We start from the raw sequence: 57,397 nt of genomic DNA, 5'->3' as shown, positions 1-57,397 counted from the left end.
CAGCCAGAAAACCAATGTCTGTCGGAATAAAATTTCGGTTCGGGTACGTACTCGTTGCGGGATGCCAAGCGTACCAGACCCAATCGGGCAAATGAATATTTTTTATGTTGCTGTCTATGGAACCACTTGCATCCGGTTCATTACCGGCGTATTCGAACACCGCTGCCTGGGCAATACGACCTTTATTCGAATCCGGACCGAGCAATTTCCTCACATTCTGAAAGGTCCGGTCAAAGTGGTCGTTGTCTTGAGCAGTGTCCCAGATATCAGCCCAAAACCCTGCCACTCGGCCAATGAACATGGCGTTGATGCTATTCAAGTCGGCAAAGTCCTGGGCCCGTTCCGTATCCAAGTATGGCCTGCTGGGGGGGAGACGGTAGCTGGGTGGCGGATACCCACATAAAGCCTCCATTGTGATGGCTTTTTGCAAGTACCGCTTTAAGACCAATGAGTCAATTGGACCGTTATTCCACTGAGCAGCGCTCAGCAGTGATTGGGTTATCAACCCTAATAGGAGCAAAATTTTTTTCAAGCCTCGAAAAGTAACGGGTTGAACAATGACTTAATACGTCAATTGTTAGCCAAAAAACTGTTAAAAGACAGGAGCGGAATTTGCCTTCCAACAAACGGTCGTTTGTTGGAGAGTTTTTTCACAGCGCTCGCGCAATGCAGCCGATTAAAGGATTGGGCTCGCCCTTTCCTTGATGCTGCTGAATAGCTTTCCGAAATTGTTCAAGGGTGTCGAACCCATTACGCATTTGGACGAGAGGCAGGTGGGCGCGGTAGCGGACAGCGGGCTCCTCCAGTATCTGGCGGCGGATGCCGGCCAGGCCTGCGTGAGGGCAGCGCGGTGGGCAGGCACTTGCAGCAGCCAGAGGTCGGCATCGAGGGTGGCATAGGCCACCACGTCGCGCAGGTGCCGGAAACTGCGCACGGAGTTGGATTTGGTGAGCAGGATGTCGAGGCCGGGCCAGGTGTGCAAGTGCCAGAAGCCGTCGGAGCGCAGGTGGTAGAACGGCAAGGCGAAGTTGGCCGCCGTGAATAGCGGGGACGCACTGAGGTTGGCGCAGATGGCTTTGAATGAGTTCAGGCGTGATTTCGATGCGGTTGCCGGTGATGGAGCCCTCAGCGATGTTTTCGAGCACGGCTAGCAGCAGGGCAAGATTGTAGGGCGCTTCGCCGTGCTGGCGGCTGGTAGCCACGCGGAGCTTTTGAAAGCGGCGGAGGTAGTCGGTGAGAAGCATCGGCGGGCAAGTTAGGGCGCGGTGGGCGCGGACGGGACACAAGCGGGTGCCTCCCCCCCGGCTGAAGGCATAGCATCAATCCCATAATAAATAGCGCCCTACGCCGTACTTTTCGGCAAAACTGCGCTGCTTATGACCTTCCGCTTTATTCTGGCCGCTCTTGCTCTGTTGTTGCTCGCCGGGCCGCTCCGCGCCCAAACGCCCCTCGGCCAGCCCTCGCTCGACGAGAGCAAGGTGCAAATCTGGTGCGCCACGGTGCGCTTCGTGTACGACGACGCCGGCCGCCCCAATCTCAAAAGCACCGTGCGCTGCGAGGGCGGCAACCTCGACGCCCTAGTCGCCAGCATCCGGCCCGACAGCCTGCGGGTATACTCGCTGCTCTACCAGCCCATCGAGGGCCGCGGCGCCATCTACCAAGGCAAGAAGGACAACCCTACCCGGCTGGCGGCCCTGGCCAAAGCCATTGTGAGCAAGCTCAAAGGCTCGCCCGCGCGCCGCAAAGACCCTGCCCGTATGGCGCGGGTGGCCGCCCTCGAAACGGCACTCACCAACTACGTTACCTCGGGCACGCCGCTGGGCGAAGTATCCGCCGCCATGGCCCCCGAGAAGCCCGACACCACGGCCGTGCCCGGCGCCCCCGGCCCAGCCGAAGCCGCCGAAGCCCAGGCCGCAGCCGAGCGCGACGCCGCCCGCCCCGGCGGCACCGCCCTGCCCACCGCGGGGAGTGGCAGCCTGCTTTTCCGCTTTGCCGCCCCGCTGTCGCTCATTCTTAGCATTCTGAGCTTGGTGCTCTACATCATGCTGCGCATCACGCTGGGCCACTGGCGCCGGCAGCAGCGCCGCGAAACCCTGACGGCCAAGCAGGCCGCCACCACTGCCCAAGCGGCGGCAGCCGAAACCAGCGCCGCCGTGGCCGACTCGGTGGCCCGCGTGAAGCGCGCCGAAGCCTTAGTGCTGGCCGCCTCCGAAACCAGTGCGCCCAGTGTGGCTACCCCAGCCCTCAACCAGCTCAGCCCCGCCCAGCGCCTGGAGGTGGAGCGCCTGGTGAGCCAGCGCGTGGACGAGGAGCTGCGCTGGCTGCGCGCCAACCTGCCCGAACTGGTGGCCGCTGCGGTAGCGCCGGCTGCGGCAACAGAAACACCACCTTCTTCGGCCTCAAAAGCGGAGCACGGTGAGCCGGCAGGCGATGACGTGTAGGCCCCGTTCGGCCGGGGGCGAGGTTAACCCTAGGCACATTTTGACGGTTTATAGCAATTCCTACCACCACATGAAAGCTGCCCTCCGCCCGCTCGTGCTGCTGGCAGCCCTCGCGCTGCCGGCCTGCCGGGCCAGTGAGCCGCCCGCGCGCAACACCCTCCCCCGCCGCCAGCCCCTCACCGAAGCCACCACTCCCGAAAACGCCGAACCCAGCCGCAAAGCCGGCCTGGAGCTCCCCGATACCACCCGCCGTGACCTACCCCAACAGCCGTAAGGCCGATACCACCGACACCTATTTTGGCACCCCCGTGCCCGACCCCTACCGCTGGCTCGAAGACCCCGACTCGGCCGAAACCGCCGCCTGGGTGAAGGCTCAGAACGAAGTCACGTTTGGCTATCTGGGCCAGATTCCGTTTCGGGACCGCATTCGGGCACGCCTCACCAGCCTCTGGAACTACGAGCGCTACGGCGTGCCCGAGCAGGTGGGCGACGAGCTGGTGTACGCCAAAAACGACGGGCTGCAAAACCAGGCCGTGGTGTACCGCCAGCGCGGCAACGAGGCACCGCGCGTACTGCTCGACCCCAACCAGTTTTCGGCAGACGGCACCACCGCCCTGGCCGGCATGGAGTTCAGCAACGACCACCGCTACCTGGCCTACGCCACCAGCCGCGGCGGCTCCGACTGGAATCAGGTGCGTGTGATGGACCTGCGCACCCAGGAGCTGCTGCCCGATGTACTGGACTGGGTGAAGGTATCGGGCACGTCGTGGACCACGAACGGCTTTTACTACAGCCGCTACGACCCGCCCGGCCCCGGCGAGAGCGACATGTCGGGCAAAAACGAGTTTCATAAAGTTTACTTCCACCAACTGAATACCCCGCAGGCCGACGACCGGCTGGTGTACGAAAACCCCGGCATGGCCCTGGGCTTCCGCATGGCCGGCGCTACGGAGGACGAGCGGTTTCTGTGCCTCTACCTCACCGATGGCGTATCTGACGGCAACCGCCTGCTGGTGCGGGACCTCACCGCCGCGGCCCAGGCCGAGGCCTGGGTGACGCTGTTCGATTCCTACGAATTCAACAACACCGTCATCGGCAATGTGGGCGGCGAGGTGCTGGTGTACACCAACTACCAGGCGCCGAACTACCGCGTGGTCGGTATCGACCCCGGCCGGCCCGCCGAAGCGCACTGGCGCGAGGTGCTGCCCGAAACCGCCAACAAGCTCGAAAGCGTGTCGCAGGCCGGCGGCTACCTCCTGGCAAGCTACCTGCACGACGCCAGCTCACAGGTGAAAGTGTATTCGGAGCAGGGCGAATTCCGGCACGATGTGGCACTGCCCGCCATTGGCACGGCCAGTGGCTTCGGCGGGCGGCGCGAGGCCACGGCGGTATACTATGCCTTCACTTCCTTCACCTATCCCACCACCATCTACCGCTACGACATCGCTACGAATACCAGCACGGTGTTTCGCGCCCCGGCGGTGGATGTGAACCCGGCCGACTACGACACCACGCAGGTATTCTACCCCAGCAAGGACGGCACGCGCATTCCGATGTTCATCGTGCACAAGCGCGGCCTGGAACTGAACGGCCAGCACCCCACTTACCTCTACGGCTACGGTGGCTTCAACGTGAGCCTCACGCCCGGCTTCTCGGTGGCGCGCATGCTGTGGCTCGAAAACGGCGGCATCCTGGCCGTGGCCAACCTGCGCGGCGGTGGCGAATACGGCGAAGAATGGCACCGCGCTGGCATGACGCCCCATAAGCAAAACGTGTTCGACGACTTCATTGCCGCCGCCGAATACCTCAAAACGAATAATTACACCAACACGCAGCACCTCGCCATTGCGGGTGGCTCTAACGGCGGCCTGCTGGTGGGCGCCGTGGCCAACCAGCGCCCCGACCTGTGTCGCGTGGCCCTGCCCGCCGTGGGCGTGATGGACATGCTACGCTACCAGAAGTTCACCATCGGCTGGAACTGGGCCCCCGAATACGGCACCTCCGACGACGAGGCGCAGTTCCATAACCTGCTGGCTTTCTCGCCCCTGCACAACCTGCGGCCCGGCACGTCCTACCCCGCCACGCTCATCACCACCGCCGACCACGACGACCGGGTGGTGCCCGCGCACTCCTTCAAGTACGCTGCCGCCCTGCAGGCCGCCAACGCCGGCCCACACCCCACCCTCATCCGCATTGACGTGAATGCCGGCCACGGCGCCGGCAAAAGCACCGCCCTGCTCATCGACGAGTGGGCCGACGTGTGGAGTTTTTGCTTCGCCAACATGGACGTGGTGCCGGCGCTGTAGAGGCACAACCCTTCGCGTCTTTGGGTTGAAGGAAAACGCCTGGCCCCTTTTCTGGTTGTTCAACGACGAGACGCGAAGGGTCGCGCCTCTACAACACCTTTCCCTACCTTATGCAAATCGGAATCAGCTCATTTGGCGAAGTCGCCCCCGCCCACCTCGCCGGCCAGGACCATGCCGCCGCCCAACGCATGCAGGAAATCCTGGCCATGGGCCGGCTAGCCGATGAAGTAGGCCTCGACGTGCTGGCTCTCGGCGAGCACCACCGGCCCGACTTCATCATCTCTGCGCCCGAAGTTATTCTGGCCGCCGTGGCCGCCGTCACCAAACGCATCCGCCTCAGCAGTGCCGTCACCGTGCTCAGCTCCGTCGACCCGGTGCGGACCTTCCAGAACTTCGCCACCGTGGACCTCATCTCCAACGGCCGGGCCGAGATGATTGCCGGTCGCGGCTCCTTCATTGAGTCGTTTCCGCTGTTCGGGCAGGATTTGAAGGACTACGATGCGCTGTTTATCGAGAAGCTGCAGTTATTCCTCAAAATCAACGAGAACGAAGTGGTGACCTGGCAGGGCAAGCACCGCGCGCCCATTGAGGCCAAGGGCGTGTACCCGCGCCCGGCACAGGCCAAAATTCCCGTTTGGATTGGCGTGGGCGGCACGCCGGCCTCGGTGGTGCGGGCCGGGCAACTGGGGCTGCCGCTCACCATTGCCATCCTGGGCGGGGCACCCGCGCAGTACGTGCCCTTTGCCGAGCTATACCGCGAATCGGCCCAGAAAGCCGGGCACGACGTGGCCGCCCTGCAACTGGCCATCAACTGCCACCTGCACGTGGCCGATACCGCCCAGCAGGCCCGCGACGAGTTTTTCCCGCCCTACTCCACGCTCATGAACCGAATCGGCCGCGAGCGGGGCTGGTCGCCCATGGACCGCCGTCACTTCGACTATCTCTGCGGCCCGCAAGGCCCGCTGCTGGTGGGCGCGCCGCAGGACATCATCGACAAGCTGCTCTACCAGCACCGACTGTTCCAGAACACCCGTTTTCTGGCGCAATTGGTTATCGAAGGCATTGCGCACCAAAGCGTGCTGCGTTCCGTGGAGCTGCTGGGCACGCAGGTGGCGCCAGCCGTGCGGGCGGCGCTGGGCGGTAGCTAACCAATAATTATATATACTTGGCAACCAAACAGCCAGCTTGCCGGTCAGCAAAGCATGAGTTCCGCCCTTAAACCTGCCCTCTTATGCGCTATTTCTTTACTTTGTTGGCCATGGTTGCTACGCAGGCTGTTTACGCGCAGTGCTGCCCATACCTAAACCCCGTGCGGGTGCTGCCCGCCAACCCCACCGCCGCCGACCAGGTGCGCTTGGTTTTTCAGGCCGCTACCGGCGGCGGGGGAGGCAAGATTGGTTACACCATTGCTCGAAATGGCAACAACCTTACCTTCACTGGGTGCTACTACGACGGTCCTACCGCTCAGCCTCGAACGTACACCGACACGGTGAGCGTCGGCCAGCTCCCGGCGGGCGCCTACACCATCGTATTTGTTGGGATAGTTTCGGCCAGCACCCAGCAGTGCATAGAGTACCGGCGCAATACGGCTTTAGCTGCGTTTCAGGTGGGAAGTGCACTGGCTGTGCGCCCCGCAGCCGATAGCTGGGCCCTGTTTCCCGTGCCGGCCACGGGCCGCTCCCTGACGTTGGTAGCCCCACCCGACAAGGCCTTCCAAAGCCTGCAACTGCTCGATGCAGCCGGACGCCTCTGCCTCGACTATTCCCCTGCTCAATTGCCTCATCAGGCCAACCAATGGCACCTGGACTTATCAGCTGTCCCCGCCGGCCTCTATTTCCTGCGCATCAGCGCGGCTAGCGGCGAGCAAATCACGAAGCGGGTGCTGTTGCCATAGCGCTACTACCGACATAAAAAAGGCCGGCCCACTTGCGTGAGCCGGCCTTTTTGGTTTTTGCGGCAGCTACTAGTAGCGGTACAGGTCCGACTTGAACGGGCCTTGCACCGGCACTTTGATGTAGTCGGCCTGCTTGCTGGTCAGCTCGTCCAGCTCCACGCCAATTTTGGCAAGGTGCAGGCGGGCCACCTTCTCGTCGAGGTGCTTGGGCAGGGTGTACACCTGGTTTTCGTACTGGTCGGCGCGCTGCCACAGCTCCAGCTGGGCCAAGGTCTGGTTCGTGAACGAGTTCGACATCACGAACGAGGGGTGGCCGGTGGCGCAGCCCAGGTTCACGAGGCGGCCTTCGGCTAGAATAATCACCTCTTTGCCGTCGATGGTATAGATGTCGACCTGCGGCTTCACCGTGTCTTTGGTGTGGCCGTAGTTCTGGTTCAGCCAAGCCATGTCGATTTCATCGTCGAAGTGACCGATGTTGCAGACAATGGCCTTGTCGCGCAGGGCGCGGAAATGCTCCTCGCGGATGATGTCGCAGTTGCCGGTGGTGGTGATGACGATGTCGGCGCGCGGGATGGCGTTTTCCATCTTCTTCACCTCGTAGCCGTCCATGGCGGCCTGCAGGGCGCAGATGGGGTCAATTTCCGTCACGATAACGCGGGCGCCAGCGCCGCGCAGCGAAGCGGCGGTGCCTTTTCCTACGTCGCCGTAGCCGGCCACCACGGCCACTTTGCCGGCCATCATGATGTCGGTAGCGCGGCGAATGGCGTCCACGGCCGACTCTTTGCAGCCGTACTTGTTGTCAAACTTCGATTTCGTCACCGAGTCGTTCACGTTGATGGCGGGGAAAGGCAGGGTGCCCTGCTTCACGCGCTCATACAGACGCAGCACGCCGGTGGTAGTTTCTTCCGAAACGCCTTTAATGCCAGCGGCAAGCTCGGGGTAGCGGTCCAGCACCATGTTGGTGAGGTCGCCGCCGTCGTCAAGAATCATGTTCAGGGGCTGACGGTCTTCGCCGAAGAAGAGCGTCTGCTCGATGCACCAGTCAAACTCCTGCTCGTTCATGCCCTTCCAGGCATACACCGGGATGCCGGCAGCGGCAATGGCCGCGGCGGCATGGTCCTGCGTCGAGAAGATGTTGCACGACGACCACGTCACCTCGGCGCCCAGGGCCGTGAGGGTTTCGATAAGCACAGCCGTTTGAATGGTCATGTGCAGGCAGCCGGCAATGCGGGCACCCTTGAAGGGCTGCGAAGCGCCAAACTCCTCACGCAACGACATCAGGCCGGGCATTTCGGCTTCGGCGAGGCGAATTTCCTTGCGGCCCCACTCGGCTAGGCCCATGTCTTTTACTTTGTACGGTACGTACGTTTTCGTCGTGGTTTCCACCATGATGCGGATTAATTAGGTATATCGCGTTTCAACTGCAAAGATACTGGATTTGTTCGGCGAGGCGGCACGTATTGCATTTGGCGGGCAGGTGCGCCAGTGGCCAGCCCGTGCTATTGCCAGTGGCGGTACTGAAACAATTGCTGCTGCTGCAGAAGCAAACAAAAAGCCCCTGGCGTCGGCCAGGGGCTTTGTATGAATAGTGGGCCGGGCCCGCTAGTTATTCTGAATCAACACGGCTTTCGGCTGCAGGTCGGCCGGAAGCAGAGGGTTGACTACGCCGCGCAGCAGTACGGTGTAAATTTTACCGGCTTCGTAGGTTTTGTTGGTGCCGGTGCCTGAGCCGCTCCCATCGCCCACGTTGGCAATGATGACCGAAGGCGTACCGCTGGTAACTGCGATGTTGTACTGGCCGGGAATAATTTCCACAAAACCCGAAGCATTACCAAACTGAGCGTCGGTGCCCGCAATGTCGGCGATGCCGGCCACCACTGTCGAAAGCTTGGCCGCAGTGGCCGCACCCTGGCCGAGGTGCACGAACCGGATTTTAGCCTTGCCCGACGACGGCGTGGCCAAGTCATCGGTAGTGAGCAGCCCCCCTACCGTGGTGGCCGTGTTGGCGTAGGCGAAGTAGGAATAGTTTTTATCTTTCTCCACCGTCACGGCCTGGGTGGCTTGGGTAGCGTTCGAAGAAGCCACGTTGATTTTCAGCGTATGGCCGCCGGTATTCACACTCTGATAGTTGGAGCTTTGGCCGTAGGTAAGATTGGCTTTTTCGCCGTCATCCAACAGGAATTTGAGGCCCACGTTGGCGCTGGCGGCCCCGTGGTAGAGGTATATACGACCTTGGTCGGGCACGGGAGTAGGCGCCGGCGTGTCGGATTTGCCGCAGGCAGCCAGCAACATAGTGGCGGGTACCAAAACCCGCAGCGCACGAGAGATGAAGGATGTTCGCATAACAAAAGCAGTTTAAAAGAAGTAAGCTTACCGCCCAAGAAACCACGGGCCGGCTCGGCCTGAACGTGTGCGCCAGCCGGTTTGTTGAGTTAACCCAGCTAAAAAGTGCGGTTGCCCGGCGTTTTCTCCGCCGGGGCGCATTCTATCTTTGTTATATGCACAAACCTACCGGGTTGACTTCGGCCACGTTGCGCCTTCGCGCGGCAGCAGCTACAGCTTTGATTTTTACCGCCCTGGCCTCGGCCCAGGCCCAGCAGGCCCCGGCCACCATCCGCCTGCACCCCGACGATGCCGCCCGCGGCCTCAACGGCGCGCAGCACAATTTCGAATTCCTGCCCCCAGGCGTGGGCGGCGAGCAGTACCAATCGGCGGGCTTTTTTGGCCAGAAACTGCGCCCCTACCTGGTCAGCAACCCCGAAGCCGTTGCTTTCCTCAACAAATACCGTCGCCAGAAAACCTTGTTTTTAGTTGACCGGGTTGTGGCCGTGGGCTCGTTCGGCCTGTGGGGCCAGCAGATTTTTGCCGGCGATGAGAAGCAGTACTTCAACAACACCCAGAAAGTAGCGCTGGGCGTGTTTGCCACCAGCCTGCTGGCCACGGTGTTCATCAACCGCAACACCAATACCTATCTGAAGCGCGCCGTCGAAGCCTACAACGCCGGCTCGGCCCACGGCAGCGTGTGGCCCCGCCTGCGCCCCACCACGGTGGGCCTGGGCCTGACGCCCGCGGGCCAGCCGGTACTGGGCCTGCGCTGGGCGGTGCGGTGAGGAGCCTTAAGTAAGAAGAGCCCGCATACGGCGTTGCTTCGCAAGGCGTCGTTCTTTCCTGGCTCTTGCTACCGGACTCTCCTACCTATTCCTACCCGCCTTTTTTCCGTATAAGCCTCTTCATGGACTACCCCTTGCCCGAAGCGGCCCGGCGCTATGTGGCCGCGCACCTGCACGACGACCCCGCCCACTTGGCCCTGCAAGCCCGCCGCCACCCCGGCCTGCCCGTGCCCGAGTTGGTGCGCCAGATTCAGGCCCGCCAAAAAGCCCGCACCAAACTGCCCGACTGGGCCGACAACCCCGACCTGATTTTTCCGCCCGCGCTGTCCGTCGAGCAGGCGTCGTCGGCGCGCACGGCGGCATTCAAGGCCAGCCTGGTGGAAGGCCAGTGGCTGGCCGACCTCACCGGCGGCTTCGGGGCCGACTCGGCGGCGTTTGCGGCCCGCGTGGCGCACGTCGACTACGTGGAGCGCAACCCGGCACTGGCCGAGGTGGTGCGCTACAACTTTGGCCAGCTCGGCCTCACCAACGTAGACGTGCACGCCGCCGAAGCGCTGGATTTCCTCAAGGACACCACCCAACGCTACGACTGGCTCTACCTCGACCCCGCCCGGCGCGACACCGCCGCCCGTAAGATTTTCCTGCTGCGCGACTGCGAGCCCGACGTGGTGAAGCTGATGCCCTTGCTGCTGCACAAGGCCGATAAAATTCTGCTCAAAACCTCGCCCATGCTCGACATCGAGCAGGCCGTGCAGGGCTTGGCCCACGTACGCCGCCTCTGGGTGGTGGCCGTCGACAACGAGGTTAAAGAAGTACTCTACGAACTGGGCCAGGAGCCTGCCATCGACCCCGAACGCTACGCCCTGAACCTGCGCCGCGATGGCACCCAGCAGGAATTCCGCCTCAACCGCGCCCGCGAGGCCCGCGCCACTCCGCGCTACGCCGAAGCCCAGCAATACCTCTACGAGCCCAACGCCGCCGTGCTCAAGGCCGGCGCCTTCCGCAGCATCGGCACGGCGTTCGAGCTACTAAAGCTGCACCAGCACAGCCACTTGTATACATCTGACGTGCTTCGGCCCGATTTTCCGGGTCGCATCTTTCGGGTCTTGGCCGTGGAAAAGGCCGACGGCGCGGCCCTTAAAGCCCATCTCGGCCCGGAAGCCCGCGCCCACGTCACCACCCGCAACTTCCCCGATTCGGTGGCCGATTTCCGACGCCGCACCGGCATCCGGGAGGGCGGCGACGTGTACCTGTTTGCTACCACCGACCTGCGCAGCCGGCCCGTGGTGCTGGTGTGCACCAAAGTAGTGGCGGGGGCGGCGGGCTAGCTCCACCGGCGCTAGGGCTTGACCGGTTGGTCGGGCCGGCGCCCGAGGCGGAAGCCCACCAGGGCCCGGTAGGTAAACTGCGCCGCCGAGTAGCTGTAGCCGTTGTAATCGGTGACGACGGCCAGGGGGTCGGCGGGGTCGTGGGCGGCCTCTTTCACGGTCAGCGGGTCGGCGTAGCTGGCGCCCTCGTTCACGGCCGCGTCGAGGCTAAAAGTGAAACGCCCGTAGCGCACGCCGGCTTCCAGGTACACCCCCAGGCCAAAGGCTGGCCCGCCGATGAATCCGGACTGCGTGGGCACCAGCACATTGGTGGCCGTAAGGCGGCTGCCGCCCGTGCCGTATTGTTCCTGCGAGTGCGCGCTGGTGGTGAAATTCAACAGAAAGCCCCCGCCCGCAAATACTTCACGCGTTTGATTTTGAAACAGCGCATTGCGGGCGCCCAAACGAGCATCAATGCGGGTGCCATACCAGGTGTAGGAGCCGGCGCCGCCCGCTAGGGCAAAGGTGCCTTTGCGGCCGTACTCGCTGAATAAGGCTTCAGAATGCACCATCCAGCGGCGGCCGGGCAGTAGCAGGTCGAGGTAGAGCCCGCCCAGCGGATGCACTTGGCCGTCGAGGTTCAGGTTGCTGAGCAGCGCCGGTTCCTCGCCCCCGCCCGCGCGGCCGAATTGCAGCTGGTTGTAGCCCACGCCGGCCAGCAGCCCGCCGTTGAAAGCAAATGACCGGCGGCTACGGGAGCGAGCGGTGTAGCTGGTGCCGGGCTGCCGGGTCGGGCTGCACTGCGCATTGAAGGCCTGCACCACGGCCGATAAGCCGGCCACGGTGAAAGGCGCCCCGCCGACGGCGCTGCTCGCGGCCGGGCAGTCGCCGAAATACTGCAGCAGCTGGGCTTTGTAGTTGTTGGCGCTCAAAATGCCCTCCCGCCCATTTGCCGTGCTCAGGTATTTGCGGTCGACCAATTCCTCGAAGGGTTTGCCGGGCCGGCCCACGAAATAGTGGGTCACGTCGCCCAGCACCACGCGCAGCAGTGGCGCCGGGCCATCCACCAGCACTTCAGTCAGCAGGGTGTCGGGGCGCTGGCTGATGACGAGCCGCGTGGGCAGGTCGGTGCCGTGGCTGCGGGCGGCGCGGTCCACCGGTACCACTTCGGTGCGGAAGTACCGCCCCCCGTCCAGCCCAAACGCCCGCAGGCCGGCGCGGCCATACGCCTGCGTGGGTGCTCCGGGCGCCGGCCGAAAGTCGATGCGGGTGGGTGGCTGCTGCCAGAAGCGGTTTTCAATTTCACCCCGTAGCGTGTCGCCGGCCGCTGTCACCACAAACCCGCGTTCAAATACCTGGCCCTGGGCAGCACCAGCCGTGCATAGGCCGAGCACGGAGAGAAAAAGCGTGGTTGTTAATTGGCGCACAAGCAGCAAGATGAAATGAAACGGTAAAGTATGCTTCGCCGCGGCTTAGTTCTAGCAGACGAACCATTTCCAACCACTTTTTTTCGTCGGTGCGCAGCCGCTTCGAGGGGGCGGCCGTACACGCAGCCGGGCAGCGTGCTTTTTCCGCGGCCTGCTTTTTATGCGCTTCAACAATAAAATCTGTCTGGTCACGGGCGGTACCTCTGGCATTGGCCAGGCAGTCTGCCTGCGGCTCGGGGCCGAGGGCGGCCAGGTCGTGGCCTTGGGCCGCGATAAAGCCGATGGTGCCGAAACCGTGCGCCTCATCACCGAAGCCGGCGGCAAAGCCGTGTTTATGGTTTGCGATTTGGCCAAGCCCAAGGCCATCGAAGCCACCGTGCAGAAGGTGCTGGCCAAGTTTGCGCGCATCGACGTGCTGGTGTGCGACGCGGCCATGATGACCTTCGACCCGCTGGTGAAGCTGGACCTGGCCCACTGGGACACGCTGATGCAAGTGAACCTGCGCTCCCTGGCCCAGCTCACCCAGCTGTGCCTGCCGCACATGCCCAAGGGCAGCGCCATTGTGGCCGTGAGCTCGGTGCACGCCCACCAAACCACCGCCAACGTGGTGCCCTACGCTACCAGCAAAGGCGGCATGGAAGCCTTCGTGCGCGGCATGAGCCTGGAGCTTCCGTTCCGCCAAACCCGCATCAACGCCGTGGCGCCCGGCGCCGTGGACACGCCCATGCTCTGGAGCAATCCCAACGTGAAAAGCGGCAAGGAAAAAATCGACAAAGCCACCGTGGGCCGCCCCGAAGAGTTGGCGGCAGCCATTGCTTTCCTAGCATCCGACGAAGCAAGCTTCGTGCACGGCACCACCCTGGCCGTCGATGGCGGCCGGCTGGCGCAGCTATAAGCCCGCCAGCGTGCGCTTGCCTATGCCCAGGGCCGTAGGCAATACCCCGAACTTTCGTACTTTTGCCCAGCGCCCGCCCGCCGACTATCTGGCTGGGCGGGCGTCTTTCTTTTCTTTTTGCTCTTTTCGCGCACTCAATGCCCTATCTGTTTACTTCCGAATCAGTTTCGGAAGGCCATCCCGATAAAGTTGCCGACCAGATTTCCGACGCCATCCTCGATGAGTATTTGCGTCAGGACCCTACCTCTAAAGTAGCCTGCGAAACGCTCGTAACGACTGATTTTGTACTGGTGGCCGGCGAAATCAAGTCCAAAGCCCACGTCGATGCCGAGCCCATTGCCCGCGAAACCATCCGCCGCATTGGCTACGATAAACCCGAATACCTCTTCAACGCCGACACCTGCGAGGTAATGAACCGCCTGCACGAGCAGTCGCCCGACATCAACCAGGGCGTGGAGCGCGCCAAGGACGAAGACCAGGGCGCCGGCGACCAAGGCATGATGTTCGGCTACGCCAGCCACGAAACTGCCAATTACATGCCCCTGGCCCTCGACCTATCGCACCGCCTGCTGCAGGAGCTGGCTGCTATTCGCCGCGAGAAGAGCGACATGCCCTACTTGCGCCCCGACGCCAAAAGCCAGGTCACCATTCGCTACTCCGACGACCACAAGCCCGAGGCCATCGACACCATCGTCATCAGCACCCAGCACGATGAATTTGACGCCTCAGAGGAGAAAATGCTCGAGAAAATCAAGGCCGATGTGCTCAGCATCCTCATCCCGCGCGTGAAAGCGGGTTTGAGCGCTGATGTGCAAGACCTGTTCACCGACCAGATTACCTACCACATCAACCCCACGGGCAAGTTCGTCATCGGCGGCCCGCACGGCGATTCCGGCCTCACCGGCCGCAAAATCATTGTGGACACCTACGGCGGCAAGGGCGCCCACGGCGGCGGCGCCTTCTCGGGCAAAGACTCGTCGAAAGTGGACCGCTCGGCCGCCTACGCCGCCCGCCACATCGCCAAAAACCTAGTGGCTGCCGGCGTGGCCGACCAGGCCCTCGTGCAAGTGGCTTACGCCATCGGCGTGGCCCAGCCGGTGGGCGTATTCGTGACCACCTACGGCACTATCAAGGCCAAAAATACCAGCGGCCAGCCCATGACCGATGGCGAAGTGGCCGAGAAGGTGCAGAAGCTGTTCGACCTGCGCCCCTACGCCATCGTGAAGCGTTTTGGCCTGCAAAACCCCATCTTCGCCCAGACGGCCGCCTACGGTCACATGGGCCGCCAGCCCGGCACCGTGAACGTGGTGATGCCCGGCGGCGAAACCAAAACTTTTGAAACCTTCACCTGGGAAAAGCTCGACTACGTGCCCCAGATTAAGGCCGAGTTTGGACTGAATTAATGGTTAATGATTAGTGGTCAGTGATTAGTTGCTGACGCCATTACTTACTCTTAGCAAAAAGCCCCGCTTGTGCTCACAAGCGGGGCTTTTTATATGCGGCAATGAAAAAGGTAGCCGCTAACCGTTAATCACCAACCACTAAAACCTAGTGGCTCATTGTCTTTTCTTTGTACCGGGTAATCTGGCGGCGCAGGCTTTCGGTGGCGGCGTCAGCGGCGGCTTCGAAAGAAGCGGCGTCTTCGGTGCTGAACAGGGTAGAGCCAGGCACAAACAGCTTTATTTCGACCGTCTTGTTATCAATTCCGTCTTTGTTGTTGAGGCGCATAATCACCTCGCCATCGGTGAACTTATCATAAAAAGTTTCAAGCTTATTGAGGCGTTGCTGTACGAAGTCAAGCAATTTCTTGTCGGCGTCGAAGTGCACCGAATGCATCTGAACTTTCATAAAGAAGTTGATTAAGAGGTAAAAAGGGTGTGGTAAACTCAGGCCCGTGGGTGGGCCTGTTCAAATACGGATTTCAGGCGGTCGACGGACAGGTGCGTGTACACCTGCGTGGCCGCCAAACTGGCATGCCCCAGCAGCTCTTTGATGGAGTTGAGGTCGGCCCCCTTGCCCAGCAAATGGGTGGCAAACGCGTGGCGCAAAGCGTGCGGGTGCTGCTGCGCGCCGGACGTTGTAATCTGGCTCAAATACCGCTTCACGGTGCGGTACACCAGCTTTTCATACATCGCCTCGCCCTTGTCGGTGAGCAGCAGCGGCCCGCCGATGGCGCCAAACTCGTGCGCTCGCCGAGCCTGATACTTTTCAATCACCAGCTTAAGCGTGGGGTTTAGCGGCACGATACGCTGCTTGTTGCCCTTGCCCGTGACGCGCACCGTGCCCGCGCCCAAGCTCACGTCGTCGGGATAAATACCGATGAGCTCCGACAGGCGAATACCGGTACCGTAAAGCATTTCCAGCACCAATTGGTCGCGGTGGCCCACAAAGTCGTCGCTGAATTCGAAGGTATTTAACAAGCCGTTCAGGGCCTCTTCGGGCACGAACTCGGGCAGCTTCTTGGCCATCTTCGGGGCCTTGATGCGCAGCATGGGATTGCTGGCAATGGTGCCGGCGCGCAGCAGGAACTTGTAGTAGGAGCGCAAGCAGGCCACCTTGCGGTTCACGGTGCGGGGGTCCAAGTCTTGCTGCATCAGTTCCACCACCCAACCGCGGATGAGCGGGTGGGTGGCCTGCGCGGGGTCGGCCAGTTCGTAGGCCGATTTCAGGTAAGCGGCAAACTGGCCGAGGTCGGTTTGATACGAGGTGAGCGTGTGGGCGCTGTAGCGCTTCTCAAAGCGCAAGAAATCGAGAAAGGCATCCATACCAACAGCAAAAACGCCCGGCGTTTGGGCCGGGCGTTCAAGGTAACATTTTTTTCTTTCCTACCAATCTAACCGCTGCTATACGGACGCGAAAAAACCGGCCGGCTTGCCTCGCAAGGCAAACCAGCCGGTTTTTAGCAAAGCTAATCCGCGCTTAAAACGAAAGCTTATTCGCCGGGCTGACCGTAGGTAGCCAGCTTGTACACGGCTTTCTGCTTCATTTTGCGCTGGGTCACGCTGGGCTTCTGGAAGAACGTGCGACGACGCAGCTCTTTCAGCACGCCGGTGCGCTCGAATTTCTTTTTGAAGCGCTTCAGAGCGCGGTCAACCGATTCGTTGTCTTTGATTTGAACGATAATCATATCAGGGAGTGAGGGAAGTTTTCAGTCGAGGGCGGTGCAAACCGGGCCGCAAAGATAATCACGGATTCGTCGGATTAACAACGGATTCCACGGATTTTGTAGTCGACTTCAATTAAGCGTAGGCCGATGTCGCCCAAAACGTTTCGGCTTGGCCACAAAATCCGTGGAATGCGCGGTTAATTCAGCGAATTGGTGGTCTACTTCAGCAGCGTGCGGGCAATGACCAACTTCTGGATTTCGCTGGTCCCTTCGCCGATGGTGCACAGCTTGGCGTCGCGGTAGTACTTCTCGGCCGGGTAATCTTTCGTGTAACCGTAGCCACCGAAGATTTGCACGCCGTCGTTGGCCACGCGCACGCTCACTTCGGAGGCGTACAGCTTGGCCATGGCCGATTCACGGTTTACGTTCTGCCCAGCGTCCTTCATGGCGGCGGCGCGATAGGTGAGCAGGCTGGCAGCCTCAATCTCGGTGGCCATGTCAGCCAGCTTAAAGGCAATGCCCTGGAAGTTGCTGATGGGCTGGTTGAACTGCTGACGCTCCTTGCTGTATTGCAAGGCCGCTTCGTAGGCGCCCTGAGCAATGCCCAGGCTGAGCGCCGCAATGCTGATGCGGCCGCCATCGAGCACCTTCAAGCTCTGCACAAAGCCGTCGCCCACCTTGCCGATAACATTGCCCACGGGCACCTTGCAGTCGGTGAAAATCAACTCGGTGGTTTCGGAAGCACGCATGCCCAGCTTGTCTTCCTTGCGGCCGGCAGCAAAGCCAGGCGTGCCCCGCTCGATGATGAAGGCCGTCATACCGTGCGAGTCGCCTACTTCGCCGGTGCGGGCGATGACAACGGCCACGTTGCCGGTTTTGCCGTGGGTGATGAAGTTTTTGGCGCCGTTGAGGATGTAATTCTCGCCGCTCTCATCGAGCACAGCAGTAGTGCGCATGTTGCCGGCGTCGGAGCCGGTGTTGGGCTCGGTGAGGCCCCAGGCGCCAATCCACTCGCCGCTGGCCAGCTTGGGCAAGTACTTATGCTTTTGCTCCTCGGAGGCGTGCTGCAGGATGTGACCGGTGCAGAGTGAGTTGTGGGCGGCCATGCTCAGGCCGATGCTGCCGTCAATCTTGGCCAGTTCGGCAATGGCCGTCACGTACTCCATGTAGCCGAAACCGGCCCCGCCGTATTCCTGCGGTACCAGCACGCCCATGAGGCCGAGCTCGCCCAACTTATGGAACACATCGACGGGAAATTCCTGGCTTTCGTCCCACTTCATCATGTGGGGCTTGATGTGCTGGGCGCCAAAATCGCGCACCATCTGCGCAATCATGGTTTGGTTTTCGGTGGCTACGGCTTCCATGGAAGTAAGAGCGGTTGGTGGGAATTGTGAGTACGTGAGAAAGTATTTTTCGAAACGAACGACTGTTCGTTTTGGCCACACGAAAGTACGTGTTTCGGCGTTGGCAACGGCGAGGGCGGGGCCGGCCACCGAGGCCGGATGTTGAACGGGCGCGGCAAAAGCGTTACTTTTGAGGCTTTTTGGGGGAAACCTGCCGCCGATGGCTGCGGGAATTTCCGGAATTTTTCTTTGATTCTGCACTCCTTGGCCTTCATGCCGTCTTTCTCTCTTCGCCGCCTGGGGCGGCTGTGGCTGCTGGCCTTGCCCGCCCTGCTGTTTTTTTCGTCGTGCGCTTCCACGAAATACTATCAGAAGCGCACCCTTTTCCGCCTCACCGATAGCCAGGGCCGCCAGCTCGATAGCACCAAACTGCGCATCGCGGTGAACCGGACCGAGCGCAATTATGTCATTCAGCCCAACGACTTTCTGGAAGTGCGGGTGAACACCAACAAGGGCGAACGCATCCTCGACCCCAACGGCGAGTTGCCGTTTGGTTCTCCTTCGGGCAACTTGCCCAGCCGGGGCAGCGTGGTGGGCGGCCAGGGGGGGGGCGGCCGTAGTGCCCAGCCCACGCGCAGTTCCGGCGGCGGGTCGGCGTCGGGGGGCTCCGAATTTTTGGTGCAGGCCGATGGCACCGTGGTGCTGCCGATGCTGGGCCGTGTTCGCATCAGTGGGTATTCGCTGCTGCAAGCCGACAGTCTGCTGGCCACCCGCTACCAGGAATATTACATACAGCCTTTCGTGACCACGCGCGTGACTAACAACCGCGTGATTGTGCTGGGCTCGGTGGGCGGCCAGGTCATTTCCCTCACCAACGACAACATGAACCTCCTGGAAGTGCTGGCCCTGGCGGGCGGCATCGACGGGCAGGGTGGCGGCAGCGGCGGCCTCTACCGCAACGGCGGCCGGGCCGACAACATTCGCATCATCCGAGGCGATTTGAAAAACCCGCGGGTGCAGCAAATAGATTTGTCGACCCTAAATGGCATGCGCCGGGCCAACCTGCAGATTGAGCCCAACGACGTCATTTACGTGGAACCCATCCGGCGCCCCTTCCTCGATGCGCTGACCGACGCGGCTCCGATTCTGAGCCTGACCAGCCTCGTGTTTACTACTACGTTCTTTATTATATCGCAGGTGCGGCGCTAACCGCTGCGCGGTTTCATCCTCCGTATACCGTTTTTAGCAGCGGGCAAACCTGGCAATTCTAGTGTAATGGCTATAAACGAAAATCTCGAGCTCGAACAACTCATCCGCAACGCAGCGGGGGGCGGGGGCACGGCCCCGCCGGCTCTGCTGCCCAGCGACCCGGGCGCCGACGAGGACGACTCCGCGGGCCTGGATGTGACCACGCTGGTACTAGTGGCCCGCCGCAGCCTGCTATGGCTGCTGCTGCTCATCGTGCTGGGCGTGACGGCCTCCTGGTTGTACCTGCGCTACACCAAGCCGGTGTACCAGTCGTCGTCGCTGCTCAAGATTGCCGAGCGCACGCAGGCCGCCGACCTCGGCCTGGCCGAGCAAATAGGCCCGGCCGCGGATAAAGCGGGGGGCAGCAAGCTGGCCGGCGAAGTAGAGTTGATTAAGTCCAACATCATCTACCAACGGCTCAAAGATTCGTTGGCGCTGGACGTAAACTATTACGTCCAGGGCACCGTGCTGGAAACCGAGCTTTACACCGCCTCGCCGTTCCACGTCACCTACACCATTGCCGACCCGGCCCTTTACAACCGGAAATTCAGCCTGAAATTCACCAGCTTGCAACGCTTCAAGCTGGAATTCATTAACCAGGGAAACACGCAGGGCGGCGAATATGCCTTGGGCCAGCCCATCAATTTGCCGGGGATTCAGCTGCGCATAGACGGCACCCGGTATCTAACCAAGGAAGCGCTGAGTTCAGATTATCACTTCACCATTCAGGACGACCAGGCCGTCAACGCTTATCTCGATAAAAACCTGGCCGTGGAAGTGGTGAACCCCAGCGCCAACACCATTGGCATTTCGTTCAAGGACTTTACTCCTATTAAGGCTCAGAGCATTGTCAACAAAATAGACACGGTTTACAAACAGGCCAAGCTGGCGCAGAAAGCCCAGTCGGTGGACTTGCAAACCAAGTTTCTGGACAAAACCCTCAACGACACCAAGCAGCAGTTGCAAGAGGCCCAGGCCCGGCTGCAAGCCTTCATCGAGCGAAGCGGAGTCTACGACCCGAACGCCGAAGCCGGCGCGCTCACCACCAAGCTAGAGAAGCTGGAACTGGACCGAACGGCCCTGAACGAGAAGCTGGGGCTGCTGGCCGAACTCAGCCGGCTCATCAAGGAAGAAAGCATCACGTCCTCAGAGGATGAGCGAGTAGAGGAAAGTATTCCCGCCATCGCAGGCCTGGAAGACCCACAACTCGCGTCGGGACTCAACGAGTTGAACGACCAGCAGTGGCAACTGCGCCGGTTGCGCCGCTCCAGCACCGACCGAACCGAAGCTGTGCAGCAACGCCAGGCCAACATGGAGTTTACGCGCAACAAAATCCGGCGCGTGCTGCTGCAGGACGAAAAGCTGTTGCGGCGCCAGCTGGCTCTATTGGACCAGCAGAGCAACAAATACAACACCGCGTTGCAGGACAAGCCGCGCGAGGCCACTGAGCTGGACCGCCTGCGCGGCCCGGTGGAGCAGTACCGCAAACAGTACCAAGACCTGTTTCAACGGAAAATCGAGTTTGAGATTCAGAAGGCCGGCAACATCGCCGACTTTGACATTCTGTCGCCGGCTTCGCTGCCGTCGGCGCCCATCTTCCCCAACAAGCTCCTGGCTTATGCCATTGGGCTGGCCGGCGGCCTGCTGCTGGGCCTGGGCCTGATTGCGGTGCGCTACTTCATGCACAACACAATCACGACGGTGCGGGAGTTGGAGCGCAGCACCAAAGCTTCGGTGCTGGGCATCATTCCGACTTACGACAAGGAAAAGATGGAGATTTCGCGCTTGGTGGTGGACAAGAACCCTAAGTCGGCCATTTCGGAGTCTATTCGCTCTATTCGAACAAACCTCGATTTTATTAGCTCTTCCAAAAAGAAGCGGCTGATTTCGGTGACGTCGACCATCTCGGGCGAAGGCAAAACCTTCGTGACGGTGAACCTGGCAGGCATCATTGCCCTGTCGGGACAGCGAGTCATCATTCTTGACCTGGACATGCGCAAGCCCAAGGTGAACCTGGCCTTCGGCACCGAGAATACGCGGGGCGTGAGTACTATCCTCATCGAGCGCCATACCGTTCAGGAATGCATTCAGCAGACTAGCATCGAGTCGCTGCAGTTCATCTCGGCTGGCCCCACGCCACCCAACCCGTCGGAGTTGATTCTGAGCGACCGGTTCGATGCCATGATTGAGGAGCTGTACCGCAGCTACGACGTGATTTTGATTGATACCCCGCCGGTGGGCCTCGTCACGGACGGCATCCTGATTATGCGTAAGGCCGACATTCCGCTCTACATCGTGCGGGCCGATTATTCGCGCAAGGCATTCATCAAGAACATGAACCGGCTGATGCGCAGCAACAACTTCACCACCATGTGCACCATCCTCAACGACGCACCGTCAGGGGCGGGCTACGGGTATGGCTACGGGTATGGATATGGCTACGGGTATGGCAACTACGGCGGCTACGGCCAGGGCTACTACGAGGAGCCGTCGAGCCGCCCACTCACCTTTGGCCAGAAGCTGAAGAAGTTTTTCACCTAACGCCCGGCACGTACCATGGCTTCGTTCTGGCAAAAACTTTTTGGCGGGGCGGCGCCCGAGCCCACGTCGGCCGCGCCCGTAGCGGCCCTGGCCACACTGGGGGCCGACATGCACTCGCACCTGCTGCCTGGCCTCGACGACGGCGCCGAGACGGTGGAGCACTCGCTGGACTTGCTGCGGGCCCTGCGCGCGCTAGGCTTCCGCAAGCTAGTGATGACGCCCCACATCATGGGCGACTTCTACAAAAACACGCCGGAGGGCATCCGGGCAGCTTTACAGCTCATGCGCGAAGCTGCCACAGCCGCCGGTATCACCGACGTGGAGCTGAGCTGCGCAGCCGAGTATTACCTCGATGAGTTCTTGGGCCGCAAGCTGGCCGACGGCACCGAAATGCTCACCTTCGGCGGCGAGAAGCGGTATCTACTGTTCGAAACATCGTACATGAATGAGCCGCTTAACCTCTACGAAATAATCTTCGAGATGAAAGCGCAGGGCTACCGGCCGGTGCTGGCCCACCCCGAGCGCTACACCTACCTGTACGGGCGCTTCGCCGAAATTGAGAAGATGCGCCGCGACTACGACGTGCTGCTGCAAGTAAATCTGAACTCACTGGCCGGCTACTACTCGCCGGGCGCCAAGAAAGTAGCTGAGCAACTCATTGACGGCGGACTGGTTGATTTCGTGGGCACCGACACCCACCACCTGCGTCATACCGATACCCTGCTGCGCCGCACCGTGCCGCAGCCGTATATGGAGAAGCTGCTGAAACTACCGCTGCTGAACAATACGCTTTAACAACTTTGGTTTTAGTTGGCAGTTACTCATTGTCGGTTGTTAGCTTCTGACTTCCCGTCGAGTATTTATCTGACAACTGACAACGAGCAACCGATAACTCAGTTTATGATTTTCGTCACCGGCGGCACGGGCCTCATTGGTTCCTTTCTGTTGCGGGCCTTGCGCGAGCGGGGGCTGCCGGTTCGTGCCCTGCACCGTGGCGCGGTGCCTGCTAACGCCGCGCCGGGCGTGGAATGGATAGCCGGCGACCTGCTGGACACTGAGCAGCTGCGGGCCGCCCTCACGCCCGACGTGACACACGTGTTTCACTGCGCCGGCCTTGTGTCTTACGCGCCGCAGGACGAAACCCTGCTGCTGCAGGTGAACGTGGAAGGCACCGCCGCCGTGGTCGACGCCTGCCTGGAGCGGCCAGGCATTCGGCTGGCCTACGTGTCATCGGTGGCGGCGCTGGGTTCGACGGCGGGGGCGGCTGCGGCCACCGGCACCCTTACGGTGACGGAGGCGGCCACCTGGGATTTGGGCGCCTCGCATCCGGCATACGCCACTTCCAAGTACTTGGGCGAGCTGGAAGTGTGGCGGGGTGTGGCCGAAGGCTTGTCGGCCGTTATCGTGAACCCATCGGTGGTGTTGGGCCCTGGCGACTGGAACCGCAGCAGCACCCGCTTGCTGCGCTACGCCCACCAGCAGCATCGCTTTTATACCCGCGGACTAGTCAATTTCGTGGACGTGCGCGACGTGGTGGCACATTTACTAGCCCTGGCCCTCGATCACCCCGAGCTGAGTGGGGAGCGCTACATTCTGAGCGCCGAAGCGGTGCCTTTGGGCGAGTTTTTCAGGCAGGCTGCGGCGGCTTTGGAGCGGCGCCCGCCCACAGTGGCCGTGCCCAACTGGGCGGCCGAGGTTATCTGGCGCTTGGAGCACGCCCGCGCCGTGCTCACCGGTGCGCGGCCCCTCATTACCAAAGACACGGCCCGCGCCGGCCGCCGGCCAGTGGTGTATGCGCACGGCAAAGTGCAAAGCGCTACCGGGCTCACTTTCCGCCCGTTAACCGAGACGTTGGCCTGGTGTGCGGCTGGGTTGCGCGAAAACCCGGCCAGCGCCCCGGCGGTTGTCGTAACTTAGCAAGAGCCGGATTGCACGGTTTTGCCCAATATTTGTTTATCATTGAGAGAGTACTAGCAAGTGGAGTGAACAGCGGTTTGCCGGCGGTTTATTTTTCCTGATTTGCCGCCGCGGCTGCCCGTTCGCAAAACCCCGATTAATCCACTTAACTGCGATTTTATGCGCATGAACGAACATTTTGAAAACCACCGGACGGTGCTGGATACCGTGCGCCGCTTCGAGCGCATGCTGGCCCAGCAGGAGTCTGTTTTCTTCGACCTGGAGGACTTCGAGAACATCATCGACCACTACGTTACCAACGGTGCCTTCGACAACGCGCTGCAGGCCTGCGAGGCTGCGCTAAGCCAGTACCCTTTCTCGACCGAGCTGCTGATTGACCGCGCCCAAGTGACGGCCATGCGTGGCGACTACACCGAAGCCGAGCGCCAGATTGACGCCGTGGCCGAACTGGACCCCACCAATGCCGACGTGGCCGTGACACGGGGCATTATCAGCACGCAGCGCGGCGAGTTTGCCGAGGCCGTGGAGTTTTTCCGGGCCGGCCTGGCGCAGGAGCCCGAGCGCGAAGACATTCACTTCAACCTGGGCTTGGCGTTTCAGAGCTGGCAGAAATTTAAAAGCGCGGCCAAGCACTACAAGCAAAGCCTGCGCCTGAACCCCGACAACGAAACCGGGGTGCAGGAGCTGCTGCATTGCCTCGACATCACGGGCCGGTTGGAGGAGCATGAGGAGTTCTTCAAGCGCTTCACCGACGACGACCCCTACTCCCCCACCGCCTGGTACAACCTGGGCCAGTACTGGTACCGCCGCGAAGACTTTGCCAAGGCCGCCGAAGCTTTCGACTTCGCCGTGACCATCCGTGCCGACTTTCACGACGCCCACCACTGGCTGGCCGATACCTACGTGTGCCAACAGGAGTACAAGAAGGCCATTGCCGAGTTTGAGCAGGCCTACCCGGCCGGGCAACCCACCGACGAGGCCCTGTGCAACATCGGCGAGTGCTACGAGAAGCTGCGCGACTGGGAGCCGGCCCGCAAGTACTACCGCCAAGCTCTTGAAATTAACCCCGAGATGGACGAGGCCTGGTTTGGGCAGGGCGTATTGCTGCAGGAGCAGGGCCGCTGGTTTGAGGCCATTCACTACTTCCGCAAGGCCACTGAATTGTACGCGGAGAGTGGCGAATACTGGTCGGCATTGGGCGCGGCCGAAAACCATGTAGGCAACGTGGTGAGCGCGCTCGAATCGTACGAGAAAGCCACCGAAGTAGCCCCCGACGACGTGCAGGGCTGGGTGAGCTGGAGCGCTATTCTCTACGAGCAGGGCCACTACGCCGAGGCCGTGGACCTGGTGCGCCACGCCGTGGAGCTGCACCCCATGGAGGCGCATTTCCACTACATGCTGTGCGCCTACCTGCTGGCCGACGGTCGCATGCGCGAGGCCTACAACACCTTAGAAACGGCCCTGACGCTCAATTACGAGCAGCATGTGTTGCTATTCGACTACTTTCCCGAGCTGCGCGACCAGCCGGGGCTGCGCAAATTGATTGAACAGTTCCGGAAATAACATTTCCCTCGCTTAGACGCTACTTTTGTAACCGCCCGTTCTCGCGAACGGGCGGTTTTTTGTTGCCGGCTCCACCCAACTCCGGCCGCTGTTTTCTCCTCAATTAACCCTTTTTGCCCCCAATTGATGAATTACGACCTCTCCCAACTGCCCGAGCGCACGGCCAAGCCCCGCGAGCAGGGCTATACCATGGTGATGGACAAAGGCATGAGCCTGCGCGAAGTTGAAGACTTTCTGGAGGTGAGCGCCACCTACACCGACGTGGTGAAGCTGGGCTGGGCCACCTCTTACGTGGTGCCCAATCTGAAGCAAAAGCTCGAAATCTACCGCGCGGCCGGCATTCCGGTGTATTTCGGCGGTACGCTGTTTGAGGCCTTCATCATCCGCAACCAATTCGACGACTACCGCCGCCTGCTCGACAACTTCGGCATGGAATACGCCGAGGTGTCGGACGGCAGCATCGACCTCGACCACGGCCGCAAGTGCGAGTACATCCGCGAGCTGAGCAAGAGCGTGCGCGTGCTGAGCGAGGTGGGCTCGAAAGACGCCGAGAAAATCATTCCGCCCTACAAGTGGATTTCGCAGATGGAAACCGAGCTGCAGGCCGGCGCCATCAAGGTGATTGGCGAGGCCCGCGAAGGCGGCAACGTGGGCTTGTTCCGCAGCACCGGCGAGGTGCGCTCGGGCCTGGTAGAAGAAATCCTGACCAAGATTCCGTCGGAGCGCATCATTTGGGAAGCGCCGCAAAAGGCCCAGCAGGTGTGGTTTATCAAGCTGCTCGGCACCAACGTGAACCTTGGCAACATTGCCCCCAATGAAGTGGTAAGCCTCGAAACTATCCGCCTGGGCTTGCGCGGCGACACCTTTACCCACTTCCTCGACATGGACGCCGTGGACCCCATGTTCCACCCGGCGGCCAAGAGCACCAAGCCGGGCACTTCCATGCCACGCGGCTAGGCCAGTTGTACGTTCAGCCGAGCGTGCGGCGCGCTGCCACAAGGCACTACCAACACCAAAAAGGCCGGCCCCCTCGCGGGAGCCGGCCTTTTTGGTGTTGGTAGTGCAGGTTACTGCTTTACCACTTTCAGGCTTTGGGCCTGGCCGTTGGGCTGGGTGATGCGTACCATGTACACACCGGCTTTCAGGTCGTTCAGGCGCTCTACCGTCACGTCGTTGCTGCCAGCGCCCAGTTCCAGGGGTTGCTGCCGCACCGTACGGCCGGTCATGTCGGTTACCATCACCGAACCTTTGCCAGCCGAGGCCGACTGCAGGGTCAGGTGCAGCTGGTCAGCGCTGCTGAAGGGGTTGGGGTAGGCAAGCACAGCAGCATCTTCCGTCACGTTGCCGCTGAAGTTCACCACGCGCGGACCATAGTAAGACTCTTTACCGTCGTTGTCGATTTGACGCAGGCGGTAGTACCGGTCGCCAGCTTTGTTTTTCTCTACGTCGAGGAAGGTGTAGGATTTCGCCGTCGAGCTGTTGCCAGCGCCGGCCACAAAACCCAGCGTGCGGAAATCCGAGCCATTGGTCGATACCTGTACCTCGTAGCCTTTGTTGTTTCGCTCAGTGGCCGTCTTCCAGGTAATCTCTGCATTTACACCGGCACGTTTGGCATCGAAGCTGGCCAGCGACACAGGCAGCGGGTTAAGCTTATCGCCCAACGTCAGCGTGAACGCAGGCAGGCTGTTCAAGTCAGCACGCGTAACGGTCTTAGCAGCCGTGCTAAGCGTGCCAAACACCGGCTGATAGGGAGGCCCGTTGCCGATGGAACGGAACATCGTCAGGTTGTTCTCAGGAATGCCGTTCAATTCAAAGGTCGAATTCAGGTAGTGGAATACAACCGAGGTCAGAGTTGCACCCGTAAACCGCGGGTCTTCGCTGTCCAGCGTGTTGCTCACAATGTACTGGCGCTTAATAGGCACTCGCGTGTTGCAGTTCGTGCAGGTAGGGCTCTGCAGCGGGTCGCCGACGATGCGGAAAATGGTGATGTTGTTAGCCGTGTAGTTGGCGGTCAAATCAAGCCCAATGTTTCCAAAAGTATTTTGTACACCCGTATTCAACTGACGCAGCGAGCGTGTTACGCCTAGAATATAGGAAGTATTAGTCTCAGGACTCAAGGGGTTGATGAGGCCGGTAGTTTCTAAGTCCACAAGTGCCAAGAGAGTGGTATCGAAGTAAGGCGTAAGCGTACCGGAGCTTACATCTTCGAACGCCGACTGCACGATAACACCGTTAGTAGCCGAGGTTGGTTGAAACGACAACGTATTGGTCGGGCGCATCACGCCGGTCACCGATTTGATACCCGAACCTTGAATCAGGATATCGGGCACCGCCAGCACACCCGTAATCACTTGGTCTGCCCCAGCAAAGATGATGGTAGAGTTCAGCAATGAGTTTTGCACACCACGAACGCCAGTAATAGTTCCCCTGAGGCCACCAGCATTCTGACGCAGGTTGCCGTATACTGAAAGAACGGCTTGCTGAATTTCCAGTTCGCCCCGGGTTGAATTGCTCTGGCCTACCAGCGTGAGGTTTTTGACAGCATAGGGGTAAACCGGATTATCCAAAAGCGGATAAACAATGACAGCTGGAGACGGGGGACGTTGCGGAATAATAGCGTTTGAATTAGCTGTGGGAACGCCGTTCGTCCAGTTGCCAGCTTTAGTCCAATCGCGGTCAATGGTGCCCTGCCAAGTAGTAGTACCACCGCTCGGGGTGACGGCAGGTGCAACTACATTGAAGGTCGCGCGAAAGCCGGTGGAGCCACTGGGGTCATATTGGGTACCGGGAACCGGAGTACGTCCACTTTTTACGTAGTCAGTAGCGAAGCGTATCTCAACGTAGTAAGTCCCTCCACCCAGTACCTGGGGCTGGTTCAACAAGTCAATAGAAGCCCCGCTGGCTGCATAATTGATTGAAGAGCCTGTATTAGTAGACGAGGTGTTGTTAAGAAGCAACGGCGAGAAAGCCGGAATGATGGTAGCATTCGTCAGATATACCCGGTATTCCAAGCGCGCAGCATTGGTAGTGGTAGTGGTAGTAGACGTACCCACGTTAGCCTGCGCTGCAGTGATTAGTAGGGTGCTAGCCCCTGCTGCCTGGTCGAATGTGCCGCCATTACCTAAGTCAGCTCCGTCAAATAACGGGTTGAATGGGGGCGTCGTTATATTGTTGTCATATGTCCCGTCGTAGACAGTCGACGTTGGCGCAGCAGTAGAAGTCGAAGCGCTAATTGTGACGTTGTCGAAATTATAGAATACTTGCCCTTGAGCTTTTTGGGGAAAGCCCAGCCCAATGAATATGGCAAATAAGGGGATGAGAGAGCTTAGAAAGCTTCGCTGTCGCAACAGCTTTCGCGTAAGGAGTAAAGTTTGCATTGGATTTAGGAATTGGATGTTAAAAGGAGAGAAACGAAAATTTCCTTTTTCGTTACGATGCGCGTATACGCAGGGGTCAAAAAAAGGTACAGTTGTTATCAAAAAGTCAAATTTTTTGTTAAAATGTTTTAAATTAGCATTATACAATATTGAGCAATGAGGTTTCAACCAATGTCTTGGTGGAATAACAATCACCCGGTTTGGGGTAAGGGATTGCACTGTAGAGAACAGAAACCAAGCGGCTTTTCTCGGCCGGCAGCACTACCTCCAGCAATTCATGCACGCTTACTCTAATCCTGTTGGAAAGTTGCGTGATGGAAAGTCATTGCTGTCGTTGCCAAAAGGTTTTCATTTTCGTTGTCAATCATATTAAGCTCCATCGTGGCACAAGTCCCAATCAAAGAGATGGGCACCGACAGCCGCACGAATCTACGAGCATCAGCGGCATTATCACAATAAACACCTTAATATAGCACTTGATTCAAAAGCTGGGAAGAATAGCGAATAGGGTGACTTTGATGCTCTCACGGGTACATTTTATGCTCACCATAACCAGGTAATGCTGCTTAGCATTAATGAAGTAAGTAGAACTAACATATTATGCATTAAGCATTTGCTTCATTATTCTCAGTGAGTAAGGCAATGGCCGACCTATAGAAGCCTACGAGTGTCATCCGCTTCAACAGCAAACGAATAACGGCAGAGGTGTGGAAGCGCTTCAAGGCCCGCTACCAGTCGCCCTTTTGAGAAACAGTTATTGGTCTGGTAAAAATATTAGGCCTGCAACGGCAAAGGTTTGACAGAGGTTGGGCGTTTTTAACGCCGCCCGGCGCGGGCCGTCTTCCAGCCAGCTGCTGCGCCGACGGGCACATCATAGGTCATGCCAAACTTTAGGGAGCCACCGTACGACGAAGCTCATACGGCTGTGCTTAGCGTGGGATTTGTAAGCTTAAGGGCCGTATGACAGCGTAATTGAGCGGTTGAAAGTTTAAACAAACGTTAACAAAATTACACCTTCGTTTTCGATAATCAACGCATGCCTGGGTGCTAGGCTTCGCTTATTGCACTGCTACAAAAGCAAAAACCGGTGAGAAAGCGGCTGGGGTGATGTGGAAAAACAACGGAACGGGGGTGTGAGCCCTGGGCTTGGGCAGTGGCGGCCGGCGCCCTGGAGCCGGGACTTCGGCGCCGGGCGGTTTTCTTTGTGGCTCACTTCACGCCCGGCATGGAAATCATTAAGCACTTCTTCGATTTATTGCTGCACCTCGACAAGACGTTGGTCAACGTGGTGCACGAATACGGCAGCCTCACCTACCTTATCCTGTTCCTTATCATTTTCACCGAGACCGGGGTGATTGTGATGCCTTTCCTGCCCGGCGACTCGCTGCTGTTTGTGGCCGGCACGCTGGCCGCTCAGCCCAACCCCGACACCGGCCACCCGTTGCTCAACATCTGGCTGCTGATTCCGATGCTGATAGCGGCTGCCTTCATTGGCGATAACCTGAACTATGCTGTAGGTGATTACCTCGGGCCAAGAGTGTTTCGGGAGGACTTTAAGTTTTTGAACCGCAAGTACCTCGACCAGACCCAGGCTTTTTACGCCAAGCACGGCGGCAAAACCATCATCATGGCGCGCTTTGTGCCCATCGTGCGCACGTTTGCGCCGTTTGTGGCCGGTATTGGCACCATGACGTACCGTTATTTTGCGTCGTTCAGCATTGCGGGGGCAGCGCTGTGGGTGATTTCGCTTACGCTGGCGGGCTACCTGTTCGGCAACATTCCGCTGGTTAAGAACAACTTCACGCTGGTTATCTACGGGATTATTCTGATTTCGGTGCTGCCGCCGCTGTGGTCGTTTGTGAAGAGCAAGCTGAGCCCGGCATCCGCGACCGACGCGCGCTGAGCGTGAGCGGCTTTGGCCGGTAATACCCCACCTTTTCTGAGCAAGAACGCCCCTGGCCGCGCGGTTGGGGGCTTTTTTTTGTGTTGTTTTGGCGCGCCTTCCTATCCATCCCCTCATCCTATGCGCCAATTCGGGCTTATCGGCCGCACCCTTAGCCACTCATTTTCGCAAACGTATTTCACGCAGAAATTTTACTCGCTGGGTTTGCCCGACCACGAGTACGAGCTATTCGAGTTGGCCTCGATAAATGAGCTGCCGGGCGTGCTGGCGGCCCACCCCGACCTGGTGGGCCTGAATGTGACGGTGCCCTATAAAGAATCGGTGATGCTCTACCTCGATGAGCTGGCGCCCTCGGCCACCCGCGTGGGCGCCGTGAACGTGATAGAGCGCACCGCCGAGGGCCGCCTGCGCGGCCACAACACCGACCACGTAGGCTTCCGCGAATCGTTGCGGCGGTTTTTCCCGCTTCAGCCAGAAGCGCGGGCGCTGGTACTGGGCACTGGGGGCGCATCCAAGGCAGTGGCCACAGCTCTGCAGGACCTGGGCATTCCGCATTGGCTGGTGAGCCGCGACCCGATGGCCCACGGCCTCACCTACGCCGACCTGACGCCCGCGCTGGTGGCGGCGCACCGGCTCATCATCAATACCACCCCGCTAGGTACCTTCCCGCACACCGACGAGTGCCCTTCCCTGCCCTACGCGGCCCTCACCGAGCAGCACTACCTCCACGACCTGGTGTACAACCCCGCCGAAACCCTGTTTATGCAGAAAGGCAAGGAAGCCGGCGCACAGGTGAAGAACGGGTTTGAGATGCTGTGCCTGCAGGCCGAGGCGGCGTGGGAGATATGGAATGAGGGACAGCAGTAACTTTTTGTCTGTCATTGCGAGGAGCTACGACGAAGCAAACCGTCCTTGTCTCAGCGACCAGCCTTCTATTGTGACAAAGCTTTAATACAAAGCCCCGACACCATAGTGGTGCCGGGGCTTTCTGGTAAAAGGGCGTGTGTGGTTTTGACAGGACGGATTGCTTCGTCGCCGCTTGATGCGCGGAATGCTCGCAATGACAAACGGCGCGCCCTACTGCTGGCCACCCTGGCTTTCGCCGGCTTTGGTGTCGTCGTTGCGGATGCTGCGGCGCTGCTTGGGCGGCGCGGCTTCGATTTTGCCGAAGCGGTAGCCGAAAGCCAGGCGGATACCGCGTAGGGCGATGTAGTTGTGCTGCTCGAGGTTGAAGAAGGGCGTGCTGATGTTGGAGTTCAGGTCGCGCCGTGCAGTGATGAAATTGTCGGCATTGAGGGTGAGGTCGCCCTTTTCCTTCAGAATGGTCTTTTTGATGCCCACGGAGTAGTAGTTCCAAGCGGCGGCGCGGCCCTGCAACTGCACGCGCGACGAGCTGATGCCGCCGTAGAACTGCGCGCTCAGGGTTTTGGTGAACTTGTAGGTCGAGTTGAGATTGAAGTTGTACATCAGGCCCTCGTTGGTGGTGTTGAGGAAGCCCGAGTGCAGCACCACGTAGTTGAAGGAAGTGGAGCCGCTGATTTCCCACTTGGGCATGGGCTTGAAGGAGCCGAACACGCTGGCGCCGTAGGTGCGGTTGCGGGCAATGTTGGCGTAGCTGGTTACGGTGGTGTCGAGGCGCTGGGTGCGCACGGCCTCGATGGCGTTGTTTGTCTGGCGCGTGAAGAGCGAGAAATTCAGCACCGAGCCTTTCACGAAGGTGCTGTAGTTCAGCTCGTAGCTGTCGGTGAACTCGGGGTCGAGCTCGGGGTTGCCGCGGCTCACGTTGAATTTGTCGACGCGGTTTTCGTAGGGGTTGAGGTAGTAGATGTTGGGGCGCTGGATGCGGCGGCTGTAGGCCAGGCGCAGGGTGTTGCCGGGCTTGCGGGTGTAGCTAATGCTGGCGTTGGGTAGCAGGCTGGTGTAGCCGCTGGTGAAGCGCGTGATGTCGTTTTGCTGGAAGCGGCCCACGATGTCGGTGCGCTCCAGGCGGGTGCCCACGCGGGAGTTCAGCTTTTTGCCCAGTGGGAAGCCGTAGGTGCCGTAGGCAGCGGCCACGTTTTGGTCGTAGTCGAACACGTTGGAACGCTGGCGGTCTACCACGAAGGGCGCGTCGGTGCCAGTGGCGGTCTGAATCTGGTAGTCGCTCAGCACCCGGCGCAAAATGGCCTTGCCGCCCACTTCCACGCTGCGCTTGTCGCCGATGGGGTGGGTGTAGTCGGTTTGGAGCGTGGTTTCGAGGTTGCGCGAGAGGTTTTCGCTGCTTTCGCGGTAGTTGGGCAGGCCGGTGGCGGTGAACTGGTTTTCGTACTGGTTCAGGGCATAGGGCTGCAGGTTGCGGTTGCGCGAGTGCTGGGCCAGCAGGCTCCACTCGCGGCGCGGCTGGCCCTCGAAGGTGCGCGTGTAGGTGCCGTTCACGTCGTAGCTCGACGAGTTGAATTTGTATTCGGTGGCGCGGGTGAATAGCTGGCTGGCCGTGGGGCCGCTCAGCACGCGCAGGTTGTTGGTTTGCTCGCTCTCGCTGTTGTTGCGGTTGAGGCTGCCGCTGAAGCCCACGGTGAGGCTGTGGTTTTTGGCGGGGTCGTAGTCGAGGCTCATGCGGCCGTAGGCGCCCCCGCCGAGGTTGTTGCCGCTGCCGTTCTGGTTCAGCACCGATACCAGCTGGTCGGGCGAGCCGTTGAAGTTGGTGCGCTCTGACGTGCTGGCACTGGGGCTGTAGTAGAGGTAGCTGCTGAGGTTGGTGTTCACCCCTACTTTGCCGCGGCGCACGTTGAGGCTGCCGCCGGCGTTGGAGCTGCGGTTGCCAGCAGCGGCGTTCACGCTGCCGTTCACCCCCTGCAGGTTGTTCTTTTTCAGAATGATGTTCACGATGCCGGCCGTGCCTTCGCCGTCGTATTTGGCGCCGGGCGTGGTGATGACCTCCACGGAGGCAATCTGGTCGGCGGGCAGCTGCTTGAGGGCGTCGGCCAGGTTGCCAGCCAGGATGCTGCTGGGCTTGTTGTTGATGAGCACCCGGATGTTGGAAGAGCCGCGCAGTTGCACGTTGCCATCCAGGTCCACATTCAGCAGGGGCACTTTGCGCAGCACGTCGGCCGCCACGCCGCCCTTGTTGGTGAGGTCGCGGTCGGCGTTGTACACAATGCGGTCGGGCTTCACTTCCACGGTTTCCTTTTCACCGGTCACGGTCACGTCGCCCAGCTGCTGGGCACTGGCCGCCAGGGAGAGTTGGCCCAGGTCGGTGGTGCCGCTGGTCACCGTCACCTCGCGCGTAAGGGCTGCGTAGCCCAGGAAGCTCAGCTGCAGGCGGTAGCTGCCGGGTGCCAGCCCACGCAGGCTGAAGCGGCCCTTCTCGTCGGCCACGGTGCCGTCGATGGGTGTGTCGCCGGTGGGCGGCAGCAGGGCCACGGTGGCAAACTCGACGGGCTTTTTGGTGGCGCCGTCGAGCACGGTGCCGTTGAGGCGGCCGGTGCCCTTGGGGGCATCGGGCAGCACCAGTGGCTTGGGCGCGGCGGGCTTAGGAGCGGTAGCGGCGGGCGTGGCAGTGGGCGCGGCCGGGGTTTGGGCGTAGGCCGAGCTAGCGCAGGTCGCCAGCAGCGACAAGCCGAGTAGGGTATGTTTCATTTGCAGAAAGAAGGTGCGGGCGAAGGATGCAGAAAAAAGGCGAGCGTTGCGGCCGGCTATTGCTAGAAAGCCAACGATTAAGCTGTGCAGGAAGTATATCAGCGAACAGGCGTTTTCATTACACAGAATAGCAGCACGCTCAGGCCAGGTTGCGCCAGCGCAAAGTTACATAGCCCAGGCCCGCGCTTACCCCAAACCACAGCAATTGGTACCACTCGTGCGGCGCTATCGTGGGCAGCGCCATACCTGGCACAGGCTTAAAGGGTGTGGAAAGCAGCGTAAGCATGGGCCCGGCGTAGGGAATCCAGCCCACATGCTCCCAGCGCAGCAGCGTGAGGCCGGCCACCCAGCCCGCCATGCCCACCGCCACCGGCAGCACAAACCCTTGTTGCCACTTGCTGAGCACGTACTGCACGCCCACAATGCCCAGCGTGGCCAGGTAGGTGCGCCCCAGCAGCAAGCCCAGCACCCGCAACGGGGGCGCAAACTGCTGCAGGTGCAGCTCGGGCCGCAGGGCCTGCAGCAAGTAGCCGCCCGCCAGTAGCAGCGCTACAAACAGCAGTTGGGCCAGGGCATTCAGCCCCAGAATGATGAGCAGTTTGCTTAGCCACACCGGCAGGCGGCCCACCGGCAAGGCAAACAAGTGTTTCCAGCCCTCGGCTTTGTTCTCCACGCCCACCACCAGGCTGGTAAGCAGCACCACAAACAAAGGCAGCAGCACGGCGGCCGTCTGCCAGCTCATGCTGGTGTATTTAATCCAGCCGTCGGCCCCTGGCTTCAGCATGAGGTGGCCTTTGAAATACAGGATGCAGAAATTGAGCAGCACCGGCAGCACGCCGCTGGCCAGCGTGAGCCACAGTGCTGCGGTACGGCGCAGCTTCAGCGCATCGGCGGCGAGGCTGCGGCCGAACTGCACGAAGACCCCGGGCACCGGAGGCAGGGCAGGCAATGACGAGGGGCGTACGGAAGGGTTCATTGGGCGGTGGCGGTTTCGGTGAGGTGCAGAAAGGTGTCTTCGAGGGTGGGCTGCTCGCAGTGCAGGCTGAACACAGGCTGGCCGGCGGCAACCAGCGCACTGGCCAGCGCCGCGGTGTGTTCGCGTGATTGAAACGGCACACGCAAGGTGCCCGCGGCCACCACCTGGGCCGCCGCTAGCGCGGGCAACAGGCTCCGGCAGGTGGCGGCACAGGCTGTTTCGAGCACCAGCTCGGCCTGGGTTTGCTGGCGGGCCTGCAGCGCGGCCAGGCTGCCCTGAAACACCAGCCGCCCCTGCTGAATGACGCCCACGTGGGTGGCCACTTTCTCGACTTCCCCAATAAGGTGGCTCGACAGCAGGATGGTTTTGCCGTGCTCTTCGCGCAGCTGCCGCAGCAGCAGGCGCAGGTCGCTGATGCCGGCCGGGTCGAGGCCGTTGGTGGGCTCGTCGAGGATGAGCAGGTCGGGGTCGGGCAGCAGGGCCAGCGCCAGGCCCAGCCGTTGCTTCATGCCCAGCGAGTAGCCTTTCACCGGCCGGTGGGCGCTGGCGCTGAGGCCCACCTGGGCCAGCACCGCGGCGGTGCGGGCGGCGGGCAGCCCACGCAGGCGGCGGGTGGCTTCCACGTTTTCGTGGCCGGTGAGGTGGTCGTAGAGCGAAGGATTTTCGATGAGGGCGCCCACCCGGCTGAGCAGGGCCACGCGGTGCCGGGCCAGCTCGTGCCCAAACAGGCGCACCGTGCCGCCGCCGGGCCGCAGCAGCCCCAGCAGCAGGCGCAAAGTGGTGCTTTTGCCGGCCCCATTTGGGCCCAGAAAGCCGTAGATGCTGCCGGCGGGCACTTCCAGCCCGAGGCCGTGCAGCACGGCCCGCTCCCCGAATTGAAAGGAAAGGTTGGTGGTTTCAACTAAGGGAACGGTGTGCATTGCAGAAAAGTGAAGGTGAGAAAAGCGCAGGCAAACGAAAATCAATTTGAGAATGGTATAGCAGCGTAGCTATTCTACTTTGGGAGCAGGCTGGTCGTGGCCGCCCTGGTGCAGGATGAGCTGCGCCACCTGGCCCTTGTCGTTTTTAGAGAACTCTACTTCGGCGGGCACTCCCTTCAGCGCAAACAGCACCGGCGACATGGCCTCGGTTTCGAATTCCGACTGCCCCGTGGCCTGCACAAACAGGCGGCCGTCGCGCTGGCGCACAGTGATGCGGAACGTAGGCGCCAGCTCGTACACACCCACGTAAGCACCCAGCGTGGAGGCGTCAGCGGCCATGGTGGCTGCTACCGGCGGCGTGGCTGGTTGGTGGTGCAGAATGCGCAGCAGCCCACGCTTGAGCTCGGCCAGTGATTCGCCGGCGTGGTTGTCGAGCAGCACAATCACCTGCTGGCTCTGGGGAACCCGCACCAGGTAAGAGCTGAAGCCGTTGATGGCGCCGTTGTGTTCCTGCACGAGGATGGTATCGACCTCGGCGCCCACTTTGGCCTTATAGACTATCCAGCCGTAGGCATAGTGGTTCTTGACGGGCGTAAAGAGCAGCTTCTTACTGGTTTCGGACAGCACTTTGTTCCCTTCCAGAGCTTGGCTCCAGTGGTAGAGGTCGGTGGCAGTAGAGGTGATGGCGCCGGCCGCGTACGGCACGCTCATGTCGAGGGCGGGCGCGGTTTCCATGCCGCTGGCGGTGGCCTCGTAGCCGGTGGCACGGCGGGCGTCGGCAGGCTCCTGCACGTCGACGGAAGTGGCTTTCAGCTTGAGCGGGCCGGCGACGTTTTCCTGGAAAACCTGTGCGTAGGGCTTGCCGGTCACTTTTTCGATGATGGCGCCCAGCAGCACGTAGCCAGAGTTGCTGTAGTGGTACTGCGTGCCGGGCGCAAACTCCAGCGGTAACGTCGAAAACAGCGACACCAGCTGCGTGGGCGTGTGGGGCGTGCGCATCACGGTCGTGGCGAACGTGGGCTGGGCCGTGTAGTTGGGCAGGCCGGCGGTGTGCGACAGCAGTTGGTGCAGGGTGATTTGGCCGCCGGCCGGCTGCGGGTAATCGGGCAGGTAGTCGGCCACGTGGCCGTCGAGCTTCAGCTTGCCTTTTTCCACCAACTGCAGCACCAGCGCGGCCGTGAACTGCTTGCTGAGCGAACCGATGCGGAATTTGGTATTAGGAGTGTTGGCAAGGCCTTTTTCACGGTTGGCCAGGCCGTAGCCCTTTTGCAGCACCACCTGGCCGTGGTCGGCCACCAGCACCGTGCCCATGAAGCGGCCGGATTTTTCAAACTGATGCACGTAGTCGTCGAGCTGCTGGGCCATGCTGGCGGGCGCAATGGCCGCCTGGGGAGCAGAAGCCACCGTTTGGGCCATGAGGGCGGGGGCAGCCAGTACACCGAGCAATAAGAGGCCGGCAGTGGCGGGGCGGAAGATGTTTTTCATCATCGGAGCAGGTGAAAGGTGAGGGCATTGCTGAAATCCAAGGCAAACCTAAACGGCCCCAAACCGCCCAATTTGTTTATTCAACCAACCCTTGCCCGCCCTGCTTCAACTCCAGGTTTTCGCCCTTCAACTCGGCCAGGCATTCAACCAACGCCCGGGGCAATGCCGCGCTGGCAGTTGGTGCCAGCCGGCGGGGCGTTGAGCCGGGCAAGGCGGGTGTTGGTTGAATCGGAGGCGAGCGTCTTTTGCCCTCGTTCTACCTTGCGCCGTGGAAAATTCTGTCGTTTCGCCCGCTGCTCCTGTTTCTCTGGCATCTGCCACCCGGCCGGCGTTAGGCCCCACGACATCGCCGGCCCGTCGGCCGTGGTGGCCGCGCACCCATGATGCCCTGCCGGTGCCGTGGTGGGTGCACGTGGCGCTGGTGGCCGTGCTGCTCGGCATCGACGCCCTGCTGTATTACGCCACACGCCTCAACCCTAAAAGCATGGTGAAGCTTGACGCGGTGTGGTTTGTGCGCAACGCGGCGCTGGACGTTACCACGGCGGGGCTGTTCTACTGGAACTGGCTGGTGCTGTTTCCGCGCACACTGTCGCAGGGGCGGGTGGCGGCCTACCTGCTGCTGGCGCTGGCGTCGGCCGGCGTGTTTTCGCTGGTGCGCATCACCGTGTCCGATACGGTGTACCGGCTGATGAACGGCAGCCACCCCGGTTTCAGCTCCTACCAGTTCGACCTGTGGCTTGGGCTGCTGCTGGGCGGCGTGCTCGCGCTGGTGGCCAGCTCCGGTGTGCGCATGACGATAGAATACCTGCAGGGCCAGCGCAACCGCCGCGAGCTGGAGCGCCAGCACCTGCTCACTGAGCTGGGCATGCTCAAAACCCAAATCAACCCGCACTTCCTGTTCAACACCCTCAACAACATCTATTCGCTCACCAGCCGCAAGTCGGACCGCGCCCCGGAAGCAGTGTTGCGCCTGGCCGAGAGCATGCGCTACCTCCTCTACGACAGCGGCGCCGACGCCGTGACGCTCACGCAGGAACTCACCCACCTGCGCAGCTTCCTGGATTTGCAGCGCCTGCGCCTGCCCGCCGCCGAGGCCGAAACGGCCATCCTCCTCACCACCCACGGCGCCCTGGAAGCCGCCCCGCCCGTGGCCCCGCTCCTGCTGCTGCCCTTGGTCGAAAACGCCTTCAAGCACGGCGACCTCGCCGCCCGCCCCGAAGCCATCCGCATCGAGTTGGAAGTGGAAGGCGCCGAGCTGCGCTTCTCGGTGCACAACTACGTGGCTGCCATTGCCGACCTGCCCCGCCAGCCCGGCGGACTCGGCCTGCACAACCTGCGCCGCCGCCTAGAACTGCTGTACCCCGAGCGCCACGAGCTGCACGTCCGCACCCTGCCCGGCGAGTACGCCGTGGAGCTTGTGCTGCAGCTTGGTGGCAATGAGCAATGAGCAATGAGCAATGAGCAATGAGCAATGAGCAATGAGCAATGAGCAATGAGCAAAAAGAACGTCATGCCGAGCGCAGCGAAGCATCTCGCGTGCAGTCACTAATTCTTTCGATTGATTTTACTGCGGCACGCGAGATGCTTCGCTGCGCTCGGCATAACGTTCTTTGATTCCTGCCCACTTCTACTCCCTACATGCAACGCCTGACCTGCGCCATTCTCGACGACGAACCGCTGGCCCTCGAACTGTTGGCCGACTACTGCTCCCAAGTACCTTTTCTGGAACTGCGCGGGCAGTTTCATGACGCGCTGGCCGGCCTCGCTTTCCTACAGGACAACCCCGTGGATGTCGTGTTCATGGACATCCACATGCCGCGCCTCACCGGCCTGCAGTTGGTGCAGTTGCTGCCCCCGCCGGCTCCGCGCGTCATCTTTACCACTGCCTACGACCAGTACGCCGTGCAGAGCTACACCCTTAACGCCGCCGACTACCTACTGAAACCCATTGCCTTCGACCGATTTTTACAGGCCGTGGCTAAGGTGCGACATGCGTCGCCCAGCGCAACAGCAGCTCCGGCTACGTCCGCATCGGCCGTGCCGGAAGCACCCGGACCGGCGCCAGCGCCAGCGCCAGCGCCCGCCGACGCCATGTTTGTAAAAAATGAGCACCGCCTGCAGCGCGTGGCCTTCGATGACATTCTCTACATCGAGGGCATGAAGGAATACCTGCTGCTGCACACCGCCAGCGCTGGCAAAATTCTCACCCTGCAGTCGTTCCGCCGGGTAGAGGAAGTGCTGCCGCCCGAGCGGTTCGCACGCATCCACAAGTCGTTTATGGTGGCCCTCAGTCGCATTGAGCACGTGGAGCGCGGCAAGGTGCAGGTAGCAGGGCGCCTGCTCCCCGTGGGCGACACCTACCGCGAATCGTTCGCCGAGCTGATTCGGGCGCACAATCAGTTGTAATTTCATTTGGCTAGGCGGCCTCCTGTCATTGCGAGTGGAGCGCAGCTAAACGCGGCAAACAAAGTTCAGCATAGCTAATCCGTCTTCTTACCCGCGACTAGCCCTGAGTTGCGACAAAGCCTTTTTAACAAACGCAAAAGCCCCGGCACTACGCAGTGCCGGGGCTTTTCATATCATTAGGTTGGTCGCTGAGAACAGGACGGATTGCTTCGTCGCCGCTTAATGCGCGGAATGCTCGCAATGACAATCCACCACTCCGCTAACCCACCAATCCGCTACTTCGCGGCCAGCTTCTTGGCAATCTCGGCCGTGTGCTTGCCTTGGAAGCGGGCACCTTCGAGTTCGTTATCGCTGGGCTGGCGCTCGCCTTGGCCGCCGGCCACGGTGCTGGCGCCGTAGGGCGTGCCGCCGGTCACCTCGTGGTGGCCCGTCTGCCCTTGCCAGGCGTAAGGCAGGCCCACAATTACGAAGCCGTGGTGCAGCAGCTCGGTGTGGAAGCTGCGGATGGTGGTTTCCTGGCCGCCGTGCTGGGTGGCGGTGCTCACAAACACACCGCCGGCTTTGCCCACCAGCGCGCCCTGAGCCCACAGGCCGCCGGTGCTGTCCATGAAGGCCTGCATCTGGCCGCACACGTTGCCGTAGCGCGTGGGCGTGCCGAAAATGATGGCGTCATACTCTGCCAGTTCTTGCGGCGTAGCCACGGGCACGTGGGCAAAGGCCTGCTGGGCGCCGGTGGCCCCAATCTGGTCGAGAATGGCCTGGGGCAACGTTTCGGGCACGCGCTTCACCACCACGTCGTTGCCGGCTACCTGGCGGGCGCCTTCGGCCACGGCTTCGGCTAGTTTCCAAACGTGGCCATAGGTGGAGTAAAACAGCACAAGGGTCTTCATGTGAAAGGGTTTTAAGGGGTTAAAAAAGAGTAGGCCAAGTGAATGAGGTAAGTACGGCACGGCGGAAAATAGGTCTCAGGCCGAGCTTGGCACCAATGTATGTACATTAATATTACCGCTTAACGCCAGGAAAGGTTGTTGGTCAGTCCTTAAATATCTTCGGCAATGGATTGGCTTCGAGCCCTGCTTCAGCTTTTGCTTTGGAAGGTTTGCAAGGGGCTTGCAACCATTTGGCGCGGGCCGGCATCTCCCTTGCAACACGCCCCTTATGGGGCTTGCTTTTCCTGGCCCGACTCGCCTTTCCATGCTGCAAAAAATGACTCTTCTCACTACCGCTTCCCTCGCCGGCTCGGGTTACCGGCTGCCGGCATGAGCGCCGCGACCTGGTTTGCCTTCGGCGCCGACGACGTGCTGCCCGACCAAACGGCCCAGCCCGTGGCGCCGCGCCTCACGGCCAGTCGCCACTCGGCCGTGACCAGCCCGCCCACCGAGGCCGAGCTGATTGACGGCTGCCTGCGCGGCCGCCAACTGGCCCAGAAGCTGCTCTACGACAAGTACGCCGGTAAGATGATGGCCGTGTGCCTGCGCTACGCCCAAACCACCTTCGAGGCCGAAGACGTGCTGCAGGAAGGCTTCCTTACGGTGTTTCGCACGCTGGCCAGCTTCCGGCGCGAGTGTCCGCTGGAGTTCTGGATTCGCCGCATCATGATTAACGCGGCCCTGCGCCAGCACCGCCGCAACGCCTCGCTGGTGGCAGTGAGCGACGGCGAATACCCCGAGACGCTGTCGAGCGAGGAGTTCACGCTCAGCAATTACAACTTCCAGGAATTATTGGCGATGGTGCAGGAGCTTGCCCCGCGCTACCGCATGGTCTTCAACCTTTACGCCATTGAAGGCTATACCCACAAAGAAATCGGCGAATTATTAGGTATTACCGAGGGCACGAGCAAGTCGCAATATTCCCGGGCCCGCGTCATCTTGCAAACTAAATTGGAGCGCCTGAGCGCGCCCCCCCGCCATGTCAGCTAATCCTATCGACGATAACACTACGCCTAAAGCCACCGGCAGTCTGGAAGACCTGTTTCGCCACCATTTGGGCGAGGAGGCCGCCGTGCCGCCGCGCCCCATGCTGTGGGACCAGATTGACAATTCCCTGCTCGTTCGGCAAAACGAAACCTACCGCAAGCGCCTCACGGCCACGCGCTGGGTGGCGGCAGCCAGCCTTCTGCTGGCCACGCTGGCCGGCACCGGCTGGTGGGCCCAGCACGACGGCGGCTTCAGAGGCGCCGAAGTGGCTAAAGTGACGGCTCCGGCCGCCTCGCGCAACGGCCAGCTGGCCGGTTCGTCGGCCGCTTCCTCCAGCCAAGACGAAACTGTTGGCAGCCGCTTAAACGGTGTAGCTAGCCAGTCGGCCACGGCTGCGATGCCTGGCAGCACTGCCCGGGGTACTGTGGACGCCGACGCCGCTTCAGAAAATGGTTTGAACAGCCGCGCCTCCGCACCGGCTTATGCGGCCAACGGAGCGCCGGCCGGCACTGGCTTTGGCGCGGCTTCGGTGCGTGGTGGTTTCGAGCGTCCTGCCCGCGCTGCTGCTGGCCGAAACAGTGGCACTGATGCGGCTCGGCGGACGGCTTATAGTGCCCGCTTTGAAAATAACAGCAGCGCTATTATTGCTCAGGCCAACCCGACATCTACGGCTAACAATGGCGTTAACGCCGCTACGGAAGCCGGCTTGACTGCGGCCGGCACTTTGCCGGCCAGCGCCACTTCGGCAACCGAGGCCGCCAGCACGGGCCTCGCCCCGGCAGCAACTGATGCCACTGCCGCTTCGGTAACCGAAACGACGCTGGCGCAAAACTCGGCCGCGGCCAGCCCGCAGCAGGTGGGCCTGTTGGCTACCCGGCCGGCGGCCCTCAGCCTGCTGGCCAGCACCGCACTGCCCAAAGGCCTGCCCACGGTGGCCCTGCCCGAGCCCACGCCGGCCGCCGATTTCGGCAAGTGGCACTATGGCCTCAGCTACGCCGCCTCGGTTTTCAACCCGAACGTGAACTTCTCGCGGGCAGGCATCGAGCCGGAGTTTGACTACAACCCCGCCCTGGGCCCCGACTCGCCCAAGCTGACCGAAGCGGCTGCCGCCCAGTACCGCGAGAACCTGCGCCCCGGCCTGAGCCAGCGCCTGGCGCTACTGGCCACGCGCCACCTCAAAGGCCACTGGTCGGCTAGTACGGGCCTGGAATTCAGCCAGTCTACGGCGCAGTCGGCTTCCACGGCCGCTTTTGTAGGCGAGCAGCTCTACGACTTGGGCCCCTTCACCAACGGCAAGCTCCGCACTACCGACTTCCAGTACCGCATGGGCAGCGTGCCGCTGCAAGTGAGCTACTCGAACCCCGTGAAGCGCGGCTGGAGCCTCTACGGCCGCCTGGGCGGCGTGGTGAGTGCCCTGCTGGGCGTGCGCAGCGCCGTGGAAGGCGAGCCCGAGGCTACTAAAACGTACTCGGTGCTCTCGGCTGGCATGCCCTACCGCCGGGTGCTGGGCAGCGTGCGCGGCGCGGCCGGCGCGCAGTTCCGCCCCGCGGTTGGCCACTGGGCCCTTACCCTCGGCCCAACGGCTGAGCTGGGCCTCACGCCCCTTAACGCCCACCCTGCCCAGAGCTTTATGGCCCAGAGCCGCCCCTATAGCTTCGGCATGGAAGCCGGCGTGGAATTTGGACGGTAGGAGTTGATATAAAGAACGTCATGCCGAGCGCAGCCGAGGCATCTCGCGTGCAAGAGTAAACAATTACTTCGGCACGCGAGATGCCTCGGCTGCGCTCGGCATGACGTTCCGCTTTTCCTCGCTTCCCGCGAAACCCAATTTCTTTGTTCATGGTTAAGGTAGGCTGAGCATTTCGGCCTACCTTTCTCATTGCATGGAGTACCAACTGACCTCTGAATTTAAGCCCACCGGCGACCAGCCCACCGCCATCGCCAAGCTCGTGGAGGGCGTGAATAATGGCGAGCCGGCCCAGGTGCTGCTGGGCGCCACCGGCACGGGCAAAACCTTCACCATGGCCAACGTTATTGCCGAAACCGGCAAGCCGGCCCTGGTGCTGTGCCACAATAAGACGCTGGCCGCGCAGCTCTATGGCGAGTTCAAGGCCTTTTTTCCGAACAACGCCGTCGAGTATTACATCAGCTACTACGACTATTACCAGCCGGAAGCCTACATCGCCAGCACCGACGTTTTCATCGAGAAAGACCTGGCCATCAACCAGGAGATTGAGAAGCTGCGGCTGCACACCACCTCCACCCTGCTCAGCGGGCGGCGCGACGTGATTGTGGTGGCCTCGGTGTCGTGCATTTACGGTATTGGCAACCCCGAGGAATTCGCCAAAAACGTCATTTTCCTGAAGCCGGGCATGCGCTACACGCGCAATAACCTGCTCTACCAGTTTGTGCAGATTCTGTACTCCCGCACCGAGGTGGAGTTTTCACGCGGCACGTTCCGGGTAAAGGGCGACACGGTGGACGTATTTCCGGCTTATGCCGACTACGCCATCCGCATCTACTTTTTCGGCGATGAAATCGAGTCGGTGCACAAGATTGACCCGGTGAGCGGCAAGAAGCTGAGCGACGAAGCCCACGGCATCGCCCTCTACCCCGCCAACCTGTTTGTGACCGGCAAGGAAACCCTGAATTCGGCCATCAAGCAGATTCAAGACGATATGGTGCACCAGCACGCCTACTTCGAGAAGGAAGGCCGCGATGCCGAAGCCAAGCGCATCATGGAGCGCACCGAGTTCGATTTGGAGATGATTCGGGAGCTGGGCTATTGCTCGGGCATCGAGAACTACTCGCGCTACTTCGACGGACGTACGCCGGGCTCGCGGCCGTTCTGCCTGCTCGATTACTTCCCCGACGACTACCTGCTGGTGGTGGACGAAAGCCACGCCACCATGCCCCAAATCCGAGCCATGTGGGGCGGTGACCGCAGCCGTAAGACTGCGCTCATCGAGTACGGCTTCCGCCTGCCCTCGGCCCTCGACAACCGCCCACTGACCTTCAATGAGTTCGAAAGCATGTACCGGCAAGCTGTGTACGTATCGGCCACGCCGGCCGACTACGAGTTGGAACAGGCCGGCGGTGTGGTGGTGGAACAAATCATTCGCCCCACTGGCCTACTCGACCCCGAAATCGACCTGCGCCCCAGCATCAACCAGATTGACGACCTGCTCGACGAAGTGGACAACCGCGTGAAGCAGGGCGACCGGGTGCTGGTGACCACCCTCACCAAGCGCATGGCCGAGGAGCTGAGCAAGTACATGGACCGCCTGGGCATCAAGGTGGAATACGTGCACTCCGACGTGAAAACGCTGGACCGCGTGGAGATTCTGCGCAAGCTGCGCCTGGGCGAAATCGACGTGCTCATTGGCGTGAACCTGCTGCGCGAAGGCCTCGACTTGCCGGAGGTGAGCCTCGTGGCCATTCTGGACGCCGACAAGGAGGGCTTCTTGCGCGACCAGCGCAGCCTGATTCAGACCATGGGCCGGGCGGCGCGGAATGACCGCGGCAAGGTGATTATGTACGCCGACCGCATCACGGGCTCGATGCAGCGCGCCATTGACGAGACGAACCGCCGCCGCGCTACCCAAATGGCCTACAACGAGGAGCACGGCATCACGCCCAAAACGGTGCGCAAGTCGCGTGAGGCCATCATGGGCCAGACCGACCTAGCCGACTACCGCATTGTGGAAACTACCGGTTACGCCAACCCCGAAGCCGACGGCACCGCCCTGGCCCTGGCCGCCGAGCCCGTGGTGGCCATGATGACCAAGCCGGAGCTTGAAAAGCTCATCAAAACCACCGAAAAGCAGATGGAAGCCGCCGCCAAGGACCTGGATTTCCTCACGGCCGCCAAGCTGCGCGACGAGCTGGCAGCCCTGCGCACCATGCTCAAGGGCAAGCGCGACTAGCCGGTTGGCACGATATTCGGCCTAGGAGGGCCCCGGCGTATGCCGGGGCCCTCTTTTTATTTCAACGCTATGAAAACTTGGTTACTATGGGCGGCGCTGCTGCCGTGCCGGCTGGCCGCCGCACAGGTGGAGCACGCCGCCGTTGTTCCGCCGCTGCCGGAATCGAGCTTGCACGCGTCGGTGAGCACCACCACGGTGCACAATGTGCCGGGCGTGCGCTACCAGTACCAGCTGGTGCATTTCAACAATCAGCAAGTGCGGCTGGCACCGGCCTGGCACGGCCAAATCAAGCTGGAGCCGGCTCGCAAACTGTTCAATCCCGATGCCGACGCCGAGCTGGACGGCCTCTTGCTGAAAACCATCAACGAGCTGTCAGCCGAAGGCTGGGAGCTGCTGGAAATTCGCACCGAAACGCAGCCAACCAGCGCCGTGCAGCAGGTGGAGCGCGACTTGCAGTTCAACGACCCGCAGCGGCCCGTTTACAAAGCCACGACTTCTGTCTCAGCTTCTTCGAGTACGCGCTACCTTTTCCGCAAAGCCTTGTAGCTTTGGAAGAGCCAGGCAGCCGCGAACTAGCTGCTGGCATCAACCCAATTTTCACCCTTATTCTGCAATACCATGAAAACTTTATTACGCGCCGCAGCAGCCGTAGCCGCCGTGTCGTTGGCCGCCTGCACGGCCCAGGCCCAGGCCCAGGTGAAACAGCCCCGCCAGGTGGGCAGCTTCCAGGTGGTCGAATCCAGCGGCGGCATTGATGTAGTGCTGACGCAAGGCAGCAACACTTCGGTGGTGGTCGAGGCTTCGGAAGAAGCCCAGGCCCACCTCGTGACCAAAGTGGAAGGCGGCACGCTGAAAATTGGCTGGGAGTCGGGCTTCAGCTGGAAAAACCTGCTCAGCAACAACCGCCACGCCAACGTGTACATCACCTGCCCGCGCCTCACCGGACTGAGCCTGAGCGGTGGTTCCGACGCCAAAGGCCAGTCTACCTTCTCGGCCGACGACTTCCGCATTCAAGCCAGCGGCGGCTCCGATGTGAAGCTCAGCCTCACCGCTAAGAGCCTAACCTGCTCCGCCTCGGGCGGCAGCGACGTGGACCTGAGCGGCCGCGTAGAGCGCCAGACCGTCGACATCAGCGGGGGCTCCGACTACAACGCCTTCGACCTGCGCAGCACCAGCGCCACGGTGCACGCCAGCGGCGGCTCCGATGCCAACCTGACCGTGGACGGCGAGCTAACCGCCAGCGCCGGCGGCGGCTCCGATGTGCACTACAAAGGCTCTGCCCGCCTCACCACCTCCCACTCGGGCGGCAGTAGCGTGCGCCGCGTGCAGTAGCCCAGGCTGCGGCAAAAACGGCTTTCAGCTGGCGTCAGCACATCATGCTTGTTCTATATTTGCCGCAAATATTTTCTCACTGCCTTTCTGTTTTTCTTTTTATGCCTGCTCGTTTTACACGTTGGGTTTTGGGAGTCGGGTTCCTTCTGGCCAGCTTTGCTTTCGCTCCGGCGGCGCAGGCGCAGGCCAAGGGCAGCTACCAATTTCTGCAGATGACCACCATTGAGAGCATTGTGCCGGGTGGGATGGGCCGCTCACGCGTGATGTTTACCCCTGAATGGAAGGGCACGAAGGAATCCACCATGGAAAACCTGTTTTCGCTGACGGGCATTAACCTGGGCAATGTGCACAGCAACGAAGAGCTGATTGTGCGCTACCTCAACGAAATCACCGCCGACGGCTGGGAACTGTACCAGACCACTCCCCTCACCCAAACCATTCAGGGCACCGGGGGCCAGTCACAGCAAGGTATCTTTCTGACACGCTACCTGTTTCGCAAAGCCAAATAGCTCTGCGAGGCCTTTTTTTAAAGCCCAAGCCTTACCGGTTTGGGCTTTTTTTGTACCAATTTGTAGGTATAAAGCAACGCGTGGAAGCGAAATTACGGCTGTTTATACAGCGCCCCACCCTTCATCACCAGCCGCACCTGGCACACGGCAGCTACGTCCTGCGTAGGGTCGCCGGCCACAGCTATGAGGTCGGCCAGCAGGCCGGGACGAATGTTGCCGCGGTCGGCCAGGTGGAAGATTTGGGCGTTGCCGCTGGTGGCCTGGCGCAGCACCTGCAGCGGGGTGAGGCCGTAGTCGCGCACCAGCAGCTCCATTTCGCGGGCATTATCGCCGTGGGCAAACACCCCCACGTCGCCGCCCAGCGCCAGCGTCACGCCGGCCTTCAGCGCGGCCTGCATGCTGAGGTGCTTTTGCTGCACGCGCGGCGGCAGGGCATCGGCCCCTTTTTTCCAGCCCTTGTATTGGGCAATGGCGTCGGTGGCCGCCACGGTGGGGCACAAGGCCACGCCGCGCTTTTTCATCAATTGAAATACCTCCAACGTTCCTTCGTCGCCGTGCTCGATGGTCTCGACGCCGGCTAGCACGGCGCGGCGCATACCTTCGGGCGTGCTGGCGTGGGCCACCACGCCCCGGCCTGCCGAGCGCGCGGTTTGCACTATCAACGTCAGCTCTTCCTGCGAAAAGGTGGGCTGGGCACTGCCGCCCGGGCCCCAGCGGTAGTCGGCATACACCTTCACCACGTCGGCGCCCTTGCCCATCTGTTCGCGCACGGCCCGGATGATGCCGTCCACGCCGTCGGCCTCCTGCGCGCCTTGGGGCACGTCCTCATCTACCGAAAGCTTGGGGCCGTAGCTGCCCGTGGCCACCAGCGCCCGCGTGGCCACCAGCAGGCGCGGGCCAGGAATGACGCCTTTGTCGATGGCTTGCTTGAGGCCCACGTCGGCGTAGGCCGCCCCTTCGGTGCCCAGGTCGCGGGCGGTGGTGAAGCCGGCCAGCAGCGTGCGCTGAGCGTGCGCCGTGGCCCGCGCCACGCGCAGCGCCTGCGATTCCAACAGCACCTGGTCGTTCCAGGGCGTTTCGTTGTAGGGGTGCAGCAGCAGGTGCGAGTGGCCTTCGATGAGGCCGGGCAGCAGGGTGAGGCCGGGCAGCTCCAAGGTGCGCCCGCCGGCGGGCAAGGCCAGTTGCGCCGCCGGGCCGGCCGCCGTTATCCGGTCGTTTTCCACCAGCACGGCCCAGCCGGGGTGCAAATCCTGGCCGTCGAACACGGCCGCGGGACGCAACAAAATGGCTGGGGCGACGGTCGGTACGGCAGTAGGCTGGGCTTGCGTCTGCCAGGTCACACCCGCCAGCAGGGCCGCCAGGCCCCACCGTCGCATAGGGCCGGCCATCGCAGCTTTGCTTATTTTTTTGATTAGAATTTCAAACCGTCGCATAGCGTCAAGGCAAGCTCTTAGCATCACCCGACGCCAGAGCAGCGAAGCTACAGTCTGGACTTAATGTATGTCGCGCCCCGGTGTTTAAACCACAGCGCCCCCAGCCGGAGCGGGCTGGGGGCGCTGGTTAGAAGCAGGAAAAGCGGCAGAATAATGCCCTAGCTAGAGGCGGCGCAGGCTGCGGCGGACTTCGCGGTGGGCGGTTTTCATATAGGCCTTCAGCTCCTGCTTGCGGCCGACTTTGATGGGCTGGGGCGAAGCGAGTCGCAAGGTGGTGTCAGGCGAGTCAGGCAGTACCGACACGGTTTCGTCGGCAAAGCCACCGTAGCTCACCGTGAGCTTTATGGGGGATGAGGTAGCCGGCAATAGCACGCTGAATTCGCCGTTGGAATTGCTCACGGCCATTTCTTTGGTACCGGCAACCGTTATCACCGCACCGGGCAGGGCCCCATCGGGGTTCACCACGCGGCCAATAAAGGTGCGGGTGGCACCGTCTTCGCGCGGGGCGCTGGCCGAGCGCGGCGTGTAGGCCGAGCTGCTGGCATAAACGGCCTGCGCTTGCGCACTGATGCCATTGAGCGTCAAGAGTCCAATCAGGAAAGCAAGCAGGAGTAATGAGCGGCGCATAAACAGGTGGGAATGGTGCAGCAGACAGCTTATTGAATGATATAAATTTACCCTTGCATCTATCCAATAGTCCACCCTTTCTGGCCCAATAGCCCGGCTGGCCCAGCCAATGGCGTCTTTTTCTCTAGGAATGGAAAAAAGTGGCTGTGTAAACTTGGCTTAACCAACAACAATTTGTTCCCAGCCAAGAATCAGCAGCAACACAGCGGCCGTGGGTTGCTTATTGCCCTGCTACCGTCTGGCAGGGCGCGGGCCACTGGAAAGCAAGGCGACAGGTGAAAAATTCGGGCCGGAGCGCATTTGGATGCGGCGGCTGTAGCGGCTAGCTGTAGTTTTGTGTAGCACGAGCATAAATCAGGCCGACGCGGCCGCCCGACCTTTGGCTTCGATTTCATTCGCTGCGCATACCAACAACATCTTACTTAAGCCTTTACCCATGACCAAAATAAAAGTAGCCAACCCCGTGGTGGAGCTTGATGGCGACGAAATGACGCGCATCATCTGGAAATTCATCAAGGACAAGCTGATTACGCCCTACCTCGACCTCGACATCAAGTACTACGACCTTGGCATTGAGTACCGCGACGAGACGAACGACCAAGTAACTATCGACGCAGCCAACGCCATCAAGCAGTACGGCGTGGGCATCAAGTGCGCCACCATCACCCCCGACGAGGAGCGCGTGAAGGAGTTCAACCTGAAGCAGATGTGGAAGTCGCCGAACGGCACCATCCGCAACATCCTGGACGGCACCGTATTCCGCGAGCCCATCGTGATGCAGAACGTGCCCCGCCTGGTGCCCAACTGGACGGCTCCCATCTGCATCGGCCGCCACGCGTTCGGCGACCAGTACCGCGCCACCGATTTCGTGACCAAGGGCAAGGGCAAGCTCACCATCACCTTCCAGCCCGAAGACGGCGGCGAGGCGCAGTCGTTTGTGGTGTTCAACTTCAAGAGCGACGGCGTGGCCCTGGCCATGTACAACACCGACGAAAGCATCCGCGGCTTCGCCCACGCCTGCTTCAACCAGGCCCTGATGAAGGGCTGGCCGCTGTACCTGAGCACCAAAAACACCATCCTGAAGAAGTACGACGGCCGCTTCAAGGACATCTTCCAGGAGATTTACGAGCAGGACTACCTGGCCAAGTTCCAGGCCGCCGGCATCACCTACGAGCACCGTTTGATTGACGACATGGTGGCCTCGGCGCTGAAGTGGAACGGCAACTTCGTGTGGGCCTGCAAAAACTACGACGGCGACGTGCAGTCCGACACCGTGGCCCAGGGCTTCGGCTCGCTCGGCCTGATGACCTCGACGCTGGTGACGCCCGACGGCGGCACCATGGAAGCCGAAGCCGCCCACGGCACCGTGACGCGCCACTACCGCGACCACCAGAAGGGCAAGCCCACCAGCACCAACCCCATCGCCAGCATCTTCGCCTGGACGCGCGGCCTGGAGTTCCGCGGCAAGCTCGACGGCAACCAGGAACTCATCAACTTCTGCCACGCCCTGGAACAGGTGTGCATCGAGACCGTGGAAAGCGGCAAGATGACTAAGGACCTCGCCGTCTGCATCCACGGCAACAAGGTGGAGCACGGCCGCGACTACCTCTACACCGAGGAGTTCCTGGAAGCGCTGGACCAGAACCTGCAAGCCAAGCTGGGCAAGTAATACGGTCTTGTTTTGGAAATAAAAAGGCCCCTGCCAGTTGGCGGGGGCCTTTTTGGTTGGGTGAATTTCGTGCTTTAGCACCTCAGCGCTCTGCGCAACTTATGAACCGAACTGCTCGGCCCGCTTCGAGGTTATCTTTCGGTCTGAAACGCACTCTTTTCCCGGCTTCCCATGAAACTGCTGGCCTATTTCAAAGCCCTGAGCTGGCAGGAAGCCCTGCCGCTGTTTCTGGTCGAAAACTTGGTGGTACTGCTGCTGGCGCTGGCGTTTGGCTACCTGCTGCAAGCCGCCTTTGGGCGCAAGCAGGCGCTCGGGCCGGTGCACCGCCCCATCACTGCCACCGAGTACCGCTTTGCTACCTATACGCTGCTCCTCAATACCGTCATCACCTTCGCGGGCTTCTGGCTATGGCGGCAGGGCTTCATCACCATCCGGGAAGGCATTTCCTCCCGCATTCTGCTCGATTTCGTGGTGCTTTTCATCGGCATGGATTTACTGATGTACGTGTTTCACTACGCCATCCACCACTCGCCACTCTACCACCTGGTGCACGCCGAACACCACGCCTATCCCGAGCCGCAGCCCATCGACCTGTTCGTGTTGCACCCCATCGAAACTCTGGGCTTTGGCGGGCTGTGGCTGCTGCTCATGGCCGTGTACCCGGCGCACTTCCTGGCCATCGTGGCCTACCTCACCGTGAATGTACTGTTTGGCGTGCTGGGCCACTCCGGGGTCGAGCCCTTTCCCGCCGCCTGGGACCGCAGCCCCTTGTTCAAATACCTGGGCTCCTCCGGCTTCCACTTTCAGCACCACCAGGACGATAGCCACAACTTCGGCTTTTACACCTCCATTTGGGACCGCCTGTTTGGCACCTTCGCGCCCAGCCCTCCCGTGCGGCAAGCTGCCCCAAGCACGAAATAGGAATGTGCTTCAAATGCCCTGCTGAGCGCAATTTGAAGCACATCCTATTTGTAGGGTTCCTACTTCAATTCCAGCACCACCACCGACTTAGCCGGTAGCGTCACGGCCAGCTTGTCGCCCTTCTTTTTGGCGCCGGTGAAGGCGGCCAGGGCCACGGTGTTGGGTTTGTCAAAAGTGTTGTAGTCGTTGATTTTAGCTGAGGTGAGGACACGGCCAGTCACCGTTTTCCAGCTCACACCGGGCAGGGCAGTTTCTAGGGTCAGGGACTTGTTGGGGTCAAGGTTGACGAGGGAAATGTGCACCGCGCCGTTCTTGTCCTTCGAAGCCGAGGCATTCAGGGCCGGGATTTTCTCGTTGCCGAACACGTAATCAGGGCTGTTGAACTGCACAGGCAGAAACTCTGCGTCCTGGTGCACCTGGTAAAGGTCGAACACATGGTAGGTGGGCGTGAGCAGCATCTTTTCCTTGTCCGTGAGCACCAGCGCCTGCAGCACGTTCACGGCCTGAGCCAGGTTCGCGCCTTTCACTCGGTCGCAGTGGTTGTTGAAGATATTGAGCGTGGTGCCTGCCACCAGCGCGTCGCGCAGCGAGTTCTGCTGGTACAAAAAGCCGGGGTTGGTGCCGGGCTCCACGTCGGTCCACACGCCCCACTCGTCCACCAGCAGGGCCACCTTCTTGTCCTTGTCATACTTGTCCATGATGGCTGCGTGGCGGGCCACAATGGCGTCCATGCGCAGGCAGTTGCGCAGCGTGCTGAAGTACATATCCTCCCCAAAGCCGGTAGCCTTGCCCTTGCTACCGCTCCAGCTACCGGTGGGCAGCGTGTACTGGTGCAGGGTGAGGCCCCACATCTGGTTGAGCGGGATGTTTTTCATGCACGTCTCGGTCCAGTTGGCGTCGTCGCCGTTGGCCCCGCTCACAATGCGCTTTAGCTTGGTGCCGGGGTAGTCGTGGGCGAAGGTGGCGTAGCGCTTGTACACGTCGGTGTAGTACTGGGCCGTCATGTTGCCGCCGCAGCCCCAGCTTTCGTTGCCGATGCCCCACCAGCTCACCTTGTAAGGCTCGGGGTGGCCGTTTTTGCGGCGCTCCAGCACTAGCGGCGTGTCCTCGTTCGAGTTGAGGTACTCCATCCAGCCAGCCATTTCCTGCACCGTGCCGCTGCCCACGTTGGCGGCCAGGTAGGGCTCCGTGCCCAACAGCTGGCACAGTTCCAGAAACTCGTGCGTACCGAAGCTATTATCCTCCAACGTATTGCCCCACCACAGATTCAGCATCTTGGGGCGCTGGGCAGTGGGGCCCACGCCGTCGTGCCAGTGGTAGGTATCGGCAAAGCAGCCGCCAGGCCAGCGCAGGTTGGGCACATGGATTTTCTGCAACGCCTGCACCACGTCCATCCGAATGCGCCCCTGCTTGGGCACGTTCAGCTTCTCATCCACCCAAAAACCGTCGTAAATACAGCGCCCCAGATGCTCGGCAAACTGCCCCTGAATGTGCTTGCTGATAATAAGCTTGGAATCTCCGGGCTGAACAGTGAGCTGCACAGGTTGAGCCACAGCTAGCAGCGGCGCGCCTGCAGTCAGCAAGGCAGCGATGGAACGGAATAAGCGCATGAAGGAACGAGGCGTTGGGTGGGAATCAATGATGATAAGCGAATCAACGACGCAATTTAGATTATCGATTGTGTAATTATGAGTACAACAATTCAATTAATTGATTATCAATAAATACCAGCAAAATCGATAATATTGCTTTCAACACTCCCCCTGCTCACGTCCCATTTCAGCCACCGCGCAAATCCCTTCTTAACGTTCAGCGCCGGACGACACCTCGTTCAGAATGGCATGGTCGAGGAACGACAGCTCGGTTTGGTTAGGCTTGAGTAGCTCTAGCACAGCAATGTCGTTGTGGCCTTTTTTCAACCACTCGGCTGGCACGTAAATGGTTTGCTGCGGGCCGATGGACCAGTAGCGCCCCAGGTTGTGGCCGTTCACCCATACCACTCCCTTGCCCCAGGCACGCAAATCAAGGTAAGTATCGGCGGGCTTGTCCACCGCGAAAGTGGCGGTGCGAATGACCGGCCCAGCGTTTGCTGCCAACTGTTTTTCGGTCGCTTTCGTGGCGGTGGGTGCCCGGTCAAAGGGCAGGCCGAACATTTGCCAGCCCCTTACTTGCTGTCCATCCAAACGCACGTTGTTCGTAATGCCTTTGGTGTTTTGCAGCAGATAAGGGCCGAAATTGATGCGCCCCATGTTTTCCACCAGAATATCGAGCTGCACTTGGCCCGCGGGCAGTGCCACGTCCAGGCTTTCTTGCCGCAGTCGCCGGTCAAGGGTGCCCACGCGCTGGCCGTTCACCAGCACCACGGCGTAGTCGCGCAAGCCGTCAACCTGCAGCTTCTTGGTACCCCCTCCAGAAACCGTAGCTCGGTACAGCACAAAACCGTAGGCCTGTCTCAAGTCTTCGAAGGTGAGTGGCGTTGAGTTGGCAACCGGCACGGGCAGGCGGTCGAACAAACCGATGCTGGCGGTTAGTCGCAGCGTCGGCAACGCCACGCTCGGCTTCGCGGCCGGCACAGGTGGCAACGGCTCATTGGCGGACCGGTACCGGGAAATCACCTCCCGGAAGGCCATAAATTTAGGTGTAGCGTTGCCGGCCTCGTTCAGTGGGGCATCATAGTCGTAGCTGCTGGTTTGAGGCTCGTAGGGCGAAGAATTGCCTTTGTAGTTGGCCCCATTCATGAAGCCGCGGGTGGTGCCCCCATGAAACATGTACATGTTGATGCTCATGCCCGCTTTCAATACCGAGTCTAGCCCCGGCGTGTACTTGCTGGCCGGGACAGTATGGTGCGAAGCGCCCCACCAGTCAAACCACGCCGGGTACCACTCAGCCACGTAATAAGGCCCCTTGCCGCCGTGGTTGTCATTCACCAGTTGTCGAATTTGGCGTGGCTTGTCGGTTCCGTTCACGGCTGGCAGCATGCCGTCGAGGTGGCCTTTGGCCACGTCGTTCACCGGGTCACAGGTATAAAGCAGGCCGTCGAATCCCGCATCTTCAAACAGCTTTTTATTCACGGCCAGGTAAGCCTTATCCGAGCCGTAAGAGCCGTACTCATTTTCGACCTGCACCATCAAAATAGGGCCGCCATGATTCACCTGCAATGGCGCCAACTGCTTGCCCACCGCTTGCAGGTAGCGCCGATAGGCGGCCACGTATTGCGGTTCCTGGCTGCGCACCTGCAGGCCCGGAATGTTCTGTAACCAATAGGGGTAGCCACCAAATTCCCATTCTGCGCACACGTAAGGACTGGGGCGCAGCACCACCCACAAGCCTTCCTCCTGGGCCATTTTCACAAAAGCAGCTACGTCGTGGTTGCCTGTGAAATCATAGTGGCCTGGCTGAGGCTCGTGCGCGTTCCAGAACACGTAAGTGCCCACCGTATTCAGCCCCATGGCTTTGGCCATTTTTAAGCGGCTGCGCCACGCCTCACGCGGAATACGTGGGTAATGCAACTCACCCGAAATCATTTGAAAAGGCTTGCCATCGAGCAAAAACTGCTCGGCGCCCAAGGCAAAGGTATGCGTGGGCACAGGCACCGGCGCGGCCGATAAACGCAAGCTAACAGCCAGCAGTGAGGGTAACAGGTAACGGGCCGGCTGCAAAAAATTCAACACAGTTCTAACGTTTACAAAATAAATATCGTGATAACCGACCCGCATAACATCAATGAATGAAGACCTCGGCAGCCATCTTTAGCCGGAGAGGGCTGCCAAAATTAACAGCACATGCCTTCCACACGCTTCACAACAGCCTATGGCACTACAGAAGCAGCTAACCAAACAACGGCTTTGGCACCGATAGGGCAGCAGATGCCCTTCCATCATTCTGGAAACACCTCCGTCAGGAGTGGGCTAAGCCCTACTATTGCGATTACTTTCAGCCAAGCAGCGCTGGTATCATTGGCTTCTAAGCTTCCCTCCACGTTTCCCTGAGTCCAACCGCTACGCTTTGCCCTGTTCGAGCCTTATACGCCCGCAAGTCAATACCCTTCTAGTCCGCCGCCCTGCCTTGGCTGTCCCGAATGCCTAACTCAATTATGCGCTACAACTTTCTTAAAATCCCTTTTCTACACGAACTCATGCATGCCACTTGCGGCTTAGGTATTTGGTTTGCCACTTGCCCGATTACCCAAGCGCAACATATCCACAAAAAAGAAACATTGCTTTTCGCATCCTTTCGCGGTAACGGCGAGGACGGCTTGCACTTAGCTAGTAGTTCCGACGGCTACCATTGGACTGCTCTGCGCAACGACCAATCTTTCTTAAAGCCCACCATAGGTAAAGACAAGCTCATGCGCGACCCCTGCATCATTCGGGGCCACGACGGCCGTTTTCATATGGTATGGACCACCAGTTGGCACGAGCGCAGCATTGGGTATGCCAGTTCTAAGGACCTTATCCACTGGTCCGAGCAGCAAAGCATTCCCGTCATGGAAGCCGAACCCACCGCTAAAAACTGCTGGGCTCCAGAAATCACTTACGACACCAAGAACCACCAATACCTGATGATATACTGGGCTACTACCATCCCCGGTCGCTTTCCACAAAGCGAAACCACTCTGGAAGGCGGCAACAACCACCGCATCTACTATGTCACTACCAAAGACTTCAAAGCATATTCACCCGCCAAGGTTCTTTACGACCAAGGTTTCAACGTAATCGACGCCACCATTCAGCCCGTTGGCTCACGTTTCGTCATGTTTTTGAAGGACGAAACCAGAGAACCCATCCAAAAGAACCTACGCCTCGCCTTTTCCGACCAACTCCTAGGCCCCTATAGCCCGCCCTCAGCTCCAATTACGGGCAAATACTGGGCGGAGGGCCCTACCGCCATCCACTTAAATAGCGAGTGGCTTGTCTATTTTGATAAATACACGGAACACAAATATGGCGCCGTCTCCTCAACTGACCTAAAGCACTGGACAGATGTATCCGAGCGCCTCGATTTTCCCAAAGGCACTCGTCACGGCACAATACTGCGCATTACCCGCAAAGAATTAGCCCGAATAATTTCAATGAATTAATTCCTACCTAACCATCCACGCTTACTGTGATTGTTCCATTAAGCTAATTGTAAGCGAGGCTAAAAAAGCAAACCCCCCATCTGGTCCGCTGGCGAAAGCGGGCAAGAAGGGGGGTTCCTGTTGAAAGGTTGGCGGCGACCGACTCTCCCACCGGTGAAGGCAGTACCATGGGCGCACCGGGGCTTAACGGCTCTGTTCGGA

48 protein-coding genes (1 of these 48 cut by a window edge) are annotated in these 57,397 nt (G+C 60.6%); 28 read left to right on the top strand and 20 right to left on the bottom strand.

What is annotated here, in order from left to right; all coding sequences use genetic code 11:
* Positions 1–532, bottom strand: partial view of a hypothetical protein gene (locus tag I2I01_RS06415; protein ID WP_196285635.1) — the start only. Its footprint begins 1,889 nt before the window's first position; 532 of the gene's 2,421 nt are visible here — the first part of the coding sequence; the start codon lies at positions 530–532; its stop codon lies off the left edge, out of view.
* Positions 533–676: 144 nt separating this feature from the next.
* A complete protein-coding gene (locus I2I01_RS06410; protein WP_196285634.1) occupies positions 677–1,021 on the bottom strand; it encodes a hypothetical protein in 345 nt (114 codons plus the stop codon).
* 355 nt (positions 1,022–1,376) lie between these two features.
* On the opposite strand from I2I01_RS06410, the gene I2I01_RS06405 reads away from it, so the two are divergent.
* The 5 genes from I2I01_RS06405 to I2I01_RS06390 all read left to right on the top strand — a co-directional run bounded on the left by I2I01_RS06405 (position 1,377) and on the right by I2I01_RS06390 (position 6,641).
* On the top strand, positions 1,377–2,441 hold the full coding sequence (locus I2I01_RS06405) for a hypothetical protein (RefSeq protein ID WP_196285633.1): 1,065 nt from the start codon (positions 1,377–1,379) through the stop codon (positions 2,439–2,441).
* 70 nt (positions 2,442–2,511) lie between these two features.
* A complete protein-coding gene (locus I2I01_RS23175) occupies positions 2,512–2,715 on the top strand; it encodes a hypothetical protein (protein WP_211537852.1) in 204 nt (67 codons plus the stop codon).
* Positions 2,693–4,747, top strand: coding sequence for a prolyl oligopeptidase family serine peptidase (locus I2I01_RS23525; protein ID WP_211537851.1), 2,055 nt, complete (start codon positions 2,693–2,695; stop codon positions 4,745–4,747). The genes I2I01_RS23175 and I2I01_RS23525 overlap by 23 nt, the downstream gene beginning before the upstream one ends.
* Positions 4,748–4,857: 110 nt before the next feature.
* The gene (locus I2I01_RS06395; RefSeq protein WP_196285631.1) at positions 4,858–5,895 is read left to right on the top strand and encodes an LLM class flavin-dependent oxidoreductase; all 1,038 of its coding nucleotides are present in this window, start codon (positions 4,858–4,860) and stop codon (positions 5,893–5,895) included.
* 83 nt (positions 5,896–5,978) lie between these two features.
* On the top strand, positions 5,979–6,641 hold the full coding sequence (locus I2I01_RS06390) for a T9SS type A sorting domain-containing protein (RefSeq protein ID WP_196285630.1): 663 nt from the start codon (positions 5,979–5,981) through the stop codon (positions 6,639–6,641).
* 69 nt (positions 6,642–6,710) lie between these two features.
* Here I2I01_RS06390 and ahcY read toward each other — a convergent pair whose 3' ends face one another.
* Together ahcY and I2I01_RS06380 are read right to left on the bottom strand one after the other, a co-directional pair.
* Positions 6,711–8,030 (bottom strand): adenosylhomocysteinase, encoded by a 1,320-nt coding sequence (gene ahcY / locus I2I01_RS06385; protein ID WP_196285629.1) that lies wholly within the window; start codon positions 8,028–8,030, stop codon positions 6,711–6,713.
* A gap of 213 nt (positions 8,031–8,243) precedes the next feature.
* Positions 8,244–8,984 carry a DUF4397 domain-containing protein gene (locus tag I2I01_RS06380; protein WP_196285628.1) on the bottom strand — a complete coding sequence of 247 codons (741 nt, stop codon included), beginning with the start codon at positions 8,982–8,984 and terminating at the stop codon, positions 8,244–8,246.
* A 155-nt stretch (positions 8,985–9,139) separates the two neighbouring features.
* Between I2I01_RS06380 and I2I01_RS06375 the strand changes: the two genes are divergently transcribed.
* Together I2I01_RS06375 and I2I01_RS06370 are read left to right on the top strand one after the other, a co-directional pair.
* On the top strand, positions 9,140–9,751 hold the full coding sequence (locus I2I01_RS06375; RefSeq protein ID WP_196285627.1) for a hypothetical protein: 612 nt from the start codon (positions 9,140–9,142) through the stop codon (positions 9,749–9,751).
* A 122-nt stretch (positions 9,752–9,873) separates the two neighbouring features.
* Positions 9,874–11,079 (top strand): class I SAM-dependent methyltransferase, encoded by a 1,206-nt coding sequence (locus tag I2I01_RS06370; RefSeq protein WP_196285626.1) that lies wholly within the window; start codon positions 9,874–9,876, stop codon positions 11,077–11,079.
* Positions 11,080–11,090: 11 nt separating this feature from the next.
* Here I2I01_RS06370 and I2I01_RS06365 read toward each other — a convergent pair whose 3' ends face one another.
* Complete coding sequence (locus I2I01_RS06365) at positions 11,091–12,485, bottom strand: hypothetical protein (RefSeq protein WP_196285625.1); 1,395 nt, start codon at positions 12,483–12,485, stop codon at positions 11,091–11,093.
* A gap of 160 nt (positions 12,486–12,645) precedes the next feature.
* On the opposite strand from I2I01_RS06365, the gene I2I01_RS06360 reads away from it, so the two are divergent.
* Positions 12,646–13,380, top strand: coding sequence for an SDR family NAD(P)-dependent oxidoreductase (locus I2I01_RS06360; protein ID WP_196285624.1), 735 nt, complete (start codon positions 12,646–12,648; stop codon positions 13,378–13,380).
* A 137-nt stretch (positions 13,381–13,517) separates the two neighbouring features.
* Positions 13,518–14,783, top strand: coding sequence for a methionine adenosyltransferase (gene metK, locus I2I01_RS06355; protein ID WP_196285623.1), 1,266 nt, complete (start codon positions 13,518–13,520; stop codon positions 14,781–14,783).
* A 145-nt stretch (positions 14,784–14,928) separates the two neighbouring features.
* Here the strand turns inward: metK and hpf are convergent, their stop codons facing one another.
* The 4 genes from hpf to I2I01_RS06335 all read right to left on the bottom strand — a co-directional run bounded on the left by hpf (position 14,929) and on the right by I2I01_RS06335 (position 17,850).
* Positions 14,929–15,228, bottom strand: a complete 300-nt coding sequence (gene hpf, locus I2I01_RS06350) for a ribosome hibernation-promoting factor, HPF/YfiA family (RefSeq protein ID WP_196285622.1) — start codon at positions 15,226–15,228, stop codon at positions 14,929–14,931.
* A 38-nt stretch (positions 15,229–15,266) separates the two neighbouring features.
* On the bottom strand, positions 15,267–16,145 hold the full coding sequence (locus I2I01_RS06345) for a tyrosine-type recombinase/integrase (protein WP_196285621.1): 879 nt from the start codon (positions 16,143–16,145) through the stop codon (positions 15,267–15,269).
* 167 nt (positions 16,146–16,312) lie between these two features.
* Complete coding sequence (gene rpsU / locus I2I01_RS06340; protein WP_196285620.1) at positions 16,313–16,507, bottom strand: 30S ribosomal protein S21; 195 nt, start codon at positions 16,505–16,507, stop codon at positions 16,313–16,315.
* Positions 16,508–16,704: 197 nt separating this feature from the next.
* Positions 16,705–17,850, bottom strand: a complete 1,146-nt coding sequence (locus tag I2I01_RS06335; RefSeq protein WP_196285619.1) for an acyl-CoA dehydrogenase family protein — start codon at positions 17,848–17,850, stop codon at positions 16,705–16,707.
* A 252-nt stretch (positions 17,851–18,102) separates the two neighbouring features.
* Between I2I01_RS06335 and I2I01_RS06330 the strand changes: the two genes are divergently transcribed.
* From I2I01_RS06330 to I2I01_RS06305, 6 genes are all read left to right on the top strand, one after another.
* Positions 18,103–19,038 carry a polysaccharide biosynthesis/export family protein gene (locus tag I2I01_RS06330; protein WP_196285618.1) on the top strand — a complete coding sequence of 312 codons (936 nt, stop codon included), beginning with the start codon at positions 18,103–18,105 and terminating at the stop codon, positions 19,036–19,038.
* 66 nt (positions 19,039–19,104) lie between these two features.
* Positions 19,105–21,618 (top strand): polysaccharide biosynthesis tyrosine autokinase, encoded by a 2,514-nt coding sequence (locus tag I2I01_RS06325; protein WP_196285617.1) that lies wholly within the window; start codon positions 19,105–19,107, stop codon positions 21,616–21,618.
* A 15-nt stretch (positions 21,619–21,633) separates the two neighbouring features.
* A complete protein-coding gene (locus I2I01_RS06320) occupies positions 21,634–22,413 on the top strand; it encodes a tyrosine-protein phosphatase (RefSeq protein ID WP_196285616.1) in 780 nt (259 codons plus the stop codon).
* Positions 22,414–22,518: 105 nt separating this feature from the next.
* Complete coding sequence (locus tag I2I01_RS06315; RefSeq protein ID WP_196285615.1) at positions 22,519–23,535, top strand: NAD-dependent epimerase/dehydratase family protein; 1,017 nt, start codon at positions 22,519–22,521, stop codon at positions 23,533–23,535.
* 165 nt (positions 23,536–23,700) lie between these two features.
* The gene (locus I2I01_RS06310; protein WP_196285614.1) at positions 23,701–25,098 is read left to right on the top strand and encodes a tetratricopeptide repeat protein; all 1,398 of its coding nucleotides are present in this window, start codon (positions 23,701–23,703) and stop codon (positions 25,096–25,098) included.
* A gap of 126 nt (positions 25,099–25,224) precedes the next feature.
* On the top strand, positions 25,225–26,055 hold the full coding sequence (locus I2I01_RS06305; protein ID WP_196285613.1) for a phosphosulfolactate synthase: 831 nt from the start codon (positions 25,225–25,227) through the stop codon (positions 26,053–26,055).
* A 110-nt stretch (positions 26,056–26,165) separates the two neighbouring features.
* Here the strand turns inward: I2I01_RS06305 and I2I01_RS23520 are convergent, their stop codons facing one another.
* Entirely contained in the window at positions 26,166–27,500 is a 1,335-nt protein-coding gene (locus I2I01_RS23520) for a T9SS type A sorting domain-containing protein (RefSeq protein WP_196285612.1), read from the bottom strand.
* Between the two features lie 2,200 nt (positions 27,501–29,700).
* Here I2I01_RS23520 and I2I01_RS06295 point away from each other — a divergent pair.
* Positions 29,701–30,378, top strand: a complete 678-nt coding sequence (locus tag I2I01_RS06295; protein ID WP_196285611.1) for a DedA family protein — start codon at positions 29,701–29,703, stop codon at positions 30,376–30,378.
* A 120-nt stretch (positions 30,379–30,498) separates the two neighbouring features.
* Positions 30,499–31,245, top strand: a complete 747-nt coding sequence (locus tag I2I01_RS06290) for a shikimate dehydrogenase family protein (protein ID WP_196285610.1) — start codon at positions 30,499–30,501, stop codon at positions 31,243–31,245.
* A gap of 210 nt (positions 31,246–31,455) precedes the next feature.
* Here I2I01_RS06290 and I2I01_RS06285 read toward each other — a convergent pair whose 3' ends face one another.
* The 5 genes from I2I01_RS06285 to I2I01_RS23400 all read right to left on the bottom strand — a co-directional run bounded on the left by I2I01_RS06285 (position 31,456) and on the right by I2I01_RS23400 (position 37,588).
* A complete protein-coding gene (locus I2I01_RS06285) occupies positions 31,456–33,996 on the bottom strand; it encodes a TonB-dependent receptor domain-containing protein (protein WP_196285609.1) in 2,541 nt (846 codons plus the stop codon).
* 139 nt (positions 33,997–34,135) lie between these two features.
* Positions 34,136–34,972, bottom strand: a complete 837-nt coding sequence (locus I2I01_RS06280) for an ABC transporter permease (RefSeq protein WP_196285608.1) — start codon at positions 34,970–34,972, stop codon at positions 34,136–34,138.
* Positions 34,969–35,892 carry an ATP-binding cassette domain-containing protein gene (locus I2I01_RS06275; protein ID WP_196285607.1) on the bottom strand — a complete coding sequence of 308 codons (924 nt, stop codon included), beginning with the start codon at positions 35,890–35,892 and terminating at the stop codon, positions 34,969–34,971. The genes I2I01_RS06280 and I2I01_RS06275 overlap by 4 nt, the downstream gene beginning before the upstream one ends.
* 69 nt (positions 35,893–35,961) lie before the next feature.
* Positions 35,962–37,377 (bottom strand): serine hydrolase, encoded by a 1,416-nt coding sequence (locus tag I2I01_RS06270; protein WP_196285606.1) that lies wholly within the window; start codon positions 37,375–37,377, stop codon positions 35,962–35,964.
* Between the two features lie 76 nt (positions 37,378–37,453).
* Positions 37,454–37,588 (bottom strand): hypothetical protein, encoded by a 135-nt coding sequence (locus tag I2I01_RS23400; protein ID WP_262895434.1) that lies wholly within the window; start codon positions 37,586–37,588, stop codon positions 37,454–37,456.
* Positions 37,589–37,645: 57 nt separating this feature from the next.
* On the opposite strand from I2I01_RS23400, the gene I2I01_RS23515 reads away from it, so the two are divergent.
* Both I2I01_RS23515 and I2I01_RS06260 read left to right on the top strand, forming a co-directional pair.
* Entirely contained in the window at positions 37,646–38,824 is a 1,179-nt protein-coding gene (locus I2I01_RS23515) for a sensor histidine kinase (protein ID WP_196285605.1), read from the top strand.
* 191 nt (positions 38,825–39,015) lie between these two features.
* Positions 39,016–39,783 (top strand): LytR/AlgR family response regulator transcription factor, encoded by a 768-nt coding sequence (locus I2I01_RS06260; protein WP_211537850.1) that lies wholly within the window; start codon positions 39,016–39,018, stop codon positions 39,781–39,783.
* A 275-nt stretch (positions 39,784–40,058) separates the two neighbouring features.
* Here I2I01_RS06260 and wrbA read toward each other — a convergent pair whose 3' ends face one another.
* Entirely contained in the window at positions 40,059–40,673 is a 615-nt protein-coding gene (wrbA, locus tag I2I01_RS06255) for an NAD(P)H:quinone oxidoreductase (RefSeq protein WP_196285604.1), read from the bottom strand.
* A 369-nt stretch (positions 40,674–41,042) separates the two neighbouring features.
* Between wrbA and I2I01_RS06250 the strand changes: the two genes are divergently transcribed.
* The 6 genes from I2I01_RS06250 to I2I01_RS06225 all read left to right on the top strand — a co-directional run bounded on the left by I2I01_RS06250 (position 41,043) and on the right by I2I01_RS06225 (position 47,466).
* Positions 41,043–41,702 carry an RNA polymerase sigma factor gene (locus I2I01_RS06250; protein WP_196285603.1) on the top strand — a complete coding sequence of 220 codons (660 nt, stop codon included), beginning with the start codon at positions 41,043–41,045 and terminating at the stop codon, positions 41,700–41,702.
* On the top strand, positions 41,692–43,389 hold the full coding sequence (locus tag I2I01_RS06245; protein ID WP_196285602.1) for a hypothetical protein: 1,698 nt from the start codon (positions 41,692–41,694) through the stop codon (positions 43,387–43,389). Before I2I01_RS06250 ends, I2I01_RS06245 begins: the two co-directional genes overlap by 11 nt.
* Before the next feature lie 193 nt (positions 43,390–43,582).
* Positions 43,583–45,625 (top strand): excinuclease ABC subunit UvrB, encoded by a 2,043-nt coding sequence (gene uvrB / locus I2I01_RS06240; RefSeq protein WP_196285601.1) that lies wholly within the window; start codon positions 43,583–43,585, stop codon positions 45,623–45,625.
* Between the two features lie 69 nt (positions 45,626–45,694).
* Entirely contained in the window at positions 45,695–46,171 is a 477-nt protein-coding gene (locus I2I01_RS06235) for a hypothetical protein (protein ID WP_196285600.1), read from the top strand.
* 72 nt (positions 46,172–46,243) lie between these two features.
* Positions 46,244–46,957, top strand: coding sequence for a head GIN domain-containing protein (locus tag I2I01_RS06230; protein WP_196285599.1), 714 nt, complete (start codon positions 46,244–46,246; stop codon positions 46,955–46,957).
* Between the two features lie 101 nt (positions 46,958–47,058).
* Entirely contained in the window at positions 47,059–47,466 is a 408-nt protein-coding gene (locus I2I01_RS06225; RefSeq protein WP_196285598.1) for a hypothetical protein, read from the top strand.
* Positions 47,467–47,558: 92 nt separating this feature from the next.
* Here the strand turns inward: I2I01_RS06225 and I2I01_RS06220 are convergent, their stop codons facing one another.
* Both I2I01_RS06220 and I2I01_RS06215 read right to left on the bottom strand, forming a co-directional pair.
* Positions 47,559–48,842 carry a metal-dependent hydrolase family protein gene (locus I2I01_RS06220; RefSeq protein WP_196285597.1) on the bottom strand — a complete coding sequence of 428 codons (1,284 nt, stop codon included), beginning with the start codon at positions 48,840–48,842 and terminating at the stop codon, positions 47,559–47,561.
* A gap of 219 nt (positions 48,843–49,061) precedes the next feature.
* Positions 49,062–49,526 (bottom strand): carboxypeptidase-like regulatory domain-containing protein, encoded by a 465-nt coding sequence (locus I2I01_RS06215; RefSeq protein ID WP_196285596.1) that lies wholly within the window; start codon positions 49,524–49,526, stop codon positions 49,062–49,064.
* Positions 49,527–49,962: 436 nt separating this feature from the next.
* On the opposite strand from I2I01_RS06215, the gene I2I01_RS06210 reads away from it, so the two are divergent.
* Both I2I01_RS06210 and I2I01_RS06205 read left to right on the top strand, forming a co-directional pair.
* Positions 49,963–51,195 carry an NADP-dependent isocitrate dehydrogenase gene (locus tag I2I01_RS06210; RefSeq protein ID WP_196285595.1) on the top strand — a complete coding sequence of 411 codons (1,233 nt, stop codon included), beginning with the start codon at positions 49,963–49,965 and terminating at the stop codon, positions 51,193–51,195.
* Positions 51,196–51,366: 171 nt separating this feature from the next.
* The gene (locus I2I01_RS06205; protein WP_196285594.1) at positions 51,367–52,116 is read left to right on the top strand and encodes a sterol desaturase family protein; all 750 of its coding nucleotides are present in this window, start codon (positions 51,367–51,369) and stop codon (positions 52,114–52,116) included.
* A gap of 59 nt (positions 52,117–52,175) precedes the next feature.
* Here I2I01_RS06205 and I2I01_RS06200 read toward each other — a convergent pair whose 3' ends face one another.
* Complete coding sequence (locus tag I2I01_RS06200) at positions 52,176–53,726, bottom strand: alpha-N-arabinofuranosidase (protein WP_196285593.1); 1,551 nt, start codon at positions 53,724–53,726, stop codon at positions 52,176–52,178.
* A gap of 192 nt (positions 53,727–53,918) precedes the next feature.
* Complete coding sequence (locus tag I2I01_RS06195; protein WP_211537849.1) at positions 53,919–55,703, bottom strand: glycoside hydrolase family 35 protein; 1,785 nt, start codon at positions 55,701–55,703, stop codon at positions 53,919–53,921.
* Positions 55,704–56,209: 506 nt separating this feature from the next.
* On the opposite strand from I2I01_RS06195, the gene I2I01_RS06190 reads away from it, so the two are divergent.
* Positions 56,210–57,196 carry a glycoside hydrolase family 43 protein gene (locus I2I01_RS06190; RefSeq protein ID WP_211537848.1) on the top strand — a complete coding sequence of 329 codons (987 nt, stop codon included), beginning with the start codon at positions 56,210–56,212 and terminating at the stop codon, positions 57,194–57,196.
* Positions 57,197–57,397 lie beyond the last annotated feature (201 nt).

It is taken from the genome of Hymenobacter properus, from assembly GCF_015694735.1.
In the GTDB taxonomy this organism is placed as follows: domain Bacteria; phylum Bacteroidota; class Bacteroidia; order Cytophagales; family Hymenobacteraceae; genus Hymenobacter; species Hymenobacter properus.
Note: the sequence above shows the minus strand (reverse complement) of the source record. Positions and strands in the feature narration are given on the sequence as shown.

What these genes read in the sequence shown, in the direction of transcription:
- I2I01_RS06405 (WP_196285633.1), top strand. Translation starts at nt 1,377, where the DNA reads ATGACCTTCCGCTTTATTCTGGCCGCTCTTGCTCTGTTGTTGCTCGCC.
- I2I01_RS23175 (WP_211537852.1), top strand. Translation starts at nt 2,512, where the DNA reads ATGAAAGCTGCCCTCCGCCCGCTCGTGCTGCTGGCAGCCCTCGCGCTG.
- I2I01_RS06395 (WP_196285631.1), top strand. Translation starts at nt 4,858, where the DNA reads ATGCAAATCGGAATCAGCTCATTTGGCGAAGTCGCCCCCGCCCACCTC.
- I2I01_RS06390 (WP_196285630.1), top strand. Translation starts at nt 5,979, where the DNA reads ATGCGCTATTTCTTTACTTTGTTGGCCATGGTTGCTACGCAGGCTGTT.
- ahcY (WP_196285629.1), bottom strand. Translation starts at nt 8,030, where the DNA reads ATGGTGGAAACCACGACGAAAACGTACGTACCGTACAAAGTAAAAGAC.
- I2I01_RS06380 (WP_196285628.1), bottom strand. Translation starts at nt 8,984, where the DNA reads ATGCGAACATCCTTCATCTCTCGTGCGCTGCGGGTTTTGGTACCCGCC.
- I2I01_RS06375 (WP_196285627.1), top strand. Translation starts at nt 9,140, where the DNA reads ATGCACAAACCTACCGGGTTGACTTCGGCCACGTTGCGCCTTCGCGCG.
- I2I01_RS06370 (WP_196285626.1), top strand. Translation starts at nt 9,874, where the DNA reads ATGGACTACCCCTTGCCCGAAGCGGCCCGGCGCTATGTGGCCGCGCAC.
- I2I01_RS06360 (WP_196285624.1), top strand. Translation starts at nt 12,646, where the DNA reads ATGCGCTTCAACAATAAAATCTGTCTGGTCACGGGCGGTACCTCTGGC.
- metK (WP_196285623.1), top strand. Translation starts at nt 13,518, where the DNA reads ATGCCCTATCTGTTTACTTCCGAATCAGTTTCGGAAGGCCATCCCGAT.
- hpf (WP_196285622.1), bottom strand. Translation starts at nt 15,228, where the DNA reads ATGAAAGTTCAGATGCATTCGGTGCACTTCGACGCCGACAAGAAATTG.
- I2I01_RS06345 (WP_196285621.1), bottom strand. Translation starts at nt 16,145, where the DNA reads ATGGATGCCTTTCTCGATTTCTTGCGCTTTGAGAAGCGCTACAGCGCC.
- rpsU (WP_196285620.1), bottom strand. Translation starts at nt 16,507, where the DNA reads ATGATTATCGTTCAAATCAAAGACAACGAATCGGTTGACCGCGCTCTG.
- I2I01_RS06335 (WP_196285619.1), bottom strand. Translation starts at nt 17,850, where the DNA reads ATGGAAGCCGTAGCCACCGAAAACCAAACCATGATTGCGCAGATGGTG.
- I2I01_RS06330 (WP_196285618.1), top strand. Translation starts at nt 18,103, where the DNA reads ATGCCGTCTTTCTCTCTTCGCCGCCTGGGGCGGCTGTGGCTGCTGGCC.
- I2I01_RS06325 (WP_196285617.1), top strand. Translation starts at nt 19,105, where the DNA reads ATGGCTATAAACGAAAATCTCGAGCTCGAACAACTCATCCGCAACGCA.
- I2I01_RS06320 (WP_196285616.1), top strand. Translation starts at nt 21,634, where the DNA reads ATGGCTTCGTTCTGGCAAAAACTTTTTGGCGGGGCGGCGCCCGAGCCC.
- I2I01_RS06315 (WP_196285615.1), top strand. Translation starts at nt 22,519, where the DNA reads ATGATTTTCGTCACCGGCGGCACGGGCCTCATTGGTTCCTTTCTGTTG.
- I2I01_RS06310 (WP_196285614.1), top strand. Translation starts at nt 23,701, where the DNA reads ATGAACGAACATTTTGAAAACCACCGGACGGTGCTGGATACCGTGCGC.
- I2I01_RS06305 (WP_196285613.1), top strand. Translation starts at nt 25,225, where the DNA reads ATGAATTACGACCTCTCCCAACTGCCCGAGCGCACGGCCAAGCCCCGC.
- I2I01_RS06295 (WP_196285611.1), top strand. Translation starts at nt 29,701, where the DNA reads ATGGAAATCATTAAGCACTTCTTCGATTTATTGCTGCACCTCGACAAG.
- I2I01_RS06290 (WP_196285610.1), top strand. Translation starts at nt 30,499, where the DNA reads ATGCGCCAATTCGGGCTTATCGGCCGCACCCTTAGCCACTCATTTTCG.
- I2I01_RS06285 (WP_196285609.1), bottom strand. Translation starts at nt 33,996, where the DNA reads ATGAAACATACCCTACTCGGCTTGTCGCTGCTGGCGACCTGCGCTAGC.
- I2I01_RS06280 (WP_196285608.1), bottom strand. Translation starts at nt 34,972, where the DNA reads ATGAACCCTTCCGTACGCCCCTCGTCATTGCCTGCCCTGCCTCCGGTG.
- I2I01_RS06275 (WP_196285607.1), bottom strand. Translation starts at nt 35,892, where the DNA reads ATGCACACCGTTCCCTTAGTTGAAACCACCAACCTTTCCTTTCAATTC.
- I2I01_RS06270 (WP_196285606.1), bottom strand. Translation starts at nt 37,377, where the DNA reads ATGAAAAACATCTTCCGCCCCGCCACTGCCGGCCTCTTATTGCTCGGT.
- I2I01_RS06260 (WP_211537850.1), top strand. Translation starts at nt 39,016, where the DNA reads ATGCAACGCCTGACCTGCGCCATTCTCGACGACGAACCGCTGGCCCTC.
- wrbA (WP_196285604.1), bottom strand. Translation starts at nt 40,673, where the DNA reads ATGAAGACCCTTGTGCTGTTTTACTCCACCTATGGCCACGTTTGGAAA.
- I2I01_RS06250 (WP_196285603.1), top strand. Translation starts at nt 41,043, where the DNA reads ATGAGCGCCGCGACCTGGTTTGCCTTCGGCGCCGACGACGTGCTGCCC.
- I2I01_RS06245 (WP_196285602.1), top strand. Translation starts at nt 41,692, where the DNA reads ATGTCAGCTAATCCTATCGACGATAACACTACGCCTAAAGCCACCGGC.
- uvrB (WP_196285601.1), top strand. Translation starts at nt 43,583, where the DNA reads ATGGAGTACCAACTGACCTCTGAATTTAAGCCCACCGGCGACCAGCCC.
- I2I01_RS06235 (WP_196285600.1), top strand. Translation starts at nt 45,695, where the DNA reads ATGAAAACTTGGTTACTATGGGCGGCGCTGCTGCCGTGCCGGCTGGCC.
- I2I01_RS06230 (WP_196285599.1), top strand. Translation starts at nt 46,244, where the DNA reads ATGAAAACTTTATTACGCGCCGCAGCAGCCGTAGCCGCCGTGTCGTTG.
- I2I01_RS06225 (WP_196285598.1), top strand. Translation starts at nt 47,059, where the DNA reads ATGCCTGCTCGTTTTACACGTTGGGTTTTGGGAGTCGGGTTCCTTCTG.
- I2I01_RS06220 (WP_196285597.1), bottom strand. Translation starts at nt 48,842, where the DNA reads ATGCGACGGTGGGGCCTGGCGGCCCTGCTGGCGGGTGTGACCTGGCAG.
- I2I01_RS06215 (WP_196285596.1), bottom strand. Translation starts at nt 49,526, where the DNA reads ATGCGCCGCTCATTACTCCTGCTTGCTTTCCTGATTGGACTCTTGACG.
- I2I01_RS06210 (WP_196285595.1), top strand. Translation starts at nt 49,963, where the DNA reads ATGACCAAAATAAAAGTAGCCAACCCCGTGGTGGAGCTTGATGGCGAC.
- I2I01_RS06205 (WP_196285594.1), top strand. Translation starts at nt 51,367, where the DNA reads ATGAAACTGCTGGCCTATTTCAAAGCCCTGAGCTGGCAGGAAGCCCTG.
- I2I01_RS06200 (WP_196285593.1), bottom strand. Translation starts at nt 53,726, where the DNA reads ATGCGCTTATTCCGTTCCATCGCTGCCTTGCTGACTGCAGGCGCGCCG.
- I2I01_RS06190 (WP_211537848.1), top strand. Translation starts at nt 56,210, where the DNA reads ATGCGCTACAACTTTCTTAAAATCCCTTTTCTACACGAACTCATGCAT.